The sequence below is a fragment of the Mesorhizobium sp. WSM3224 genome, from assembly GCF_000427725.1.
Classification (GTDB): Bacteria; Pseudomonadota; Alphaproteobacteria; order Rhizobiales; family Rhizobiaceae; genus Mesorhizobium.
The window spans coordinates 1-53,845 of sequence record NZ_ATYO01000007.1; the positions used below are offsets into that span (position 1 = coordinate 1).

Annotated in this window: 57 protein-coding genes and 3 pseudogenes (1 of these 60 cut by a window edge); 27 read left to right on the forward strand and 33 right to left on the reverse strand. The window is 64.0% G+C overall.

Annotated features, from left to right (window positions below):
- A pseudogene (locus tag YU3_RS36515) lies at positions 1-217 on the reverse strand (hypothetical protein); the annotation flags it as partial.
- A 197-nt stretch (positions 218-414) separates the two neighbouring features.
- Between YU3_RS36515 and YU3_RS0113985 the strand changes: the two are divergent.
- Positions 415-1,482 carry a hypothetical protein gene (locus YU3_RS0113985; protein WP_027166842.1) on the forward strand — a complete coding sequence of 356 codons (1,068 nt, stop codon included), beginning with the start codon at positions 415-417 and terminating at the stop codon, positions 1,480-1,482.
- A gap of 274 nt (positions 1,483-1,756) precedes the next feature.
- On the opposite strand, the gene YU3_RS0113990 is transcribed toward YU3_RS0113985, so the two are convergent.
- The 9 genes from YU3_RS0113990 to YU3_RS0114030 all read right to left on the reverse strand — a co-directional run bounded on the left by YU3_RS0113990 (position 1,757) and on the right by YU3_RS0114030 (position 11,903).
- Positions 1,757-2,044: a DUF1330 domain-containing protein gene (locus YU3_RS0113990; protein WP_027166843.1), complete on the reverse strand. Its 288-nt coding sequence runs from the start codon at positions 2,042-2,044 to the stop codon at positions 1,757-1,759.
- 21 nt (positions 2,045-2,065) lie between these two features.
- Complete coding sequence (gene pyrF / locus YU3_RS0113995) at positions 2,066-2,773, reverse strand: orotidine-5'-phosphate decarboxylase (RefSeq protein WP_027166844.1); 708 nt, start codon at positions 2,771-2,773, stop codon at positions 2,066-2,068.
- Positions 2,773-3,369, reverse strand: a complete 597-nt coding sequence (locus YU3_RS0114000; protein ID WP_027166845.1) for an NADPH-dependent FMN reductase — start codon at positions 3,367-3,369, stop codon at positions 2,773-2,775. Before YU3_RS0114000 ends, pyrF begins: the two co-directional genes overlap by 1 nt.
- 116 nt (positions 3,370-3,485) lie before the next feature.
- The gene (gene pmtA / locus YU3_RS0114005; protein WP_027166846.1) at positions 3,486-4,091 is read right to left on the reverse strand and encodes a phospholipid N-methyltransferase PmtA; all 606 of its coding nucleotides are present in this window, start codon (positions 4,089-4,091) and stop codon (positions 3,486-3,488) included.
- A 142-nt stretch (positions 4,092-4,233) separates the two neighbouring features.
- On the reverse strand, positions 4,234-5,364 hold the full coding sequence (gene dnaJ, locus YU3_RS0114010; RefSeq protein ID WP_027166847.1) for a molecular chaperone DnaJ: 1,131 nt from the start codon (positions 5,362-5,364) through the stop codon (positions 4,234-4,236).
- A gap of 321 nt (positions 5,365-5,685) precedes the next feature.
- Positions 5,686-7,602 carry a molecular chaperone DnaK gene (dnaK, locus tag YU3_RS0114015; RefSeq protein ID WP_027166848.1) on the reverse strand — a complete coding sequence of 639 codons (1,917 nt, stop codon included), beginning with the start codon at positions 7,600-7,602 and terminating at the stop codon, positions 5,686-5,688.
- A gap of 459 nt (positions 7,603-8,061) precedes the next feature.
- On the reverse strand, positions 8,062-9,030 hold the full coding sequence (locus YU3_RS0114020; RefSeq protein WP_027166849.1) for a substrate-binding domain-containing protein: 969 nt from the start codon (positions 9,028-9,030) through the stop codon (positions 8,062-8,064).
- Between the two features lie 18 nt (positions 9,031-9,048).
- Positions 9,049-10,344 (reverse strand): ABC transporter permease, encoded by a 1,296-nt coding sequence (locus YU3_RS0114025; RefSeq protein ID WP_027166850.1) that lies wholly within the window; start codon positions 10,342-10,344, stop codon positions 9,049-9,051.
- On the reverse strand, positions 10,341-11,903 hold the full coding sequence (locus YU3_RS0114030; protein ID WP_027166851.1) for a sugar ABC transporter ATP-binding protein: 1,563 nt from the start codon (positions 11,901-11,903) through the stop codon (positions 10,341-10,343). The genes YU3_RS0114025 and YU3_RS0114030 overlap by 4 nt, the downstream gene beginning before the upstream one ends.
- 252 nt (positions 11,904-12,155) lie before the next feature.
- On the opposite strand from YU3_RS0114030, the gene YU3_RS0114035 reads away from it, so the two are divergent.
- Positions 12,156-13,175 (forward strand): LacI family DNA-binding transcriptional regulator, encoded by a 1,020-nt coding sequence (locus YU3_RS0114035; protein ID WP_027166852.1) that lies wholly within the window; start codon positions 12,156-12,158, stop codon positions 13,173-13,175.
- Here the strand turns inward: YU3_RS0114035 and YU3_RS0114040 are convergent.
- From YU3_RS0114040 to YU3_RS0114060, 5 genes are all read right to left on the reverse strand, one after another.
- On the reverse strand, positions 13,165-13,965 hold the full coding sequence (locus YU3_RS0114040) for an inositol monophosphatase family protein (protein ID WP_027166853.1): 801 nt from the start codon (positions 13,963-13,965) through the stop codon (positions 13,165-13,167). The genes YU3_RS0114035 and YU3_RS0114040 overlap by 11 nt on opposite strands.
- Positions 13,966-14,040: 75 nt before the next feature.
- The gene (locus YU3_RS0114045; RefSeq protein ID WP_027166854.1) at positions 14,041-15,039 is read right to left on the reverse strand and encodes an LLM class flavin-dependent oxidoreductase; all 999 of its coding nucleotides are present in this window, start codon (positions 15,037-15,039) and stop codon (positions 14,041-14,043) included.
- A gap of 3 nt (positions 15,040-15,042) precedes the next feature.
- Positions 15,043-15,876 (reverse strand): arylamine N-acetyltransferase, encoded by an 834-nt coding sequence (locus YU3_RS0114050; RefSeq protein WP_027166855.1) that lies wholly within the window; start codon positions 15,874-15,876, stop codon positions 15,043-15,045.
- A gap of 89 nt (positions 15,877-15,965) precedes the next feature.
- Complete coding sequence (locus YU3_RS0114055; protein ID WP_027166856.1) at positions 15,966-17,135, reverse strand: AI-2E family transporter; 1,170 nt, start codon at positions 17,133-17,135, stop codon at positions 15,966-15,968.
- A gap of 104 nt (positions 17,136-17,239) precedes the next feature.
- Entirely contained in the window at positions 17,240-18,301 is a 1,062-nt protein-coding gene (locus tag YU3_RS0114060) for an LLM class flavin-dependent oxidoreductase (RefSeq protein ID WP_027166857.1), read from the reverse strand.
- Positions 18,302-18,529: 228 nt separating this feature from the next.
- Between YU3_RS0114060 and YU3_RS0114065 the strand changes: the two genes are divergently transcribed.
- Positions 18,530-18,958: a DUF6481 family protein gene (locus YU3_RS0114065; RefSeq protein ID WP_027166858.1), complete on the forward strand. Its 429-nt coding sequence runs from the start codon at positions 18,530-18,532 to the stop codon at positions 18,956-18,958.
- A gap of 189 nt (positions 18,959-19,147) precedes the next feature.
- Here the strand turns inward: YU3_RS0114065 and sugE are convergent, their stop codons facing one another.
- A complete protein-coding gene (sugE, locus tag YU3_RS0114070; protein WP_027166859.1) occupies positions 19,148-19,462 on the reverse strand; it encodes a quaternary ammonium compound efflux SMR transporter SugE in 315 nt (104 codons plus the stop codon).
- A gap of 193 nt (positions 19,463-19,655) precedes the next feature.
- A complete protein-coding gene (locus YU3_RS42110) occupies positions 19,656-19,781 on the reverse strand; it encodes a hypothetical protein (RefSeq protein ID WP_095769470.1) in 126 nt (41 codons plus the stop codon).
- A gap of 210 nt (positions 19,782-19,991) precedes the next feature.
- On the opposite strand from YU3_RS42110, the gene YU3_RS0114080 reads away from it, so the two are divergent.
- The 3 genes from YU3_RS0114080 to YU3_RS0114090 all read left to right on the forward strand — a co-directional run bounded on the left by YU3_RS0114080 (position 19,992) and on the right by YU3_RS0114090 (position 22,324).
- Positions 19,992-20,801: a transglutaminase family protein gene (locus YU3_RS0114080; protein WP_027166860.1), complete on the forward strand. Its 810-nt coding sequence runs from the start codon at positions 19,992-19,994 to the stop codon at positions 20,799-20,801.
- A 122-nt stretch (positions 20,802-20,923) separates the two neighbouring features.
- Positions 20,924-21,883 (forward strand): cation diffusion facilitator family transporter, encoded by a 960-nt coding sequence (locus tag YU3_RS0114085; RefSeq protein WP_027166861.1) that lies wholly within the window; start codon positions 20,924-20,926, stop codon positions 21,881-21,883.
- A gap of 36 nt (positions 21,884-21,919) precedes the next feature.
- Positions 21,920-22,324: a GFA family protein gene (locus YU3_RS0114090; protein ID WP_027166862.1), complete on the forward strand. Its 405-nt coding sequence runs from the start codon at positions 21,920-21,922 to the stop codon at positions 22,322-22,324.
- A gap of 247 nt (positions 22,325-22,571) precedes the next feature.
- Here YU3_RS0114090 and YU3_RS0114095 read toward each other — a convergent pair whose 3' ends face one another.
- Positions 22,572-23,819 (reverse strand): DNA recombination protein RmuC, encoded by a 1,248-nt coding sequence (locus YU3_RS0114095; protein WP_027166863.1) that lies wholly within the window; start codon positions 23,817-23,819, stop codon positions 22,572-22,574.
- A gap of 103 nt (positions 23,820-23,922) precedes the next feature.
- Between YU3_RS0114095 and def the strand changes: the two genes are divergently transcribed.
- The 4 genes from def to truA all read left to right on the forward strand — a co-directional run bounded on the left by def (position 23,923) and on the right by truA (position 26,840).
- Positions 23,923-24,453 (forward strand): peptide deformylase, encoded by a 531-nt coding sequence (def, locus tag YU3_RS0114100; protein WP_027166864.1) that lies wholly within the window; start codon positions 23,923-23,925, stop codon positions 24,451-24,453.
- A gap of 58 nt (positions 24,454-24,511) precedes the next feature.
- A complete protein-coding gene (gene fmt / locus YU3_RS0114105) occupies positions 24,512-25,465 on the forward strand; it encodes a methionyl-tRNA formyltransferase (protein WP_027166865.1) in 954 nt (317 codons plus the stop codon).
- Positions 25,462-25,968, forward strand: coding sequence for an N-acetyltransferase (locus tag YU3_RS0114110; protein ID WP_027166866.1), 507 nt, complete (start codon positions 25,462-25,464; stop codon positions 25,966-25,968). Before fmt ends, YU3_RS0114110 begins: the two co-directional genes overlap by 4 nt.
- 116 nt (positions 25,969-26,084) lie before the next feature.
- A complete protein-coding gene (gene truA, locus YU3_RS0114115; RefSeq protein WP_027166867.1) occupies positions 26,085-26,840 on the forward strand; it encodes a tRNA pseudouridine(38-40) synthase TruA in 756 nt (251 codons plus the stop codon).
- Between the two features lie 12 nt (positions 26,841-26,852).
- On the opposite strand, the gene YU3_RS0114120 is transcribed toward truA, so the two are convergent.
- The 4 genes from YU3_RS0114120 to dapE all read right to left on the reverse strand — a co-directional run bounded on the left by YU3_RS0114120 (position 26,853) and on the right by dapE (position 29,339).
- A complete protein-coding gene (locus YU3_RS0114120; RefSeq protein ID WP_027166868.1) occupies positions 26,853-27,170 on the reverse strand; it encodes a type II toxin-antitoxin system RelE/ParE family toxin in 318 nt (105 codons plus the stop codon).
- Positions 27,167-27,448, reverse strand: a complete 282-nt coding sequence (locus tag YU3_RS0114125) for a type II toxin-antitoxin system ParD family antitoxin (protein WP_027166869.1) — start codon at positions 27,446-27,448, stop codon at positions 27,167-27,169. Before YU3_RS0114125 ends, YU3_RS0114120 begins: the two co-directional genes overlap by 4 nt.
- 83 nt (positions 27,449-27,531) lie before the next feature.
- Complete coding sequence (locus tag YU3_RS0114130; protein WP_027166870.1) at positions 27,532-28,137, reverse strand: hypothetical protein; 606 nt, start codon at positions 28,135-28,137, stop codon at positions 27,532-27,534.
- Between the two features lie 2 nt (positions 28,138-28,139).
- Positions 28,140-29,339, reverse strand: coding sequence for a succinyl-diaminopimelate desuccinylase (gene dapE, locus YU3_RS0114135; RefSeq protein ID WP_027166871.1), 1,200 nt, complete (start codon positions 29,337-29,339; stop codon positions 28,140-28,142).
- Positions 29,340-29,567: 228 nt separating this feature from the next.
- Here dapE and YU3_RS0114140 point away from each other — a divergent pair, with 228 nt between their 5' ends.
- A complete protein-coding gene (locus YU3_RS0114140) occupies positions 29,568-30,599 on the forward strand; it encodes a 2-dehydropantoate 2-reductase (protein WP_027166872.1) in 1,032 nt (343 codons plus the stop codon).
- Positions 30,600-30,683: 84 nt separating this feature from the next.
- Here YU3_RS0114140 and YU3_RS36520 read toward each other — a convergent pair whose 3' ends face one another.
- The 3 genes from YU3_RS36520 to dapD are packed head-to-tail and all read right to left on the reverse strand — an operon-like array spanning position 30,684 to position 32,640.
- Positions 30,684-31,385, reverse strand: a complete 702-nt coding sequence (locus YU3_RS36520) for a hypothetical protein (RefSeq protein ID WP_036258480.1) — start codon at positions 31,383-31,385, stop codon at positions 30,684-30,686.
- A gap of 4 nt (positions 31,386-31,389) precedes the next feature.
- Positions 31,390-31,761 (reverse strand): DUF805 domain-containing protein, encoded by a 372-nt coding sequence (locus YU3_RS0114150; protein ID WP_027166873.1) that lies wholly within the window; start codon positions 31,759-31,761, stop codon positions 31,390-31,392.
- Positions 31,762-31,785: 24 nt separating this feature from the next.
- On the reverse strand, positions 31,786-32,640 hold the full coding sequence (gene dapD, locus YU3_RS0114155) for a 2,3,4,5-tetrahydropyridine-2,6-dicarboxylate N-succinyltransferase (protein ID WP_027166874.1): 855 nt from the start codon (positions 32,638-32,640) through the stop codon (positions 31,786-31,788).
- Between the two features lie 144 nt (positions 32,641-32,784).
- Between dapD and YU3_RS0114160 the strand changes: the two genes are divergently transcribed.
- Positions 32,785-33,624 (forward strand): LOG family protein, encoded by an 840-nt coding sequence (locus tag YU3_RS0114160; protein WP_027166875.1) that lies wholly within the window; start codon positions 32,785-32,787, stop codon positions 33,622-33,624.
- A gap of 33 nt (positions 33,625-33,657) precedes the next feature.
- Here the strand turns inward: YU3_RS0114160 and YU3_RS0114165 are convergent, their stop codons facing one another.
- Positions 33,658-34,305 (reverse strand): response regulator transcription factor, encoded by a 648-nt coding sequence (locus YU3_RS0114165; protein ID WP_245273503.1) that lies wholly within the window; start codon positions 34,303-34,305, stop codon positions 33,658-33,660.
- A gap of 443 nt (positions 34,306-34,748) precedes the next feature.
- A pseudogene (locus tag YU3_RS36525) lies at positions 34,749-35,363 on the reverse strand (sensor histidine kinase); the annotation flags it as partial.
- A 274-nt stretch (positions 35,364-35,637) separates the two neighbouring features.
- Between YU3_RS36525 and YU3_RS40555 the strand changes: the two are divergent.
- From YU3_RS40555 to YU3_RS41250, 3 genes are all read left to right on the forward strand, one after another.
- The gene (locus tag YU3_RS40555) at positions 35,638-36,054 is read left to right on the forward strand and encodes a hypothetical protein (RefSeq protein ID WP_027166877.1); all 417 of its coding nucleotides are present in this window, start codon (positions 35,638-35,640) and stop codon (positions 36,052-36,054) included.
- Positions 36,055-36,243: 189 nt separating this feature from the next.
- Positions 36,244-36,699: a hypothetical protein gene (locus tag YU3_RS0114180; protein WP_156913463.1), complete on the forward strand. Its 456-nt coding sequence runs from the start codon at positions 36,244-36,246 to the stop codon at positions 36,697-36,699.
- On the forward strand, positions 36,696-37,163 hold the full coding sequence (locus YU3_RS41250) for a hypothetical protein (RefSeq protein WP_051333943.1): 468 nt from the start codon (positions 36,696-36,698) through the stop codon (positions 37,161-37,163). Before YU3_RS0114180 ends, YU3_RS41250 begins: the two co-directional genes overlap by 4 nt.
- A gap of 200 nt (positions 37,164-37,363) precedes the next feature.
- On the opposite strand, the gene YU3_RS0114195 is transcribed toward YU3_RS41250, so the two are convergent.
- Complete coding sequence (locus YU3_RS0114195) at positions 37,364-38,071, reverse strand: pyrimidine 5'-nucleotidase (protein WP_027166879.1); 708 nt, start codon at positions 38,069-38,071, stop codon at positions 37,364-37,366.
- A gap of 150 nt (positions 38,072-38,221) precedes the next feature.
- Here YU3_RS0114195 and YU3_RS0114200 point away from each other — a divergent pair, with 150 nt between their 5' ends.
- The 3 genes from YU3_RS0114200 to YU3_RS0114210 all read left to right on the forward strand — a co-directional run bounded on the left by YU3_RS0114200 (position 38,222) and on the right by YU3_RS0114210 (position 40,855).
- Positions 38,222-38,983 (forward strand): GGDEF domain-containing protein, encoded by a 762-nt coding sequence (locus YU3_RS0114200; RefSeq protein WP_027166880.1) that lies wholly within the window; start codon positions 38,222-38,224, stop codon positions 38,981-38,983.
- Between the two features lie 277 nt (positions 38,984-39,260).
- On the forward strand, positions 39,261-39,419 hold the full coding sequence (locus YU3_RS41255; protein ID WP_198021665.1) for a hypothetical protein: 159 nt from the start codon (positions 39,261-39,263) through the stop codon (positions 39,417-39,419).
- Positions 39,416-40,855, forward strand: a complete 1,440-nt coding sequence (locus tag YU3_RS0114210; protein ID WP_027166881.1) for a GMC family oxidoreductase — start codon at positions 39,416-39,418, stop codon at positions 40,853-40,855. The genes YU3_RS41255 and YU3_RS0114210 overlap by 4 nt, the downstream gene beginning before the upstream one ends.
- An 83-nt stretch (positions 40,856-40,938) precedes the next feature.
- Here the strand turns inward: YU3_RS0114210 and YU3_RS41260 are convergent, their stop codons facing one another.
- Positions 40,939-41,106 (reverse strand): hypothetical protein, encoded by a 168-nt coding sequence (locus tag YU3_RS41260; protein WP_198021666.1) that lies wholly within the window; start codon positions 41,104-41,106, stop codon positions 40,939-40,941.
- Positions 41,107-41,207: 101 nt separating this feature from the next.
- Between YU3_RS41260 and YU3_RS0114220 the strand changes: the two genes are divergently transcribed.
- Entirely contained in the window at positions 41,208-41,717 is a 510-nt protein-coding gene (locus YU3_RS0114220; protein ID WP_027166882.1) for a MarR family transcriptional regulator, read from the forward strand.
- A 159-nt stretch (positions 41,718-41,876) separates the two neighbouring features.
- Here YU3_RS0114220 and phhA read toward each other — a convergent pair whose 3' ends face one another.
- Positions 41,877-42,713, reverse strand: a complete 837-nt coding sequence (gene phhA / locus YU3_RS0114225) for a phenylalanine 4-monooxygenase (RefSeq protein ID WP_036258488.1) — start codon at positions 42,711-42,713, stop codon at positions 41,877-41,879.
- Between the two features lie 135 nt (positions 42,714-42,848).
- Between phhA and YU3_RS0114230 the strand changes: the two genes are divergently transcribed.
- The gene (locus YU3_RS0114230; protein ID WP_027166884.1) at positions 42,849-43,325 is read left to right on the forward strand and encodes an Lrp/AsnC family transcriptional regulator; all 477 of its coding nucleotides are present in this window, start codon (positions 42,849-42,851) and stop codon (positions 43,323-43,325) included.
- A gap of 106 nt (positions 43,326-43,431) precedes the next feature.
- Entirely contained in the window at positions 43,432-45,000 is a 1,569-nt protein-coding gene (bchE, locus tag YU3_RS0114235) for a magnesium-protoporphyrin IX monomethyl ester anaerobic oxidative cyclase (protein WP_027166885.1), read from the forward strand.
- A 36-nt stretch (positions 45,001-45,036) separates the two neighbouring features.
- On the opposite strand, the gene argB is transcribed toward bchE, so the two are convergent.
- Positions 45,037-45,930, reverse strand: a complete 894-nt coding sequence (argB, locus tag YU3_RS0114240; protein ID WP_027166886.1) for an acetylglutamate kinase — start codon at positions 45,928-45,930, stop codon at positions 45,037-45,039.
- 475 nt (positions 45,931-46,405) lie between these two features.
- Between argB and YU3_RS0114245 the strand changes: the two genes are divergently transcribed.
- The 4 genes from YU3_RS0114245 (at position 46,406) to msrB (ending at position 49,119) form a co-directional block, all read left to right on the forward strand.
- On the forward strand, positions 46,406-46,945 hold the full coding sequence (locus YU3_RS0114245; RefSeq protein WP_027166887.1) for a sigma-70 family RNA polymerase sigma factor: 540 nt from the start codon (positions 46,406-46,408) through the stop codon (positions 46,943-46,945).
- Positions 46,942-47,664: an anti-sigma factor gene (locus tag YU3_RS0114250; RefSeq protein ID WP_027166888.1), complete on the forward strand. Its 723-nt coding sequence runs from the start codon at positions 46,942-46,944 to the stop codon at positions 47,662-47,664. Before YU3_RS0114245 ends, YU3_RS0114250 begins: the two co-directional genes overlap by 4 nt.
- A gap of 193 nt (positions 47,665-47,857) precedes the next feature.
- Positions 47,858-48,415 carry a fasciclin domain-containing protein gene (locus YU3_RS0114255; protein ID WP_027166889.1) on the forward strand — a complete coding sequence of 186 codons (558 nt, stop codon included), beginning with the start codon at positions 47,858-47,860 and terminating at the stop codon, positions 48,413-48,415.
- 200 nt (positions 48,416-48,615) lie between these two features.
- A complete protein-coding gene (gene msrB, locus YU3_RS0114260; RefSeq protein ID WP_027166890.1) occupies positions 48,616-49,119 on the forward strand; it encodes a peptide-methionine (R)-S-oxide reductase MsrB in 504 nt (167 codons plus the stop codon).
- Between the two features lie 106 nt (positions 49,120-49,225).
- Here the strand turns inward: msrB and YU3_RS0114265 are convergent, their stop codons facing one another.
- Both YU3_RS0114265 and YU3_RS0114270 read right to left on the reverse strand, forming a co-directional pair.
- Positions 49,226-50,836, reverse strand: a complete 1,611-nt coding sequence (locus YU3_RS0114265) for a DHA2 family efflux MFS transporter permease subunit (protein ID WP_036258495.1) — start codon at positions 50,834-50,836, stop codon at positions 49,226-49,228.
- Between the two features lie 121 nt (positions 50,837-50,957).
- A complete protein-coding gene (locus tag YU3_RS0114270) occupies positions 50,958-52,151 on the reverse strand; it encodes an HlyD family secretion protein (protein WP_027166892.1) in 1,194 nt (397 codons plus the stop codon).
- A gap of 134 nt (positions 52,152-52,285) precedes the next feature.
- On the opposite strand from YU3_RS0114270, the gene YU3_RS0114275 reads away from it, so the two are divergent.
- Both YU3_RS0114275 and YU3_RS36545 read left to right on the forward strand, forming a co-directional pair.
- The gene (locus YU3_RS0114275; RefSeq protein ID WP_027166893.1) at positions 52,286-52,984 is read left to right on the forward strand and encodes a TetR/AcrR family transcriptional regulator; all 699 of its coding nucleotides are present in this window, start codon (positions 52,286-52,288) and stop codon (positions 52,982-52,984) included.
- A 221-nt stretch (positions 52,985-53,205) separates the two neighbouring features.
- Positions 53,206-53,845: pseudogene (locus YU3_RS36545) on the forward strand (DNA translocase FtsK); it runs 1,809 nt beyond the window's last position.

Genomic DNA, 53,845 nt, shown 5'->3' on the forward strand with positions numbered 1-53,845 from the left:
CCTGGTCGAGCCGGGCGAACTGGAAGAACCGCTGTAGCCGCCGATACTTCGAGGCATGGCGCGCCGGACCGCACAGATGCACGGCCAGATGCGAAAGGTTGACGCTACGCGACTGGGCAAGTCCGGCGATCAGCACCGCAAGCGTCACAAGCCGGCTCTTGCTTAGCGAAAAGTGCCGACCTAACGTCTCGATGAGAGCGGAATGAATCAGTGTCATGGACGAAGATCCTTTGCTGAGGAATCTTCAATCCAAACACATCATCCCGTTCTCACCCTGACTGTCGTGTACCGTGGAATCCGTCTCAGCGCGACGCGCTTTAAGCTGTCACGCAACCGCCCGGGCCGGTCGGTTTCCCGCAAGCCGAACGCTCCCGCCATGCGATGGTGGCGTGCTGATTTCGCCCGGAGCATTCGATGCCGCAGCCGACGCTGATCCTTGTCCATGAGCCGGAAAGGGCCTGCTTCGATCGGCTTGTCGCGGATGGCTATCCAGCCGAGCGCGCCACCGAGATCTCCTCCTATCTGGCGCAGTCGACCGATCTTGCGTCCGAATTCGAACTGCTCGCCGCCGCCTGCGAAAAGCGCGGCCTCGCCTTCATGGCCATCGAGCTCGACGGCGCGGCGCCGGTGCTGGCGAGAGCCGATCCGCAGACGACGCTGGTCTGGACGCTGACCGATGGCGTCGCCTATTTCCGCGGTGGCGTGGCGCCGGCGCTGGCGCGGTTGAACGGGCTGCGCACCATCGGCGCCGACGATTCGCTGTTCGCGCTCTGCCAGGACAAGCTCCGCTCCGGCGCTGTGCTCGGCGCGCTCGGTCTGCCGGCGCCGCCGGCCGGCCTGGCGCGCAACGGCGAATGGCTGGTCGAGCCGCCAGCCTCGTCCGCCGGCTGGTTCGTCAAGCCGAACCGGCTCGGCGCCAAGATCGGCATCTGGCCGGATTCGCGCATCGCCGATCTCGGCCATGCGCTGGAGCTTAGCCGGCGTGTCTTTGCGCATTATCGGGACGACGTCGTCGTCCAGCCTTATGTCGCCGGCCGCAATGTGCGCGCGAGCTTCCTCGGCCTCAAGCCCGAGACGGGCATCGAGGCTTTGGGCATCTACTTTGTCGATTCCGGCGGCGATTTCCAGACCATGGCCGACTCGATGGCGCTTTATGGCGAAACCGGCCAGGCGGCTAGAGATGCGGGAACCTATGCCGAGCCGGAGCTCGAGCCGGTCGGCTCGAGCCAGCCGGCGGCCGACCGGAAAATCCGCGCCATCGCCCAGAAACTGATTGCCGGTCTTGGCTTGAGGGACGTCTTTTCCGTCGATTTCCGGGTCGATGCCGACGACACGGTCCATCTTATCGAGTTCGAAGTCTGCCCCGGCCTGCCCTGCTTCGATTTTCGCGACTATTGCCGCAGGCAATGGGGCATGAGCCTTGCCGATGCGATGGCGCAGACGGCGGCGAACCGGTTGAGGGTGCAACTTCATGATGGCTGAGACCTGACGACTTCGTCATTCCAGGGCGGAGCAAGGAGCGAAGCGACGCGCGCAGACCCTGGAATCCATGCCGTTACCTCGGCCGTGGAGTGCAGCGGAGCAGAATTCCGGACCGTAGCGGCGCATAGAAGTCGCGGCATGGATCCTCGGGTCTACGCCGCGTCGCTACGCTCCTTGCTCCGCCCGTGGATGACGAGAAGGTGGGCGTTTCAGCTTATCCCCAACATACGCCAACGCAGCAACAGCCGACCCGCCAAACTCCTGCGCCGACGAACTAAACGCCCTCGACCAGCACGATCTCGCCATCGGCCACTTTCTGGCGGATGGCCACGGCGCGCTGATATTCGGGCGAGTGGTAGCAATCATGCGCCGCGGCAAACGACTCGAACTCGATGATCACGTTGCGGGCGCGGCCCGGCCCTTCAGCCTTCTCATACTCGCCGCCGCGCGCCAAAAATTTCGCGCCGAAGCGGTCGAACGCGAGCTTGGCGGCGGCGACATAGTCCTTGTAGCCTTCGGCGTCGCGCACATCGACACGGGCGATCCAGTATCCCTTGGGCATTTGTTTTCTCCGGTTCGAAAATCAGGCCGACTGCATCTCGGCGAGTATCGCCTCTGCCGCCGCGCGGCGGTCCGGCGCCGCGACGATCGGCCGGGCCACGACCAGATGGCTGGAGCCGTTGCGAATTGCCTGCGCCGGCGTCACCACGCGCTTCTGGTCGCCATGGTCGCTGCCTGCAGGTCGGATGCCCGGCGTCACCACTGCCAGGTCGGGCCCGACGATCCGGCGTACCGCTTCGGCTTCCTCCGCCGAGCAGACGATGCCGCCCATGCCGGCATGCAGCGCCTGTTCGGAGCGCCTCAGCACCAGCGTGTGCGGGTCGTATTCATAGCCGGCGTCGATCATGTCCTGCTCGTCCATCGAGGTCAGCACCGTCACCCCGAGCAGGCACAGATCGCTGCCCTTGGCCGCCTCGACCGCTGCTTTCATGGCCTTGGGATAGGCATGCAGCGTCAGCATCGTCACGCCCATCCTGACGATGTTCTCGACGCCCTTGGCCACCGTGTTGTCGATGTCGAGCAGCTTCATGTCGAGGAACACCTTGGTCCCGCCGCTGGCAAGCTCGCGTGCAAACTCCAGCCCACCGGCGAAGGCGAGCTGGTAGCCGATCTTGTAGAAGGAAACAGTGCCTTCGAGCTCGCGCACTGCCTTCTCGGCTTCCCTCAGCGTCGGCAGGTCGAGCCCGACGATCAGCCGCTCACGCATGGTATCGGCCTCGGCGAAATGCATCACGCCTCGATCCGGGTGGACAGCATGCGCGAGGTTTCGATCAGTGTACGGCATAGGCGCTCCATCGATTGGTGTAGTCTGGCGTCCCTGAATTGTCCGTCCTCGGCGAATGCTTCACGGGCCTCGGAGACCGAGCATTCCGGTGTGATCACCTCCATCTGGCAGCGCACCAGCACCGCGCGCACATGGTTGATGCAGCGTATGCCGGCGAACTTGCCTCCGGAGGAGGAGCACAGGCCGACGGGCTTGCCGGCAAGCGGCCTGAACGAGCGGCTGCCTTCCCGACGGATGCGGCTCACCCAATCGATCGTGTTCTTGAGCAGTGGCGGGATCGAGCCGTTATATTCAGGCGTCGCGATCAGGAGCCCGTCATGTGCCGCGATCTGACGGCCGAGCTTGACCGCGTTCTCGGGGATGCCTTTTTCGTTTTCCAGGTCTTCGTCCATGATCGGCAGCGGATAGTCGCCGAGCGAGATGCGCGTCACTTCCGCGCCCTGAATGGCAAGTTCCTTCTGCGCGACGTCGGCTGTCCGGCCGCTGAAGGCCCCGGTCCGGACCGAGCCGGCAAAGACGAGGATTCTTGGGATCACTGCCATTGGCTTGCTTCGCTAAGGGAGTAGGGGAATAAGGGAATAGGGCAGTAGGGATAGCGCGGAAGCTGAACCGTTCATTCCCTATTCCCCTACTGCTTTGCTGCCCTACTCCCTTATCCCTAATGCGCGGCGCGCCGGTAGATCCACAGCTGCGTCGGCGGGATGTTGCGGAAGATGAAATCGAAATGCTCGACCGTGTAGTCGCCGCGCCCTGCCGGTATCGGCGACAGCGGGCCGTAAGTCAGCTGCACGATCGGCCGTCCCTGCGGAATGCGGTCGAGCAGGCTTTCGATATAGGCGATGCGCTGGGCGACCGGGAAATTGAGCAGCGGCACGCCGGAGACGACCGAATCGAACACCATGTCGCGCTTGTCGCCGAGCGTGGCATTGAGGTTGAAGGCATCGCCCTCGATCACGTTGACGCCGGGATAGAGCCCGCGCAGATGGCGCACGAAGTCGGTCGAATACTCGACAGCATAAAGATTTTCGGGCTTCACGCCCTGGGCGAGGATGGCGCGGGTGATGACACCGGTGCCGGGACCGACTTCCAAGACCGGCAGGCCAGATCTCGGATTGACGATCGACGCCATCTTGCGGGCGGTGATGGAACTGGTGGGGACGATCGAGCCGACCGTTTTCGGCTTGTCGATCCAGCCTTTGAAGAACTTCAGCTCGTCGTCGAATTTTTCGGCCAGCGCTTTGCGCAACCCGGGACTACGTGCCATGCGAGCTCTCCTCAATGCTCCGCCCTCGGTCCGCTACTTAGCAGTTGGGTGGGACAAGGCAAGGTATCGGCCTGGCATAAGGTGTTGATGACGCTTGGGAAGCGCCCGCCTTCGGTGCCGGTGCGCAATGCGGTCACGGTCGTCAGCCTTCGCCGAACGACTCGAAAAAGTCCTTCATGCGGGCGAAGAAGCCGCTCGACTGAGGCGAATTGTCCTTCGAGGAGAGCTGCTCGAACTCCTCCAGGAGCTCGCGCTGGCGCCGCGACAGGTTCTGCGGCGTCTCGACCGCCGTCTGGATGTAGAGGTCGCCGATATTGGGCTGCCGCAGCACCGGCATGCCCTTGCCCTTGAGCCGGAACTGGCGGCCGTTCTGGGTGCCTTCCGGCACCTTGACCTTGGTCTGGGTGCCGTCGAGCGTGGTGACCTCGAAGGAGCCGCCAAGGGCGGCCGTCGTCATCGAGATCGGCACCTTGCAATAGAGGTCGGCGCCGTCGCGCTGGAAGAATTCGTGCGGCTTCACCGCCAGGAAAATATAGAGGTCGCCGGACGGTCCGCCGCGCAGGCCGGCCTCGCCCTCATTGGCAAGCCGGATGCGGGTGCCGTCCTCGATGCCGGCCGGGATATTGACCGACAGCGAGCGCTCCTCGGTGACGCGGCCCTGGCCGGCGCATTTCGGGCAAGGGTCCTTGATCGTCTGGCCGCGGCCCTGGCATTGCGGGCAGGTGCGCTCGATCGAGAAGAAGCCTTGCGTGGCGCGCACCTTGCCGTGGCCATGGCACATCGAGCAAGTCACCGGCTGCGTGCCGGGCTTGGCGCCGCTGCCGGAGCATTCCATGCAGGAGATCGAGGCCGGCACGCGGATCTGGGCCGTCTTGCCCGCGAAGGCCTCTTCCAGCGTGATTTCCATATTGTAGCGCAGGTCGGCGCCGCGCTCGCGGCCGCCCGAAGAACGGCGCTGGCGGCCGCCCATCATGTCGCCGAAGATGTCCTCGAAGATGTCGGCGAAGCCGCCGGCGCCAAAGCCGTGCGCCGCGCCGTTCATGCCGCCCTGTTCGAAGGCGGCGTGGCCAAAACGGTCATAGGCCGCGCGCTTCTGCGGGTCCTTCAGCGTCTCGTAGGCTTCGTTGATTTCCTTGAACTTGTGCTCGCAGGCATGATCGCCGGGGTTGCGATCGGGATGGAACTGCATGGCGAGCTTGCGGAAAGCGCTCTTGAGTTCCTTTTCGTCGGCGCCTTTTTGCACGCCCAGCGTTTCGTAGAAATCAGCTTTCATTTTTTCCCGCTGTCCGGATGCTCAATGTCTTCAAGCATTGTTGGCGACGTTTGCCGGCACGTTCTTGGATTTAGGAGCGATGTTTCCCGGATACTAGTACCAAGCGGGCCCCGCTCCGGGTTTTCCGTCACTTTTTCAGGCAAGCCCGCACTTTTCCAACAAAGGTTGCAAAAAAGCCCGGCTTTGAGCCGGGCTGCTCTACAGCGCCGCGCGTTCTCTCGGACGCGCAAATGACGCTGTAGCACCTTTGAATCGGCGCATGATCCTTTCCAAAATCGATATCGATTTTGGGGTCATGCGCACGATTTGCCGTCAGCCGGTTCAGGCCGACTTCTTCTTTTCGTCGTCTTCGTCGATTTCCTCGAAGTCGGCGTCGACCACGTCCGAATCCTTGGCGGCGTCCGCCTTGGCGTCGGCTTCGGCCGCTTCCTTCTGCGAAGCCTCGTACATGGCCTGGCCGAGCTTCATCGAAACTTCGGCGAGCGACTGCGACTTGGCCTCGATATCGGCCGGATCGTCGCCTTCCGCAGCGCTCTTCAGCGCGGCAATGGCGTCGGAGATCGCGGCGCGGTCAGTCTCCGAGACCTTGTCGCCATAGTCCTTGAGCGACTTCTCGGACGAATGCACCAGCGCTTCGGCCTGATTGCGGGCCTCGACGAGGGCACGCCGCTTCTTGTCTGCCTCGGCATTGGCCTCGGCGTCCTTGACCATCTTCTCGATGTCGGCGTCGGACAGGCCGCCCGAAGCCTGGATGCGGATCTGGTGCTCCTTGCCGGTGCCCTTGTCCTTGGCCGAGACGTTGACGATGCCGTTGGCGTCGATGTCGAAGGTGACCTCGATCTGCGGCACGCCGCGCGGCGCCGGCGGGATGCCGACCAGGTCGAACTGGCCGAGCATCTTGTTGTCGGCCGCCATCTCACGCTCGCCCTGGAAGACGCGGATCGTCACCGCGCTCTGCGAATCCTCGGCGGTCGAGAAGGTCTGGCTCTTCTTGGTCGGGATCGTCGTGTTGCGCTCGATCAGCCTGGTGAACACGCCACCCAGCGTCTCGATGCCCAGCGACAGCGGCGTCACGTCGAGCAGCAGCACGTCCTTGACGTCGCCCTGCAGCACGCCGGCCTGGATGGCGGCGCCGAGCGCCACGACCTCGTCCGGGTTGACGCCCTTGTGCGGCTCCTTGCCGAAGAACTGCTTCACGATCTCCTGGATCTTGGGCATGCGGGTCATGCCGCCGACCAGCACCACTTCGTCGATCTCGCCCGCCTTCAGGCCGGCATCCTTGAGCGCCGCCTTGCAAGGCTCGATCGTGCGCTGGACGAGGTCGTCGACCAGGCTCTCGAACTTGGCGCGGGTCAGCTTCATCGTCAGGTGCTTCGGCCCGGTGGCGTCGGCGGTGATGAAGGGCAGGTTGATCTCGGTCTGCGTCGTCGACGACAGCTCGATCTTGGCCTTTTCGGCCGCTTCCTTCAGACGCTGCAGCGCGAGCTTGTCGTTCTTCAGGTCGATGCCTTGTTCCTTCTTGAACTCGGTCGCCAGGTACTCGACCAGGCGCATGTCGAAGTCCTCGCCGCCGAGGAAGGTGTCGCCGTTGGTCGACTTCACCTCGAAGACGCCGTCGCCGATTTCGAGCACCGAAATATCGAAGGTGCCGCCGCCAAGGTCATAGACGGCGATGGTCTTGCCGTCCTTTTTCTCCAGGCCGTAGGCGAGCGCGGCGGCCGTCGGCTCGTTGATGATGCGCAGCACCTCGAGGCCGGCGATCTTGCCGGCGTCCTTGGTCGCCTGGCGTTGGGCGTCGTTGAAATAGGCCGGAACGGTGATGACCGCCTTCTCGACCTTCTCGCCGAGATAGGCTTCCGCCGTCTCCTTCATCTTCTGCAGGATCATGGCCGAGATCTGGCTGGGCGACTGCTTCCTGCCGCCGGCCTCGACCCATGCGTCGCCATTGTCGCCCTTGACGATCTTGTAAGGGACAAGCTTTTTGTCCTTCTCCGTCACCGGGTCGTCATAGCGGCGGCCGATCAGGCGCTTGACGGCAAAGATGGTGTTTTCCGGATTGGTGACCGCCTGGCGCTTGGCCGGTTGGCCGACGAGACGTTCGCCATCGTTCGAGATGGCGACGATGGAAGGCGTGGTGCGCGCGCCTTCAGCGTTCTCGATCACCTTGGGGTCCTTGCCATCCATGATGGCGATACAGGAATTGGTCGTGCCGAGATCGATACCGATAACTTTTGCCATTGTTCTTGTCTCTCCTCTAAGCAGGCTCTCAGGACCCTGAAAAGGCGTTCCGACGAAAGCCCCTGTTCATAAGAATTCCATCGCGGTCCCCGCTTTTCAGGGCCGGACGGCTGGCGCGTATATAAGAACAGGCGACACGGGGCGCAAGCATTCTGCGCAAGCTGTCCCTTGTCTTGACAAGGACCAGAGCGCGATTTGCCGCGATTTGCGACGGAATCGGCGCGGGATCGTTCTATCCAGTTGTTCCGGCTTGGTTTTTTGGAGCCGATGCCGCTGGCGGCGCGCAGATCCGCGATCCGGCAAGGGCTGGGCTTGCCCTGGCAGGCGTGACTTTCGGTCGCGAGAGAGCGGAAATTCGGCGTTGCCGCCATGCTTTTGGCATCTGGCGGCAAGCTGTGGAGAGCGCCTGGCGCTCCGCTATTCCCTGCCGGGCGAGGTCGCCCGGCAGGGATCGTGGACTTAAAGCCCGTTGTCCTTGAGGATCTTGGCGGCGTTGTCCTTGGTGATCTTTTCCGTCGGCAGCGTGATGGTCTTCTCGACCTTCTCGCCGTTCAGGAACTTGATCGCCTGGCGCAGGCCCTCGGCGCCCGGCGTCACATAGGTGAAGGTCGCCGTCAGCTCGCCCTTGTTGACCATTTGCACGCCTTCGTTGGGCAGGCCGTCGATGCCGATGAACTTGATGTCCTTTTCGCGCCCGACGTCCTTGGCCGCGAGATAGGCGCCATAGGCCATCGGATCATTGTGGCCGTAGACGAGATCGATCTTCTCGTTGGTCTTCAGCGCGTTGGCCATGATGTTGTAGGCCTGGTCCTGCTTCCAGTCGCCCGACTGCTGGTCGAGCAGGTACTTGATGCCCGGCTCCTTGTCGGTGAATTCGTGGAAGCCGTCATGGCGGTCATGTGCCGGCTGCGTGCCCATGCCGCCCCAGATCTCGACGACATTGCCGGCGGCCTTGCCCTTGCCGCCGAGAAGTTCGACGGCATATTCGCCCGCCGCCCGGCCGATCAGCGCATTGTCGCCGCCGACAAACTGGGTGTAGTCCTTGGTCTCGACATTGCGGTCGAGCACGAAGACCGGGATCTTGGCATCGATCGCCTGCTGCACGACGCCGGTCAGGCCTGCCGATTCCTTCGGCGACACCAGAAGCGCGTCGACCTCCTGGCGGATCAGGTTCTCGACATCGGCGACCTGCTTTTCGGTCTTGTCCTCGCCGTCGGTGATGATCAGCTCGACCTCGGGATGCTTGGCGGCTTCCGCGATGATGTCCTTGTTGAACTGGGCGCGCCAGGGTTCGATGGTCGTCACCTGCGAGAAGCCGATCTTCCACTTCTTGTCCTGGGCAAAGGCATGGTTGCCGGAAAAGAGCGCGGTGGTCGTAAGAAGTGCCGCCGCGAAGGTGGCGAGCTTCAGCATATCACGTCGTTTCATGGTACTATTTCCTCCGGATTATAGAGACGAGGTCTCCTGTGACGGCCGCTTGGCTGCGGCCGTTTCCTTTTGCGCCGTCCGTCCGCCGGGCAGGCGCAGATAGCTTAGAAGATCGCCGGCGTTGCGCTCCTGCACGAGCACCGTGCCGATGATGATCGCCCCCTTCAGCACCAGCTGAAGGTTCGAATTGATGTTGTGCAGCTGCAGGATGTTGGACAGCAGCCCAAAGATCAGCACGCCGCAGAAGGTGCCGATCAGGCTGCCGCGCCCGCCCATCAGGCTGGTGCCGCCGATGACCACGGCGGCGATGGCGTCGAGCTCCAGCCCGGCCCCGGCATCCGGCTTGCCTTGCCGGTACTGCGCCACGTAAAGCACCGCGGCGATGCCGGCGAGCAGGCCCGATATGGCATAGGTGGCGATCTTGACGCGCCCGGCGGCGATACCGGAAAGCCGCGCCGCCTCTTCATTGCCGCCGATCGCGTAGACATAGCGGCCGAAGGGCGTGAAGCGCAGCACCGCGCCGTAGATCACGATCGCACCGAGGAAGAACAGGCCGGGCATCGGCACGATGCCGAACACCAGCGAGCGCAGGATCTCGAATTCCGCGGTGGCGTTGGAGCCGGTATAGACCGGCAGCACCGCGTTGTTCTGACCGGCTGTCAGCCTGGCGATGCCAAGCGCCGTCACCATCATCGCAAGCGTGACGATGAACGGCTGCAGCCGGCCGGCGACGATGATGAAGCCGTTGATGGTTCCGAACAGAAGGCCGACGCAGGGCGCCGCCAGAAGCACGCCGAGCACGCCGAACTTGGTCTCGACCTGCGGCAGCAGGTACCACAGCGACAGGCAGCACAGGATCACGCCGACGACGCCCGGAACGACCAGGCCGCGCGTCTTGTCCAGCCGCGCGTCGCGGCCGGCTTGCGCGCCGGCGCGGGATTTCTCGATGTTGAGCAGGATGAAGCGCGTGGCGAGGGCGCCGAGGCACAGTGCGACCAGCGCGACCGTCGGCACGCCGAGCGCCGCCGACGGCGTGACGCCCGGCACGGTCAGGAGCATGGCGCAGACGACCGAGCAGATCGCCATCAGCGAGCCGACGGAAAGATCGATGCCGCCGGTCAGGATCACCGCGGTCATGCCCGTCGCGATGAGGCCCGTGGTCGACACCTGACGCAGCACGTCGAGCAGGTTGCCGTAGGACAGGAAGATGTTGTTGCCCTTGGAGCTGATCGGCGAGCCGAACACGCCGATCAGGAAGATGGCGATCAGTCCCCAGTAGAGCTTGGTGCGGGAGAGAAGGCTGATGAGGTTCATGCGGCAGGTCTCGCGGTGCGTCTTGGCGCGGCAAGCCGCATGATCGCCTCTTCGCTAGCTTCCGCGTGGGAAAGGATTCCGCGCTGGCGGCCCTCCGCCATGACCAGGATGCGGTCGGCGAGATGCAGAAGCTCGGGCAGTTCGGAGCTGATCACGGCGATCGCCAGCCCGTCGCCGGCCAGCTTGAAGATGAGGTCGTAGATCTCGCGCTTGGCGCCGACATCGATGCCGCGCGTCGGCTCGTCGAGCAAAAGCACGCGCGGCCGCGTCGCCAGCCATTTGCCGATGACCACCTTCTGCTGGTTGCCGCCGGAGAGCGTGCCGGCGGCCTGCTCGATATTTTCGCAGCGGATGCCGAGCGCGCTTACCGCGTCGCGTGCCAGGCCTTGCTCGCCGGAGCGCGAGCGCAGCCCGAAGCGCGCCAGCGCGCCGACCAGCGGCAGAGCGACATTGTCGGTGATCGAGGCCTTGAGGTGCAGGCCCTGCGTCTTGCGGTCCTCTGTCACCAGGGCGATGCCGAGCCGGCGGGCCTCGCGCGGCGAGCCGATCTCGATAGGCACATCGTCAAGCCGGATCTCGCCGCCAGTGCGGCCGCCGCTGGAGCCGAAGATCGCCTCCAGGATTTCGGTGCGGCCCGAGCCGAGCAGCCCGCCGATGCCGAGGATTTCGCCGGCGCAGAGGTCGAAGCCGACGCCGTCGATCACCGTGCGCCAGCCGTGCCGGTCGGGCTTCGAGAGCGACAGGTCCCTGACCGAGAGCACCACCTTGCCGCCGCGGCCGCGTTCGTGCTCCGAGGAAGCCAGAAGGTCGCGCCCGACCATGGCCGAGATGATGGCGTCTTCGTCCAGTCCTGCCATGTCCCGCGTCAGCACATGGCGTCCGTCGCGCAGCACCGTCACCCGGCTCGCCAGATGCATGACCTCGTCGATCCGGTGCGAGATGTAGACGATCGCGACGCCGCTTGCCGCGAGTTGGCCGATGATGCGGAACAGTCTCTCGCACTCGGCCGGCGACAGCGCCGAGGTCGGCTCGTCCATGATCAGGATGCGTGCTGACTTCGACAGCGCCTTGGCGATCTCCACCAACTGCTGCTCGCCCACCCTGAGCGTGCCGACGCGCGCTTCCGGATCGAGCTCGATGCCCAGCCGCTGCAGCAGCGCGCTGGCAGTGCGGCTGCTCGCCTTGCGGTCGACGACCAGCCCGGCGATCAGCTTTTCGCGCCCAAGGAAGATGTTGTCGGCAACGCTGAGCTCGGGGACGAGGTTGAGCTCCTGGTGGATGATGGCGATGCCGGCATCCTCGGCGTCGCGCACGCCGGCGAAACGGGCCGGCCGGCCGTCGATGGCCACATCGCCTTCGTAATCCGTATAGACGCCCGAGAGGATTTTCATCAGCGTCGACTTGCCGGCGCCGTTCTCGCCCATCAGCGCATGCACCTCGCCGCGCCTCAGCTCCAGGCCGACATCGGACAGCGCCACGATGCCGCCGAATCGCTTGGAAATACCGGTAGCGCTGAGGACGACGGCTGGACCGTCGGCCGCCATATTCCCCGTCGTCATGGACCCGGTCGTGATGGAGTCAGCGCGCTGCATGACAAAGTACGGCCTCCCTCCGTCGTCTTTGGCTGCCTGGAACGCTAATCTAAACGTTTCGAATGTGTCAAGCGCATATCTGGTAACCGAGGGTTGATGCATTTCAATTCTTGCGAAAAACATCCGGTTTACGTAGGTTCAGCCAAATAAGGGCGGCGAAACGTTTCGAAAATGACAGTGTCAGGGCGGAAAAACCAGCGGAAATCAACGGCGCCGACCATGCTGCATGTGGCGGAGGCGGCGCGCGTTTCCGTCGCCACCGTTTCGGCATTGCTCAACGGCACCGCGACCGTCAGTCCGGAGCTCAGCCAGCGCATCGAGCAGGCGATCCGCGACATCGGCTACAAGCGCAATGCCATTGCCCGCAGCCTGAAGATGGGCACCACGCGGACCATCGGCCTGACCGTGCCGCACATCACCAACCCGTTCTTCACCGATGTTGTGTCGGTCATCCAGCAGGCATTCGACCGCGCCGGCTATGCCGTCATGCTGTGCTGCACGGATGAGGACCTGAACACGCAGGACGAGCAGATCCGCCTGCTGCTCGACCGGATGGTCGACGGGCTGATCGTGGCGCGCGTCGGCGATGGCGGCATTCTGAAGAGCATCGTCGAAGACGCCAATGTGCCGGTGGTGCTCCTCGACCGCCTTTGCGAAGGCGTCGACACCGATGCGGTGGTGCTGGACAACCAGCGCGCCGTGTTCGACGCCATCACGTATCTCGTCCACCTCGGCCACAGGCGCATCGGCTACATCACCGGAACATCCGACATATCCCCCATGCACGGCCGCATGACCGGTTACCGCGAGGCGCTGCAGGCGGCCGGCCTGCCGGTGGCGGAGGAGCTCGTGCGCTCCGGCAATTTCCACGAGATCGACGGCTACAATGCGACCATGCAGCTGCTGTCGCTGCACGACCGGCCGAGCGCGATCTTCTCGGCCAATAACCCTATGGTGATCGGCACCATGAAGGCGATCCGCGACATCGGCCTCAGCTGCCCCGAAGACATCTCGGTCGCCTGTTTCGACGACTTTCCGTGGTCGGACGTGTTCGTGCCGCAACTAACCACGGTGGCGCAGCCGGTGCAGGCGATCGGCGAGCAGGCGGCGAACCTCCTGCTCGACAGATTGGCCGGCAACAGGGACGCGCCGCCGCGCAAGCTCGTCCTCAAGGGCCGGCTGATGATCCGCAATTCCTGCCGGCCGCTGGGCGCGGTCGCGCAGACCGTCAGCGCGTAGGTAAGAAGGAACTCTTGGCGAGCAGTTGCAGCGTGGGGAAGATGCGTTTGCCGCCGGCGATCACTTGCGTGCCCTGGCCGAGCACCGTCTTCGGATCGGCCTTGAGCACCGTGCCGCCGGCCTCCTCGACCAGCAGCATGCCCGCCAGGCAGTCCCAGGCGTTCATGTGCTCCTCGATATAGCCGAGCAGCCGGCCTGCGGCGGTGTAGGCAAGCATCAGCGCGCCCGAGGCATTGCGGTAGAAGACTCCACCCTCCGCCATTAACAGGCTGATGAGTATGACGACATTCTTGGTCGAGGCGCGGTTGGAGAGCCCGGTGCCGACCGAGCCTTCGGTAAGCGACGCCGCATTGCTGGCCTTGATCGGCTTGCCGTTGACGAAGGCGCCGGCGCCGCGGCGGCCGTAAAACGTCTCGTCGGTCGAAGGTTCATGGATGACGCCGACAATCGTCTCGCCGTCCCTGGCGCAGGCGATCACCACGCACCAGGCGGGAATGCCGCGCACGAAATTGGCGGTGCCGTCGATCGGGTCGATCACCCAGACATGACCGGTCTTTCCCGCCACGGCCGCGTGCTCCTCGCCGACGATGCCGTCTTGTGGATAGGCCTCGGCAATTGCCGCGCGGATGAACAGCTCGACTTCGCGGTCGCCTTCGGAGACCAGGTCCTGGTGGCCCTTGCTCTCGACGGTCAAATTGTCGAGGTCGCGAAAATATTTCAGCCCAAGCTCGCCGGCGCGCCGCGCCAGGTCGATGGCAAAATGCATGCGGTCGTCGAGATCTCTGGTCACGGGAACACTCGTGATTGAGGAAAAATGCTCCATGCCCTTAGCAGGCCAGCATGTCAGGCAAAAGCCGTGGCGTGGTCAGGCCGCCTTCGACATCGATTTATGCACGTCGGCGAGGATCTCGAAGGACCGCACGCGCGCCGCGTGGTCGAAGCACTGCGCCGTCACCATCAGTTCGTCGGCGCCGGTGCGGCTTATGAAGGCGTCGATGCCCTGGCGCACCGTTTCCGGCGAACCGACGACGGCGCAGGACAGCGCCTGGGCAAGTATGGTTTTCGCGACGGGATCGAGATCGCGGTCGTAATTCTCGACCGGCGGCGGCAATTGCCCGGGACGGCCGCTGCGCAGATTGACGAAGGCCTGCTGCAGCGAGCTGAACAGCAGTTTTGCCTCGGCGTCCGTCGGCGCCGCAAAGACGTTGAGGCCGAGCATGACGTAGGGCTTGTCGAGCTGCGCCGAGGGCTGGAAGCGCGTGCGGTAGACCTCCAGCGCATGGTCGAGCTCGGCCGGCGCGAAATGCGAGGCGAACGCATAGGGCAGGCCGAGAAGCGCGGCGAGTTGCGCGCCATAGAGGCTTGAGCCGAGGATCCACACCGGCACGGTCTGGCCTTCGCCGGGCACTGCGCGGATGCGCTGGCCTTCCTCGGCCGGCTGGAAATAGCCCATCAGCTCGACAACGTCCTGCGGGAAGTTGTCGGCGCTTTCGAGGTTGCGGCGCAGCGCCCTTGCGGTCAGCATATCGGTGCCCGGCGCGCGGCCGAGCCCGAGGTCGATGCGGCCAGGGAAAAGTGCCGCCAGCGTGCCGAACTGCTCGGCGATCACCAGCGGCGCATGGTTGGGCAGCATGATGCCGCCGGCGCCGACGCGGATGGTCCTGGTGCCGCCGGCGACATGCGCGATCACCACCGATGTGGCGGCGCTGGCGATGCCCGGCATGTTGTGGTGCTCGGCCAGCCAGTAGCGCGTGTAGCCGAGACGCTCGGCATGGCAGGCAAGGTCGAGCGAATTGGCAAGCGACTGCGAAGCGGTGCTGCCTTGCGTGATCGGCGACAGGTCGAGAACCGAAAGGGCGGTCATTGGTCAGGTCTCCACGATGCGTTTTTCCCGCAGCCTTGCCTCGAAGGCGGTGCGGTCGGGAATGACGACGGCAAGCTGGTTCTCCAGCAGGTCGGCGAGTTCGCTGGCCGTCGCGATTTCACGCTGCTCGCCGCGGCCGCCGGCATGGTGCGTCGACAGCCGGTTGTTGCGCAGCGCGTAGCGCCGGTCGGGCAGGGCGAGCGCGGCCACCAGCGTCGACAGGAAATGCGAGCTCGGATGCGTCGACAGGAAATGGCTGGCGACCCGGTAGTCGACCTCATGGGCTTGGCTCATGTCGAAGCGGTAGAGCGTGCGCCAGTCATCGGCGATGTTGGCACCGCCGATATTGGCCTGCAGGCGGAATTGGTCGCCAGTTCCGACCAGGCGGAAGGTTTCATGCGGCGTCTGTTGCTCAAGCCCGGGTTCCAACAGCAGCGGCGCCGTCAGCGTCAGGCCGCCGAAGCCGACATCGGCGATGTAAGTGAGGCCGCCAAGCTCGATACGCAACAGCATGTGGCTGCGCGCGGTGATGGCATCGTCCGGCTGCCCCCACAGCACGCGGGCGGCCAGTCCGCTGACCATGAAGCCCAGCTGTTCCAGCGCATGCATGAAGATCAGATTGTGTTCGAAGCAATAGCCGCCGCGGCCCTGGCTGACGATCTTGTCCTGCAGCGAAGCAACATCGAGCCCGACCGAAACGCCCATCAAGGCATCGACGTTCTCGAACGGGATCGCCTGCGGATGGATGGCGTGCAGCGCCTGCAGCGTGGCCAGCGTAGGGTCGGTCGGCCCGCCGTAGCCGATGCGGGCGAAATAGCCATCGAGATCTAAGCTCATTCAGGGACAGGTCCGGCTTGACCGGTCCGATATAGGCACTCCCCGCCGGCGCCGCAAACGATCGGCCGGAACATGGAATTGGGCCAGCGTTACGGCGTTGACTTGTGATTGTTCTCGGCCGGCTCGTCGTCGACGATGGCCGTGTGCTGCGCCGCCAGGAAGTTGCCGACGTGGCTCAAGCCGTCGAAATGGTCGCAGAACACCTTGATGACGACCAGCAGCGGCACCGCCATCAGCGCGCCGACGAAGCCCCACAGCCATGACCAGAAGGCGATGGCGATGAAGATCGCCACCGCGTTGATCTCGAGCCGCCGGCCCACCACCATCGGCGTCACGAACTGGCCTTCGACGATGTCGCACAGCACCACGAAGGCCGGCGCCAGCAGCGCATAGGCGATCGTATCGAAGCTGATCAGCGCGATGACCGTAACGAGCAGGATCGTCATCAGCGCGCCGACATAGGGGAGGAAATTGAGCAGCGCCGCGGCCGCGCCCCAGACCAGCGGGTTGGGCATGCCGAGTCCCCAAAGGCCAAGCCCGATCACCGTGCCGAGACCCATATTGATCATGGCGACCGTGAGCAAATAGTGCGAGATTTCGCGCTCGACATCATAGACGACGCGCAGCGCCCGCTTCTTCTGGGTAAGGCTGGTGAAGGACTGGACGATCTTCTCGTAAAACAGCGTGCCGGAGGCGAGCAGGAACAGCGACAGCACGAAGACGATGGTGATCGAGGTGCCTGCTTCGAGGATGTTGCTGGCGGCCGTGGACAGGACGCCGGATGGCGCCACCGCGACCTTCTGCACGCCCGGCTCCTGTGAGGTCTCGGTCAGCGCTTCCAGCTGATGCGCGAGATCCATCACCCGTTCGAGCGGCCGTCTGAGCGGCGCCAAGCGCTCGGTGAGCTGCTGGCCGATCGAATAGCTGTTGTTGATCAGGTCGATGACGGGAGCGCTGAGCAGATAGCCGGCAACAGCGAAAATGAAGATCGACAGCAGCACCAGCAGCGTCGCCGAGACAACCTCCGGAATGCCGCGCTTGCGCAGGAAGCGCACGATCGGCGTCAGCGTCAGCGCCAGCAGGAACGCAAGCACCACCGGCATGAAGAAGGCGCGGGCGAAATAAAGCGCGGCGGCCGTCATCAGAATGAAGATACCGATCACCAGCGACCGCATCAGGCGCATGTCCGCCCGCGCGTCGGCGCGCGTGTCAGGGCTTTCGGCAACGCTCGCGCCCGAAGCGATCGGTTCGGCTTTCATCGGTTCCCTCAGGCACCGCAACCGGTGCAATCGACGGGGAAACGTGGCTGCCCCGCCAAGGTTCCGTTAGCCGGCGGTCATGGAAGGCCTTCGGCTGCCGCCGTTCAGGCGACTGGCGCCGCGATTGCCGGAGCGGCCTTTGCCGTCTCCTTGCGCACGATCGGCGCCACCTTGGTGCCGTAGAGCTCGATCGCCTTCATGATCTTGGCGTGCGGCATGGTGCCGATCGCCATCTGCAGGAGGAAGCGGTCGTTGCCGAAAATCTTGTGCTGGGCGACGATCTTTTCCGCCACCTGCTCCGGGTTGCCGACGAACAGTGCGCCGGTGGGCCCTCGCGCCTGGTCGAAATGGGCGCGTGAGGTCGGGCCCCAGCCGCGCTCGCGGCCGATGCGGTTCATCACCTCGGCCTGCGGGCCATAAAAGCCATCGGCGGCCTGCTCCGTCGTCTCGGCGATGAAGCCGTGCACGTTGATGCTGGTGGCAAGCGTTGCAGCATCGGTCCCGGCCCGCTTCGCCGCCTCGCGATAGATATCGAACAGCGGCGCGAAACGCGCCGGCTCGCCGCCGATGATGGCCAGAGCCAGCGGCAGGCCCAGCACGCCGGCGCGGGCGGCCGATTGCGGCGTGCCGCCGATGGCGATCCAGATCGGCAGTTTTTCCTGGAACGGACGCGGATAGACGCCGCGGTCGTTGATCGGCGCGCGCAGCTTGCCTTGCCACGTCACCCTCACCTGATCGCGGATGGCGAGCAACAGGTCGAGCTTTTCGGCGAAGAGCTCGTCATAGTCCTCGAGATTGTAGCCGAACAGCGGGAAGGACTCGATGAAGGAGCCGCGCCCGGCCATGATCTCGGCGCGGCCGCCGGACAACAGGTCGAGCGTCGAAAATTGCTGGAAGACGCGCACCGGATCGTCGGAGGACAGCACGGTGACCGCGCTGGTAAGGCGGATGCGCTGCGTGCGCTCGGCCGCCGCGGCCAGCGCCACCACCGGCGCCGAGGCGGCATAGTCGGGGCGGTGATGCTCGCCAAGGCCGAACACGTCGAGCCCGACCTGGTCGGCCAGCTCGATTTCCTCGATGAGGTTGCGCAGCCGCTCATGCGTGCCGATGGCGCCGGGACCCGGTTCCGGGCTGACATCGGCGAAAGTATAGAGACCGAGTTCCATCAGGCTGCGTCCTCAATGTTCATATGGGCGTTGGTTGTCGGCGCTAGAGGTAGCCATCTACCCCGCCGTCCGCCAGAGGCGCGATCTGTGAACAGTGCATCGCGCCTGCCGGGCCGTATCCTTGCGGCAACAAGCCCATTTTTTCATGGCTGGCATACCGTTTTGGCGCTTGAACTCGCCGCGTTCGCGCGTATGTAAGCGTCGCGAATAGACTGCAAGGAAGTGGACTTGGCTATCTACAGGGAAAAAGACATTTTCGAGCGGCGCAATGCCGCGAACGAGGCAAAGAAGGCGCTCCTGGAGCGCTTCAAGGCAAAGCCGGCAGCGGATGATCCCGCGGTGCTGGCCAAGCAGGCCGAACGCAAGGCGATCCTCGCGGCCCGCGAGATCCGCGAAGCCGAGAAGGCAAGGCTGAAGCAGGAAAAGCTGGCCCGCGAAGCGGCCGAGAGGGCCGAGCGCGAGGCTGTGGCCGAGGCGGCGCGTAAAGCCGCCGAAGAGGCGGCTGCCGCGGAAGCAAAAATCCGCGAGGCCGAGGAAGCCGAGCGCATCGCTTTCGAGCTTGCCGATGAAGCCGAACGCAAGGCCAAGCGTGACGCACGCTACGCCGCCCGCAAGGCGCGTACTGGCAGGACGCCTCCGGGCTTCTCCGCCCGCTAATGCACCGTCGCCCGGAAGCGCGCAGCGGTTCTGGGATAACGACATGCATCGAGACAAAGGCTTGAAGCGCGTCGCCTGACTCCGTGTCGGCGCGACGCCCTGCAAGTCCGGGTTCGATGGAAAATGTTCAGGGTCGCCGAAAGCGGCCCTGAACGTGTTTGCACCGGAAATATTCAGGCCCGGAAATATTCAGGCAACGAGCTTTAGGCCGACGATGCCGCAGACGATCAGGCCAATGCAGGCAAGCCGGACAACAGTTACGGGTTCGCCGAGCAGCCAGACGCCGAGCAGCGCCGTGCCGACCGTGCCGATACCGGTCCACACCGCATAGGCCGTGCCGACCGGCAGTGTCTTCAGCGCCAGGCCGAGCAGGCCGAGGCTGACGATCATCGAGGCGATGGTGAGAAGGGTCGGCAGCGGCTTGGAGAAGCCGTCGGTGTATTTGAGGCCGATCGCCCAGCCGATCTCGAACAGGCCGGCGAAGAAAAGAAAGATCCAGGACATCGAAAAAACTCCGTCATCCGGCATCGGTTGAGATGCTCGGTGTGGCGGGCCGTCCCGGCCGTTTTCGGGGAAGCGAGGTCGTCCTCGCCCATTGACATAGGGTGCCCTGTTCCCCGATCAACAAAACACCGGCAGCATTGTCATGCCGCCGGTTCAAATTCTGTATTGAGCCGGACTGACCGAATTCGGTCGCCTATTTTTCCTTGATGCGCAACGCCTTGACCGGCGGCGCCTTCGGAGCCGGGGCCGCGGCGGGCTTCTTGGCGTCCTTCTTCGGTTTGCGGGCTTCCTTGCCCGCCTTCATCGCACCTTTAGCCATGATTCGCTCCTCCGATTGTGGACGTGCGAGTGAAACAAGAGAAATGCCCGGCTGCAAGAGGATAGCGCCTCTTGAAGCCAACAGTCGAGCGCTTTCAACCGGTTTCTAATTTGCTCGTAAACCACACCGGTCCGTGCGATGGTCTTCTTCGCACTGCAGCATCGGCCCGGCCTTCGCCGGGCGATGATCAAGCAGCCGGTCAGGGAGAAAATGCGAATTCACATCGGCTGCGAGATGAGCTTCGACTTTCCGCAGGAAGCGCCACTGATCGCGATGCTCAACGTCCACTACTCCCGCGCCTCCGATCTTGAGCGGCCGGATTTCCTGACCTCCACGCCGCCGGTGCCGATCCAGAGCTACCGCGACAGTTTCGGCAACTGGTGCAACCGGCTCGTCGCCCCTCCAGGGCGTTTTACCTTCGGCACCGATGCCATCATCCGCGATTCCGGCACCTTCGAGATGGGTGACCTGTTGGCCTGGCAACACGAGGTGCGTGACCTGCCATCGGACACGCTCTTGTTCCTTCTGCCCAGCCGCTATTGCGAAAGCGATGTGCTGGCAAGCGACGCCTGGCGGTTGTTTGGTCACACCCCGCTCGGCGTTCCGCGCGTCCAGGCGGTCTGCGACTTCGTCCACAACCATCTCGTTTTCAACTACGCCAATGCGCGGCCGACGCGAACCGCGGCAGAGGCTTACCGCGAGCAGAGCGGCGTGTGCCGCGATTTTGCCCATCTCGCCGTCGCCTTTTGCCGGGCGCTCAACATTCCGACCCGCTACTGCACCGGCTATATCAGCGACATCGGACTGCCAAAACCCTGGGCCTCGATGGATTTCGCCGCTTGGATGGAAGTCTATCTCGGCGGCCGCTGGCACGCTTTCGATCCGCGCAACAATGCCCCGCGCATCGGTCGCATCCTGATTGCCTCCGGCCGCGACGCGGCCGACGTGCCGCTGACCCATATCTTTGGACCGGGCACGCTCGCCGGTTTCAGGGTATGGACCGACGAAGTCGTCGAATAGGGCTTCGCGTCACGAGCCACCCTGCTCCTTGTGCGACCCGACCGTTGGCGCGTCGTGCATAGCTGTGGAGCTTCGGCCGGCAGGCCGCTAAGGTCGGTCGCATCGGACAGGTCAGGAACCAGATGGCAGGCCACGCCGGCTCGAGAAAAGTGATCTACGCCGCGCTCGCCGGCAACCTGGCGATCGCGCTGACCAAATTCGCGGCCGCGTCCTTCACCGGTTCGTCCGCCATGCTGTCGGAAGGCGTGCATTCGCTGGTCGATACCGGCAACGGCGGGCTCCTGCTCTATGGCATGCACCGCGCCGCGCGCCCGCCTGATCGCACGCACCCGCTCGGCCACGGACGCGAGCTCTATTTCTGGAGTTTCATCGTCGCGCTTCTGGTCTTCGCGCTGGGCGCCGGCGTTTCCCTCTATGAGGGCATCATCCACATCATGGCGCCGGAACCGGTCGTCAACGTCAAGGTCAACTATATCGTGCTCGGCCTCTCCTTCCTGTTCGAGGGCAGCTCCTGGCTGGTAGCGCTGAAGGAGTTCCGTCAGCAGAAGGGCCGCCAGGGCTGGTTCGAAGCCGTGCGCCGCAGCAAGGATCCGAGCGTCTACACGGTGCTGTTCGAGGACAGCGCCGCGCTGCTCGGCCTGATCGTCGCCTTTGCCGGCATCCTGTCAGCCGAACTTCTGGAAATGCCCGAGCTCGACGGCGTCGGCTCGATCGGCATTGCCATCATCCTGGGCGCGACCGCAATCTTCCTGGCACGCGAGAGCAAGGGCCTGCTGCTCGGTGAGCCTGCGTCGCCCGAGGTGCAAGGAAAGGTGCTGGCGATCGCCCAGGAGGATCCGGCCGTCCAGCGGGCGAACGGTATCCTGAGCGTCCATATCGGGCCGGAGGAAATCGTCGCGGGTTTGAGCATCGAATTCGAGGATCATCTCACCGCGCCCGAGATCGAAGCCTGCGTCGAGCGACTGGAGGCGAGGTTGAAGAAGGACATGCCGCAAATATCGAGGCTCTTCGTCAAGCCGCAAGCGGCTGGCACATGGGAGCAGCGGCGCAAGGCTATCGCCGAGGCCTCGGAGGAGGGTTAGTTTCGCCTTAGCGCGAACCTGTCAGGAGGAAGACCGATGAAGATCGACGGCGGGTGCCATTGCGGCGCCATCACCTATGAGGCGGAGGTCGATCCGGAAAAGACCTCGATCTGCCACTGCACGGATTGCCAGCAACTAACCGGCACGGCGTTCCGCGTATCGATCCGGGTGCCGGAAGAGGACTACCGCATCACCAAGGGCGAGCCGAAGGTCTATATCAAGACCGGGGCGAGCGGCGCCAAGCGGGCGCAGGGCTTCTGCGGCGACTGCGGCTCGCATCTTTATGCAACGTCGGTCGGCGACGGGCCTAAGGTCTACGGCATCAGGGTCGGCACCGCGCGCCAGCGCGACCAGTTGGTACCGAGGACCCAGTATTGGCATCGTTCGGCGCTGCACTGGCTGCCGGAATTCGAGGGCACGAGGATCGTCGAGGAGCAGTAGGAAGCGCGGCGTCGGGCGAGACTTCATCATTCTAGGGCGGAGCAAGGAGCGAAGCGACGCGCGCAGACCCTGGAATCCATGCCGTGACTGCGGAGCGCCGCAACGCTGCAGAATTCTGTTCCGTCGCGTTTCACGGCAAGGGTCATGGCCTGGATCCCCGGGTCTGCGCGTCCGCTTCGCTTCCGCTACGCCCGTGGATGACGAAGGGATGGGCGCTCGGCTAATCGCCAGCGGCGTAACAACCCACCTACTCGTCGCCTTCGACGACGCGCAGCCTGAGCTGGCCCGTCTTGGAATCAGCCACCCGTGTCGCGCCTTCCGTCTTGGCGGGGCCACTATGCGGCGCCTCGGTTTCCGCGAATTCCAGCGCCTCGATCTTCTGGCTGCGCTTGGTCACCTTCGACGTCGACACGAGAATGTCGTCGATGTCCCGCGTCGCTTGGCCGAAATGCGTCTGCAGCCGGCGCACCCGCTCATCGACCCTGGCCACATCCTCCATCAGCCGTATGACCTCGCCCTGGATGAGATGCGCCTGCTCGCGCATGCGGGCGTCCTTCAGGATCGCCTGGATGACCTGGATCGACAACATCAGCAGCGAGGGCGACACGATGACGACGCGGGCGCGGTGCGCCTTCTGCACGACCGCCTCGAAATTCTCGTGGATTTCGGCGAATACCGATTCCGACGGCACGAACATGAAGGCGGTGTCCTGCGTCTCGCCCTGGATCAGGTATTTTTCCGCGATATCGCGGATATGCACCTCGATGTCGCGCCGAAAGGCCTGCGCCGCCGCCTTCTGCATGTCGGCGCCCTCGGCGGCGCGGATGGCGTTCCACGCTTCCAGCGGGAACTTGGCGTCGATGGCGAGCATCGGCGCGCCGTTCGGCATGCGCACCAGGCAATCGGGCCGGCTGCCGTTGCTGAGAGTAGCCTGGAACTCGTAAGCGCCGTGCGGCAGGCCATCGGCGACGATCACCTCCATGCGCGACTGGCCGAAGGCGCCGCGCGTCTGCTTGTTGGACAGGATCGCCTGCAACTGCACGACCTGGCCGGCTAAAGACTGGATGTTGCCTTGCGCGGTGTCGATCACCGCCAGCCGCTCCTGCAGCTTGGCCAGGCTTTCATGCGTCGACTTGGTCTGCTCGGTCATGGTCTGGCCAAGGCGGCCGGTCATGGCGTCGAGCCGTTGTCCCAGCGACTGGGTGAGCTCGGCCTGCCGCGCGCCGAACACCTCCGCAATCGCTCCCATGCGGCCCTGCATCTCGGCCTGGCTCTGCAGGATATCGGCCATTCGGGCCTCGGTATCGCGTGCATGGTCCGCCGCCTCAGTCGCGGCAACCGCGCGCGCCTTGGCCGCGCGCCACAGGGCAACGACGAGCGCCGCGAAAAGCACGACCAGCAGGACTGCGCCGAAACCAAACGCCTGCCCGAGCGTGATCGTGGTGGCCCCGAGCCGCGCGACCGGTTGCGAAAGGATAGTGGTCATGTCGTTCATTTGGGCAGCATAGCCGATTCGCCCCGCCGGCACAGATCAAAACGTGAACGGGCCAAACATGCCCCCGTTGACGCTTTTCCAACGAGGTCTTAGGTGAGACGCCATGTCGATCAAGCCGCTCATCATTCTTCCCGATCCCATCCTGCGCCAGGTTTCCAAGCCGGTGGAGCGCGTCGACGGCGACCTGCGCAAGCTCGCCGACGACATGCTGGAGACCATGTATGACGCGCCGGGCATCGGCCTCGCGGCGATCCAGGTCGGCGAGCCGCGGCGGCTGTTGGTCATCGACCTCGCCAAGGAAGGCGAGCCGCCCGAGCCGCATGTCTTCATCAATCCGGAAATCCTCGAAACCGCCGATCAGCGTTCGGTCTATGAGGAAGGCTGCCTCTCGATCCCCGACTATTACGCCGAGGTCGAGCGCCCGGCTTCCGTGCGGGTGAAATATCTCGACCGTGACGGCAAGTTGCAGGAGATGCAGGCGGAAGGCCTGATGGCCACCTGCCTGCAGCACGAGATCGACCATCTCAACGGCGTGCTGTTCATCGACCACATCTCGAAGCTGAAGCGCGACATGGTGGTGAGGAAATTCAAGAAGCTCGCCAAGGACAAGGCGCCGGGCAAGATGGTGGGTTAAGGCCGTCCGGGCGGCGCGTGCACCTGAAAACTACGACGAGACAGGATCGCAAAACGTCATGCCGCTTCGCGTCATCTTCATGGGGACGCCGGATTTTTCCGTGCCCACGCTCCGCGCGATCGCCGAGGCCGGCCATGAGATCGCGGCCGTCTACACTCAGCCGCCGCGTGCCGCCGGCCGGCGCGGGCTGGAGCTGACGCCCTCGCCGGTTCAGCGCGAGGCCGAACGGCTTGGCCTTGAGGTGCGGGCGCCGACATCGCTGAAGGGCGAGGCAGAGCAGCGGGCTTTCGCCGCCTTGCAGGCCGATGTCGCCATTGTCGTCGCCTATGGCCTGCTCCTGCCGAAAGCCATCTTGGACGCCCCCAGGCTCGGCTGCCTCAACGGCCATGCCTCACTTTTGCCGCGCTGGCGTGGTGCCGCTCCCATCCAGCGCGCCATCATGGCCGGCGATGCCGAGACCGGCATGACGGTCATGAAGATGGAAGAAGGTTTGGACACCGGGCCGGTGGCAATGGTTGAAAAATGCGCCATCGCTCCCGATATGACGGCCGGCGAACTGCATGACCGCCTGATGGCTCAAGGCGCTTCGCTGATGGTGCGGGCGCTCGCGCAGTTGGGGATAAATTGTCTGACATTTACCCAACAGGCAACGGCAGGGGTGACCTACGCCCGAAAGATCGATAAATCGGAGACACGCGTAGACTGGACGCGGCCTGCCGGCGAAGTCCACAACCACATTCGCGGCCTTTCGCCCTTTCCCGGCGCTTGGTGCGAGGTCGACATTGGCGGCCGCATGGAGCGGCTGAAACTGCTTCGCTCGACGCTCTCGGAAGGCCCGTCGCTTTCTGGAGATTTGGGCGAGTCGGGAGGAATTCTCGATGACCGGCTGACGGTCGCCTGCGGGACAGGCGCGGTCAGGCTGGTCGAAGTTCAACGGGCGGGCGGAAAGCCCGCCGCCGCGCAGGAGTTTTTGCGCGGAGCCAAGATCGAAAAAGGAATGAAACTCAAATGAGCATGATGTCGATACGCGCGGCGACGCCGCGGGATCGCGAGGCGATCCGTCTCGTCGAAGAGCATGCCTTTGGCCAGCAGGCGGAAGCCGGCCTGGTCGACGCGCTGGTCACCGGCGGCGATGCCGTCGTCGAACTGGTTGCGGAAGAAGACGGCCAGGTCGTCGGCCACATCCTGTTTTCCAGGCTTTACGTGCAGAATGGCGGCAAGCGCTTCGCGGCCGTCGCGCTGGCGCCGCTGGCCGTCGAACCCTCCTTCCACGGCACCGGCATCGGCGGCGCGCTGATCCGCGAGGCGCATGTCCGCCTCAAGCAAGCCGGCGAGACGCTGGCCGTCGTTCTGGGCGATCCGGTCTATTACGGCCGCTTCGGCTACACCCATGCCCGCGCCGCAAAGTTCGAGAGCGAGTATCAGGGCGAGGCGCTGCAGGCGCTGGCCTGGGGCGAGGCGCCGGAGACCGGCAAGCTGGTCTACGCTTCGGCCTTCACCGCCTTAGCCGCCTAGAGCATGATCCCGAACCGAAGGTCCGCGTTCGCGAAAAGTGGGAACCGGTTTTCGGGCAGGATCATGCTCAATCGAGAAAACAAGGTCTCGTCTCAGACATCGGCAGTTGTCTGAACATGCCGCGTTTTCGGCTCGATATCGAATATGACGGCAGCCAGTTCGCCGGCTGGCAGCATCAGGCCGACCAGCCCTCGGTGCAGCAGGCGATCGAGCAGGCGATCGAAAAGTTCTGCGGGGAAGAGGTAAGAATACGCGCCGCCGGCCGCACCGATGCCGGCGTGCACGCCACCGCCCAGGTGGCCCATGTCGACCTGGGCAGGGACTGGCCGGGCGACAAGGTGCGCGATGCCGTGAACGCCCATCTGCAGGCGGCTGGCGCCCGCGTCGTCCTTCTCAGCGCGCGCGTCGTCGCCGACGGCTTCGACGCGCGCTTTTCCGCCACCGGCCGCCACTATCTCTATCGCATCCTCAACCGCCGCGCCCCTTCAGCGCTTGAAAAGGGCAAGGTGTGGTGGGTGCCCAAGCGCCTCGATGCCGAGGCCATGCACGAGGCGGCCAAAGTGCTGCTCGGCCGGCATGACTTCACCACCTTCCGTTCCACCCAGTGCCAGGCCGAAAGCCCGGTCCGCACGCTTGATCGCCTCGATGTCGGCCGCGTTGGCGACCTGATAGAAGTCCGGACCTCGGCGCGCTCCTTCCTGCACAACCAGGTGCGCTCGATGGTCGGCTCCTTGCGGCGCGTCGGCGACGGCTCCTGGGGTGCAGCCGATCTCAAGGCCGCGCTCGAAGCGCGCGACCGCGCCGCCTGCGGCCAGGTTGCGCCGCCCGATGGGCTTTTTCTCGTCGGAGTGGATTACCCGGAAGGTGTCTGAAGGATGTGTCGGTCAGCCGGCGTCGTCCTCTGCGAATTGGTCCGACCAATTGGCCCCGCCGTAGAACGAGCGCAGGATCACGACCCGTTCAGGCTCCACGATGAATGCAACGGTTACCCGACGCTCAAATCCGACGACGCGAAGGTCCGTCCGCACATCGTCACGGCGTGTGCCGCGTTCAGAGCCATGTTCGAGGCGCTCGCAGAACGCCCGTATGCGGCTGTCGTAACGGTCCGCCGTGGTGGGGCTGCTGGCCTCCGCAATGATGGCATAGATGCGATCGAGATCGTCGCCGGCATCAAGCGTATAGATGACGGCCCGGCGCTTCACGGTTTCTTCTGCGAATGGGTCTCGTGGCGCTTGCGTGCCCGTTGGGCCATTTCCTCTGGCGAGATGCCTTTGCCAGGATTTGCCTTCCACGCATCATAGGTCGGGGCGACTTCCTCGCGGAGCCAGCGCTCCACCGCGGCGTCGCGCTCCTGCAGGGCGCGAAGCCCCGCGCGTATGACTTCGCTGCTGGTTGCATAGGTGCCCGAGCGGACGAGTTCATCGATGAAGGCGGCTTGCTCCGCCGGCAGGCTGAAGGTGCGTTTTTCCGTGGCGGACATGCGTTCGTACTCCGCGAGAATGGTATGAAATTATCATACTACTCTGGCAGCGAATTGAAAGATCGCCGTCAGTTTGGAGAAGATCAGCCCGTTGTGCTGTCCGGCATGTTGATGCCGAGCAGCGCCTGCAGGCCAAAAAGCACGAGCAGCGAGGCAATGAACATGCCGACGAACACGGCGGTGCCCACTGCGGCGCCCTTGCCGATCGATGCGTTGGTCATGCGCCAGGTCAGCAGCATCGACAGGGCGAACAAGAACAGCGACACCAGGCTGTTGATATCGCTGCTGGAAGGCAGGAAAAGCCGGAGCAGCGCCGAAGGCAGCATGAGCCAGGCGATGATCGCCGACGTCCAGTTGGAGGCAACGACATAATGGACGAAGCGGCCGCCGATGCCGGCGCGCGGCGCGATCAGTGCCAGCACCACCAGCGGCAGCACCCAGGAGCCGATATCGACGGTCGCCAGCCGGATCAGCACGCCGAGCCGCCCGGCGAAGGCGGTAGGATCGCCGATCTCGTTGGCGATCCCGACCCAGCCGACGATCAGCGCCGGCGCAGCCACGACGATGGCGAAGAAGGAATTCCAGAAACCGTCCGCCGAAAGGTCGAGCAGGCGCAGCCCGTCGGCCTTGCCGAACATCAGCCGCCAGGCGCCGGCCAGCGAAGCGTAGGTTTCGTCCGCCGAAAGCATGGTCACGAAAGGCCTTGTCCGAACCAGTCCTCGATGAAGCGTTCGTAGATCTGCGTCAACGTCTCGAGGTCGGCAAGCGCGACGCGTTCGTCCACCATATGCATGGTCTTGCCGACCAGTCCGAATTCGACCACCGGGCAATAATCCTTGATGAAGCGCGCGTCCGACGTGCCGCCGGAGGTGGAGAGCGCCGGCGTCTTGCCGACCACCGCCTTGACCGAGCCGCTCAACGTGTCGATCAGCTTGTCGTCGCGGGTGAGGAAGACATGGCTCGGCCGGTCGCGCCAGACAAGCTCATAGTCGACCGGCGTCTTCTTGCCCGGCCGGTACTTCTTACGCCCCGCCGCCTGGTCGAGCCTGTTGTGGATCTCGGCCTGCACCGTTTCTGCATCCCAGGTGTCGTTGAAGCGGATGTTGAAAATGGCCGTCGCCCTGGCCGGGATGACGTTGGTCGCCGGGTTGCCGACGTCGATCGACGTCACTTCGAGGTTGGTCGGCTGGAAATCCTTCGTTCCCTTGTCGAAAACCGGATGGAGCAGCGCATCGACCAGGCTCACCAGCCCGCGCACAGGATTGTCGGCAAGCTGCGGATAGGCGGCATGTCCCTGGCGTCCGTTGACGGTGACGCTGCCAGACATCGAGCCACGCCGGCCGATCTTGATCATGTCGCCGAGCGCATCGGGATTGGTCGGCTCGCCGACGATAGAGGCGTCCCACTTCTCGCCCTTGGCCGCCGCCCAGTCGAGCAGCTTGGTGGTGCCGTTGATGGCCGGCCCTTCCTCGTCGCCGGTGATGAGCAGGGAGACCGAGCCTTTCGGGCCGCCGTTTCTCTCGACATGGCGTGCTACGGCGGCGATGAAGCAGGCAATGCCGCCCTTCATGTCGACGGCGCCGCGGCCATACATCTCGCCATTGGCGATCTCCGCGGCGAAGGGCGGGTGCGTCCAGGCCGCTTCGTCGCCCACCGGCACCACATCGGTATGGCCGGCAAACATCAGATGCGGGCCATTGCCCGAGCGCCGCGCATAGAGGTTTTCGATGTCCGGCGTGCCGTCTTCCGAGAAGACCGGCCGCTCGACCGAGAAGCCGAGCGGCGCCAGCATGTCTTGCAGCGCCTCAAGCGCGCCGCCTTCGGCGGGCGTCACGGAAGGGCAGCGAATCAAGGCGGCAAGGTTCTGGGCGGGGTCGGTCGGCAATGTCATGGGCAAAGCGATAGTCGAAAGCGTTTGTCGTGTCACGGTGGCAGATGATCGCCGGCCATACCGCCGACATTATGGTTTTCATGGCGTATAAATGCATGTCGCCCAGAAGTGTGCAGCGGTTCTGGGAGAACGACATGCATCATAAATGCATGTCGCCCAGAAGTGTGCAGCGGTTCCGGCAGTACGACATGCATCATGGCAAGTTGCGGACCAGGCGAGGACTAATGCATGGCCAGCCAGGCAAGCACCATCGCGATAGCCGGCGCCGGCAGTATCGGCTGCTATGTCGGCGGTTGCCTGGCCCTTGCTGGACGCAAGGTCGTCTTCCTCGGCCGCGGCCGCTTGGTCGGAGCCATGCGCCAGGGTGGACTGCGCGTCAGCGATCTCGACGGCCGCGACCGCCGTATCGAAGCGCAAGCGATTTCGGCCACCGACGATCCGCCGACAGCGCTGTACGAGGCGGACATCATCCTGGTGACGGTCAAGAGCGGCGCAACCGGGGAGATGGCGAAGCTGATCGCCGCTCATGGGCGTCCGGATGCGGTGGTGGTCAGCCTGCAGAACGGCGTCGACAACGCGGACAGGTTGCGCGCCGGGCTCCCCGGCCGGCGGGTGCTGACCGGCATGGTGATGTTCAACGTCGTCCAGTCGCCGGACGAACTGCCATTCCGCGTCCACCGCGCCAGCCAGGGCGAGGTGATGATCGACGACGGTGTCGATGGCCTTGCCGGCCTGCTCGATGCCGACGGGCTTGCGGTCGAGGTTCGCGCCGACATGAAGGCGGTGCAGTGGAGCAAATTGCTGATGAACCTCAACAACGCGCTGGTGGCGCTTTCCGACCTGCCGCTGGCGAGACAACTCGCCGACCGACGCTGGCGCGCGATCCTCGCCGGCCAGATCGACGAGGCTCTCGCCGCGATGAGCTCGGCGGGCGTAGCGCCGGCGCGCATCACCGGCCTGCCGCCGTCGCTGCTGCCGAAAGTGCTGCGGCTTCCCGACTGGCTGTTCGGGCTTCTGGCTCGCCGCATGCTGGCGATCGACGCGGAAGCGCGCTCGTCGATGTGGGACGACCTGAAGCGCGGCCGTCCGACCGAGATCGACGAACTGCAGGGCGCCGTCATTGGCCTAGGCAAGCAAACGGGCATCCCGACGCCGATCAACGAACGCGTAACGGCGCTGGTGCGTCAGGCTGAAACGGAAAAGCGCGGTCCGCCGGGGCTGGGACCGGACGAGGTCAGCGCAATTCCAGGAAAAGTGTGAACGGTTAGGCTCGGCGACTTCGCCGGAATTGCGTCTAACAAGGAGATAGAGCGGTTCGCCGTTTGCGAGAAACGGCGAACCGCTTTAGCCGCGATCCTCGATCAGCGTGATCTTCTGCCAGATCTTGCGCGACAGGTTGGACGCCAGGTTCTCGATGTCGTTGACGGCATTGACGACGACATCGTCGTTGACCGACTGCGCGAACAGCGCCGCGATCTTGCCGGTGAGCGACAGCATTTCCGAGCAGTAGTCGAGATAGCGCGCGAGATCGGCCGCGTTGGTGATGCGGATGGGCGAATGCGAGGTCGGCTTGAAATCGGCCGACAGCGCCGCCGGGTCCTTGGTCAACTGGTGCATGTCGATGACATGGATCAGCGAGCGCAGCCCGTGCAATTGCCGGAACACTTTCTTGCGCTTGATCCGCTCCTCGGTGCGGACCAGCGCCAGCAGCCCGAGCACCGCCAGTATGACGGTGTTGATCGTCGCCTCGATGCCTTGCATCGACTGCACGGCATCGTCGGCCCCCGAAATGCGGTCGAGCGGCAGGATGGTGCCGACGAACAGGAACATCGCCACCCCGGCGATGAAAGCCGCGACGATGACGCCGCGCAGCCACCAGATCGGCGCTTCCAGTTCCCTGGCGGCCTTGGCCAGGTCGCGCGACAACGATACCAGTTCGCCGGCGACGCCGCGCAGGCCGGCTTCCGGGAAACGATCGCCGACACGCACTTCCAGCCTTTCGGCCGTCTCGATGATCAATTGCGGATCGAGCGTGCGGTAGCGCATGGTTTCAGGAATCGCCAGGCGCGTTGGTGCGCCTGCCGTAGCGGTTCGGTCCGGGATCGCTGCGGAAGCAGGCGAGGATGATGAGCAGGATGGGGCCGATGATAAGCGAGATCAGCGCAAAATAGGTCGGCTTGCCAAAATCATGGAAGCGCTTTGCCGTCACCGCGAATGTGGCCCAGGCCGAGATCAGCAGCACGCCCCAGCAGATCATGGCCCAGTTCTGGCTGGCCGCGGTGTTCAGTTCAACCCGCGCGAACTGGTAGAACGGGAAAAACTGGACAAGCACCAGCAGGATCCCGGCCAGCGCATAGGCGACCGGGCTCAGCCGCCCGGAAAGGCTGAAGAACAGCCAGAGGAATTGCGATCTTTCAGACAACCGCGTCGGCTCCGTTGTGGAGGATCAATCGCGCAGCAATTCGTTGATCGAGGTCTTCGAACGGGTCTTGGCGTCGACGCGCTTGACGATGACGGCGCAGTAGAGGCTCGGGCCCTGCTCGCCATTGGGCAGCGGCTTGCCCGGCATCGAACCGGCTACGACCACGGAATTGGGCGGCACTTCGCCATAGAAAACCTCGCCGGTGGCGCGGTCGACGATCTTGGTCGACTGGCCGATGAACACGCCCATGCCGAGGACGGAACCTTCGCGCACGATGCAGCCTTCGACCACTTCCGAGCGCGCGCCGATGAAGCAATTGTCCTCGATGATGGTTGGGCCGGCCTGCATCGGCTCCAGCACCCCGCCGATGCCGACGCCGCCGGAAAGATGCACGTTCTTGCCGATCTGCGCGCAGGAACCGACCGAGGCCCAGGTGTCGACCATGGTGCCCGAATCGACATAGGCGCCGACATTGACGAAGGACGGCATCAGCACCGCGCCCGGCGCGACATAGGCCGAGCGGCGCACGACCGACGACGGCACGGCCCGGAAGCCGGCCTTCTCGAAATCGACGGCGCTCCAGCCGTCGAACTTTGACGGCACCTTGTCCCACCACACGGCCTGCCCGGGACCGCCCTTGATGATCTCCATCGGGTTCAGCCGGAAGGAGAGCAGCACCGCCTTCTTCAGCCACTGGTTGACCTGCCACTTGCCGTCGTCCTGACGCTCGGCGACACGGGCGACACCACGATCGAGCAGATCGAGCGCGGCCTGGATGGCGTCGCGCGTCTCGCCGCGCGTCGCGGTGGAAATCGTGTCGCGCTCCTCGAAGGCCTTCTCGATGGTCTTTTCGAGACTCGCCAGATCGGGCTTCGACATGATTTCGCTCCATTACCAAGCTGTTAAGGGGCTGCGCCTTAACCTGTTTAAAAGTCGCGCGGACCCTATGTTAAGGCTTAATGGGGGTCAATCGCGCCTGCGTCACGGGACGGCGCAAGTAAGGGAATTGGACGGGTGGATTCGATGACTCCCATGGAAAAGGCAGGGTGGACGCCGCTGCCGCATTCGGATGAGGACCTGGAACGCTCGAAAAGCGTGCCGGATACCCCCCAGACACGCGCCGAAACCTACCGGCTGGCCTGGAATGATCCCGAGTTCATGACGCGGCGCGAATTGCGCGCCGTGCGGCTGCAGCTCGAACTCCTGAAGCCGGAAATGATCCTGGCCGAACGCGGCATCCGCTCGACCGTTATCCTGTTCGGCGGCGCCCGCCTGCCCGAACCCGGCGGCGAGGCCTGGGCGGCGAAGAACGAGACGCAGAAGAAGAACCTCGAGGCGAACAGCAGATATTACGAGGAAGCGCGCAAATTCGCCCGCCTGTGCTCGCAGCAGTCGGCCATCTCCTATTATCGTGAGTACGTCGTCGTCACCGGCGGCGGCCCCGGCGTCATGGAGGCGGGCAATCGCGGCGCCGACGACGTCGGCGCGCCGTCGATCGGCTTGAACATCGTGCTGCCGCACGAGCAGGCGCCCAACATCTATGTCACGCCGGAGCTTTGCTTCAACTTTCACTACTTCGCCATCCGCAAGATGCATTTCGTCATGCGCGCCAAGGCCGTCGCGGTGTTCCCGGGAGGCTTCGGCACGATGGACGAATTCTTCGAGACGCTGACGCTCATCCAGACGGGGCGCATGGAACGCGTGCCGGTGATCCTGTTCGGCAAGGCGTTCTGGCAAAGGGCGATAAATCTCGATTTCCTCGCCGAGCAGGGCACGATCTCGCCCGGCGATCAGGACATCATCGATTTCGTCGACACCGCCGAGGAAGCCTGGGACATCATCCGTCGCTTCTACAAGCTCTGAAAGCGCGACAACGGACCTGCCTGGTCTGCGTACCTACGCCGACAGCTCGACCAGCCAGCCGTTGGAGTGCGCGAAGCGAACGATGGCCGCGCGTGAGCGCAGCTCGAGCTTATCGGTCGCCCTGGTGCGATAGGTTTCGATCGTCTTAATGCTGAGGTTGAGCCGGGACGAGATTTCCTTGTTGCTGTAGCCCTGCGCCACCAGCTGGATGACCGACCGCTCCCGCTCGCTGAGATTGCCCGGATCGCATTGCGTGACGCTGCGTGGGCTCAGGATGCGCGCCGCAAGTGCGGGGTCGACATAGTTGTCGCCGGCCAACACGCATCGGATGGCCTGCAGCAGATCGGTTGCGGTCGACCGCTTGACCACGAAGCCGCGCCCGCCTGCGGCAAGCACCTGGCGCAGGCAACCGGGGTCCTCATTCGCCGTCAGCGCTATGCAGCTGACCTCGGGAAAGCGTTCGCCAAGCCGTTCGATCAGCGTGACCCCGTTGACACCCGGAAGCGATATGTCGACCACCGCGACGTCGGGCAGCGTCTTGCCGATCCCTTCAAGGGCTTCGTCGGCATTCCCGGCCAGTCCGACGACCGTCAGATCGTCCTGGCTGTTGATCATCGCGCCGACTCCCGCCAGCATGATCGGGTGGTCGTCGACCAGAAATATCCGCCTGCAGCACACCACGTTTAACCTCCATCAGCCGATGAAAGACCCCCATCACCAGGAAGAGGGCCCTTTTGTCCTTGATGGTCTAGGCAACTGCCCCGCATGGCGCGGGACGCCCGTCTGTATCGACCGCGAAGCGGCCGTAGCGGGTAAAGCTATCCCCCACCCAACCCAAGAGATGCGGACTGTAAGCCGTGGCTAATGTCCGGGATGTGCGGCGCTTCACGTAACCCCGCGTGACGCGGCAGATGCCATTTCCGACCTGGTCAAACTGTCGTCGGTACGAAACCGTCCATCGGCCAGCCAAAGCATGATGCCGAACGGTTTTCGGCATCATGCTCTATCTCTTTGATGTGGAGACGGATTCAGATTTCAGGTCGATTCGACCTGAAATCATCCGGCTCTAGCGGCACATCGGCGTAAATGGTGGTCCCCTTGCCCCGGTCTGTTTCAATCGACAGTTCGCCACCCACCAGCGCGAGGCGCTCTTTCATTCCGGCGAGTCCCAAATGGCCCGCGCCAGGTTCGGCCCGGCTGTCAAAGCCGCGGCCGTCGTCCTCGATCGTCAGGCGCAGTCGATCGTCCTGGATATGCGCCGTCAAGCTCACGCGGCTCGGCGCGGCATGCTTGCCGATGTTGGTGAGAGCCTCCTGCGCGATGCGGTAGAGCGTCAGCGCGATCTCGGCGGGCAGCGGGCTCGAAAGGGCTTCGATGTCCATCTCGCATGCAATGCCGAGCTGACTGCAAAGCACGGTGGCCAGATCCTCGACCGAAGTTCGCAGGCCAAGACGATCGAGGTCCGCGGGTCGCAGGCTCCAGGCGACGTCATGCACCTTGGCGCTCAGCTGGTCGATAAGCATCGCGGCGCGCTCGAGACGATTGTCCATCTCCCGCGAGCCGGCGCGAACGATGTGCAATTCGAGCGCGACGCTGGCGAGCATCTGGCCCAGATCGTCATGCAGCTCGCGCGACAGGCGCAGTCGCTGCTCTTCCTGCACGGCAACAAGATGCCGCGCCAGGTCCTGGCGCCGGACCATTGCCCTATTGTCTTTGCCGGTGTCGATGCCACCCTCCATCGACTTCCCCTCTCGTCAATGCCGCGAAATGCAAGCCTGCGAGAAAAGGCATGAGGTGTCGTTGCTTCGCGCAATATACACCGGCATATGCCTTTATGCCTGTCAGTTTTTTCCCGATTGCTTCAACTTTTCCTGACACGGGGCTCAGCAGAAAAACTGACGCACCTGCCGATCAGCCCGAATGTATCCTCACTGTTTCTGCGTGCATCCTTCAAGCGTCCTCCTGGTCACCTTGAACTGGCCGGGAAGCTCAACGCAAACAAAGGAGAACGTCATGAGAAAGATCATCCTGGCCGCGGCTGTCCTCTCGGCTCTGACTGGTTCCGCATCCGCATTTTCGGTCGGTAGCGGTAATGGCAACGGCAACGGCAATGTCGGCGTCGGCAACGGCAACGGCAACGGTAACGCCAACACCGGCGCCTTCAACGGCAACTTCAACGGCAACGGCAACTTCGGCTTCGGCAACGGCAATGGCAACGGCAATGCCAACATGGGCGCCTTTAACGGCAACTATAACGGCAACCTGAATGCCGGGGTCGCCAACGGCAACGGAAACGGCAACGGCAATTTCGGCCTCGCCAACGGCAACGTGAACGGCAACGGCAACTTCGGCATCAGCAACGGCAATGCCAACGGCAACGGCAACTGGGGCGCCGGCAACGGCAACGGAAACGGCAACGCCAATCACTAGCGCCGCCAACCGCAGCGTCGCCAGGCTTTAACTTGGAATGACGCTGACGTCTCTGGGATCGCCGAGCCACGCGCCCGTCCCCCGCGCAAGGCTATCGCGACATGTCGCCGGCGGTCCCAGTCCCTTTCGCAGCCCAGTCTTTTTCGAAGTCCCGATTTTCAAAGCAAAAGCCATGGAAGGAGCTCGCAGATGAAACGCTACGTCATACCGGCCCTATGCCTGGGGTTGTTGGGTGCAACCGCGGCCAAGGCTGACACCACGACGGGCAGCCAGTCCTTCGGCATGTCGGCCGTCCAGGCGGCGGTCGGCAAATACGGCCAGTCCATCGGTTCCGACGTCAGGAGTATGAACCCGCTCGGCAGCCTGGGCGGCAATGCCGGCTACAAGAACAGCGGCAGCGGCAATGTCGGTGCCTTCAACAGCGGTACCGGCAATGTCGGCGCCTTCAACGGAAACAACAACACCTCGCCGACGAGCGGCAACGGCAACATTGGTGCCTTCAACGGCAACGGCAACACCGGCCAATATAACGGCAACGGCAACATCGGCGCCGGCAACGGCAACTTCAACGGCGGGTCGTTCAACGGCAACGGCAATGTCGGCGCCTTCAACGGCAACTCCAACGGCCGGGGAAACCGCAGATGACCGGCCTGAGATCGTTCGGCTCGGCTCGACCCCGTAAGCGCCAGGTGGCGGCGCGGCTGCTTGAAGGAAACAGCCTCGCGATCGGCACCCTGCTTGCCGCGATGATCGTTGCCGACGCCTCGACCCTGGTCAGGATTGGAGACCTTCCAATTGGCGCCGGCGTCGCCAATGGCCTTGGCAACACCGGCAATTTCAACGGCAACGGCAATTCCGGCAACTTCAACGGCAATGGCAATCGCGGCAATTTCAATGGCAACGGCAATTCCGGGAGCTTCAGCGGCAACTTCAATAGCGGTAGCTTCAACGGCAACGCCAATTGCGGCGACGGCTTCGGCAACGGCTATTCGTCCGACGGCAATGGCAACGGCAAGGGAGCCGAAGGCACTCCGGCCTGGTGCCGGTTTCTGAAGGACCTGAATGGCCAGCTGGGACTGCTTCCCGGCACGATTCCGGATTTCGATTGATGCATGTCGCCCAGAAGTGCGCAGCGGTTCTGGGATAACGACATGCATCAAAACAAAGACTTAAAGCGCGTCGCCTGGAACCGTTTCAGCGCGACGCGCTTTGTTTTCACCGTTCATGTCCGTGAAATCGGCACAACGCTGGCGATAGGCGAAAATCGCTAATCTCCAAGGCAGGCACCCCGCCCCAACGCGAACGGAGTTCAGGCCGCCACGTCGACGATCGCGGTCAGGAACCCGGCAAGGTCGTCGGTGACGAAATCGACGTCGTCCTCGTTCGCCGGGTCGCGTTCCCAGATCTCCGAAAAGGTCGGTTCGAAATTGCGCGGCACCACCAGCACCGTCGTCATGCCGAGCGTCTTCGGCACGGCCAGATTGCGCGCCAGATCCTCGAACATCACCGCATTGTGTCCGGTCACCGAATGCAATTCGGCGAAGCGCTCATAGGTCTGGCGCTCCGGCTTGGGATTGAGCCCCGCCGCGACGATGTCGAAGATGTCGTCGAAATGCTCCAATATGCCAAGCTGGCGCGCGGTGCGCTCGGCATGCCTGCGGTCGCCATTGGTGAAGATGAATTTACGTCCCGGAAGCTGGCGGATCGCCGCGCCCAGCACCGGGTCGGGCACCAGCCTCGAATAATCGATGTCGTGCACCTTCTCGAGAAAATCGTCGGGATCGATGCCGTGCCGCTTCATCAGTCCGTTCAGCGTCGTGCCGTATTCCAGGTAGAGTTCCTTCTGTAGCTTGCGCGCGTCGTCGCGGGAAAGCGTCAGCAGCTCGCCGACATAGGCGGTCATCTTCACGTCGATCTGCGCGAACAGATTCGAGTGATGCGGATAGAGCGTGTTGTCGAGGTCGAACACCCAATCCGTGACATGGGCGAAGCGGGCAGGATCGGGTGTCGTTGTCATAAGTTTCTTATGGCATGCCGGCGCTGAATTTATCCACAACTTATGCGCGTCACGAAGTGTGAAAATGCGGTCTCACTTCAAATTTTAAAAGTCCTGGAAAGGTCGCCTTTAACGCTTGCTGGCACACAAGCTTTCCGTTGGGAGCAAGTGATGAGTCGCATATTTCTGAGGGCAGCTGCCGTGGCGTTCGCTTCGGTTGCCGTCTCACTGTTGTTGACGCTGATTGTGGTTCCGGCAATGGGCTTTCCGATGAGCCGCACTGTCTGGCTGGCGTCGACGGTTTGCCCGCTCGTGCTTGCCTGGGCCGCCAGCGCCAGCAGCTTCTGGCAGAGCGACCGGTTGCAGAATGCGCATCGCGAGCTTGCCCGCGCCCACGCGCAGCTCGCCGCCGCGCACCGGCGCCTCTCGGATAAGGCAAGCCGCGACGACATGACCGGCATGCTCAACCGCGAAACCTTCTTTGCCGCCCTCGACGGTTCGCGGCGCAAGAGCGATCGCGGCGCGCTGCTCATCATCGACGCCGATCACTTCAAGAGGATCAACGACAGCTATGGTCATTTGACGGGAGACGAAGCGCTGCTGCTGATCGCCGGCGCCATCGAACGAGGCATTCGCAGCGGTGACGTGCTCGGTCGCATCGGCGGCGAGGAATTCGGCGCTTTCCTGGTTGGCGCCACTGACGTTGAAGCGAAGCATGTCGCCGAACGCATCCGCCGCGAGGTCGAATTGATCCGCTTCCGCCCCGTCGATGAGCGCACCGTGCCGCTCACTGTCTCGATCGGCGGCATAACCTGCGGCGAGAGCGCAACCGTTTCCGATTTGATGCGCGCCGCCGATCGCAGGCTTTACGAGGCGAAGCACCGAGGCCGCAATCTTTCGGTCCTCGACCGCGAACTTCCGGAAGCGGCATGAAGCCTCGCCGCGCGCGTTAATGCATGTCGCCCAGAAGTGCGCAGCGGTTCTGGGACAACGACATGCATCAAAACAAAGACTTAAAGCGCGTCGTCTGAATCCGTTTCAGCGCGACGCGCGTTAGGAAAGCCCTAACCATGTCCATATTCAACCGCGCTAAACTTCCCCGTGTAACGCCGCCTTCACCTAGGTTTGGCACGGAATTGGCCTCCTCGGCGGCATGTGTGCCGTTCAGGAACGGCATACGTGGATCGAGGCCCGTGTCGAGAGGGGTGTCATGAGCGGTTACTTAAGAAAAATGTCGCGCCGCGCGATCGTGCAGGCGCTGATCGCGCTGCCCGCGCTGGTGCTGTTCCGCAACCAGCCGGCCGTGACCGAGCCCGATGAAATCGTCGAGATCAATGGCTGGATCTTGCGGCGGAGCGATCTCGCATGATCTTCGACAGCTACGAAGCCTACAAGCAGGCCGGCTTCAAGCCCAAGGCCTGCATTCTCGGTTCCGGCCCGGCAGGCACGACGATCGCCAGGAAGCTCGGCGCCGCCGGCATTCCGGTCGTCGTCCTGGAGGCGGGTTCGCGCGAATTCAGCGATGAGTCGCAGGATTTCTACCGCGGCGCCACGGTCGGCGATTACTATTTCGACCTCGACATCACCAGGCTGCGTTTCATGGGCGGCTCGTCCAACCACTGGGCCGGCTGGTGCCGCGTGCTCGACAAGCAGGACTTCGAACCCAAGGCCTGGGCGCCGGATACCGGCTGGCCGATCAGCCGTGCCGACATCGAGCCCTATCTTGGCGAGGTCCACGATATCCTTGAACTGCCCGACTTCCGCCCCGATGTGCCGGTTTCGGACGACATCCGCTGGGTGCAATTGATCAAGAGCCCCGCAGTGCGCTTCGGCGAGAAATTCGCCGACGAGCTCGACAAGAGCAAGAACATCGCCGTCGTGCTCAACACCTACGCAACCGAGCTCGCCGGTGACGGCAAGCGCGTCACCGGCGCGAAACTCTGGTCGAACGGGCAGGACGCTGGCACCTTCAGCGCGGACTATTTCGTCACCTGCACCGGCGGGCTGGAAAACTCGCGGCTGCTCTTGTGGTCGAACCAGCGTTCGAATGGCGGCGTGGTGCCGAATGCCACCGCGCTCGGCCGCTACTGGATGGAGCATCCGACTTTCGAGGGCGGCAACGCGGTCCTCGCCAATTACTCGGAGTTCGAGGTCGATGCCTCGAACGAAGCCTTCTTCTCGCCGACGCTCGCGGCCATGGAGCGGCTTAAGATCCTGAATTTCGGCATCCGCCTGATCGAGTCGCCCTATCCCAATGTCAAGAAGCTGATCGCCGACCTCGCCTGCACCGCGCCCAACATGGCCGAGTGGATGTCCTCGCAGCTCGACCAGAGGCTGCATTGCGCGGCCCAGCTTTACGTCGCCTGGGAGCAGGCGCCGCTTGCCTCCAACCAGATCGAACTGTCGAAGGCCGATGTCGACCATGCCGGCGTGCCGCGCATCGAATTGCATTGGAAGAAGTCGCCGCTCGAACGGCGCACCCTGCTCGAGGGCCTGAGGCTTTTCGGCGCAACCTTGGCGCAGAAGAATCTCGGCCGCGTCCGCATCGACGACTGGATCAGCAATGGCGGCGATTATCCGACCAATGAGGAAACGGCCGGCCACCACCATATGGGCGGCACCCGCATGGGCACCGATGTCCTGAAGAGCGTCGTCGACGCCAATTGCAAGGTGCATGGCATGGACAATCTCTATGTCGGCGGCTCCTCGGTGTTTTGCACGTCGGGCCAGTGTAACCCGACCACCACCATCACCGCGCTTGCCTGCCGGCTGGGCGAGCATCTCGGCAAGGTGATCGCCGTCTGACAACTCACGGAAGGCAGACGGCGCCGGCGCCTGGAGTGGCAACCGGCGCCGCCCTGGCGCGCCTTTTGGGCAAATTGCAGTTGCTACAGCCCGTAGACGGCGATGCGCACCAGAACGGCCGCGGCGGCCAGCGCCACTAGCAGGATGCCGAGGCCGATGGGCGAGCCCCAGCCGTACCATTCCATCGCCAGCTTGGCGTATTTGTACTCTTCGGCCGGGGTCATGGGGGCGCGGGTTGAGGTCTCGAACATCGCATTTCTCCGTTTTGGCGGGCGCATCTGGCTCTTGCCTTGTGGGAGCCGCGGCCGCATATTGCTACTATCGTCTTATTGTTAGACAGATTGATAGTTAGATGATCGAAACAAATTCGTCAAGCACGAAACGCGATGAGATGGCAAAGGCCGTCGGCCTTGCCGTCATGCGCTGGCAGGACGCCACCCAGGCCTATGACGAGGCGGTGGGCGCGCGGCTAGGGCTGATCGCCGCCGAGCGGCATTGCCTTGGCCTGCTCTACGCCGGGCCGCAATCGGCGGGCGCCGTGGCAACGGCAACGGGGCTGACGCCGGCGGCGGTGACGGCCCTGATCGATCGGCTGGAGGCGCGCGGATACGTCACCCGGACCCGCAGCCTGGAAGACAGGCGCAAGGTGGTGATCGAGGCGACCGAGCTGACCAGGGAACTGTCGGAGCGCTACTACGGCGCTATCGCGCGGGAGGGCGAGAAGGTGGTGGCGAGCTTCAGCGATGCCGAGCTGGCGACCGTGCTGCGCTTCATCAACGCCGCGCTCGACCTGCAAAGCGAGCAGCTGGACAGGATCAAGGCCGAACCCGGCAAAGCGGCCCAGCCGCCTGCCGGCAGCTGAACCGCCCTGACGTCGGTTGGGCGAAAACCGACTTCGGAGCAATTCCAGGAAAAGTGTGACACGGTTTGGGCTCGGCGACTTCGCCGTAGCCTCCGTCAGGAATTGCGTTAAAACAAGAAGATAGAGCGGTTCGCCGTTTCCGTGAAACGGTGAAACGCTCTAGACCGTCGCCGGGTCCAGTGCCGGCTGGCCCTTGAACCGCGCCACGATGCCGGCAAGGTCGCCCTTGGCGAAAGCATCGCGCAGCGCGTCGAAGGACGGCAGCACGAAATAGGCGCGCTGGAACTTGTCGATCTCATAGCCGGTGCACATAACCGTCTCGAGATTGAACGGCACGTGATGGGCGTCCTTGCTCTCGACCGCGAATTGCAGCTCGGTGAAGGACGACATCAGTCCGGCACCGAAGGCTTTCAGCGGCTGGCCGGGTTCCTGGATGAGGCCGTATTCGGCGCTGTACCAGTAAAGCCTTGTGATCATCTCGTCGCCGCCGAGCGCGATCACGTCTTCGGCCTTGTCGCCATACATCTGCATGAAGTCGGCGAACACCGGCTGGGTCAGGATCGGCACATGGCCGAAGAAGTCGTGGAACATGTCCGGCTCGACGATGTAGTCGAGCTCTTTTTTCGTCCGCAGCCAGTTGGTCACCGGGAAACGCCGGTTGGCGAGATGGTCGAAGAACGGCCCGGCCGGGATCAGGCCAGGCACGGCGACGATCTGCCAGCCGGTCAGCTTGGTGAGCTTCTCGCTCACCTCGTCGAAATCCGGAATCCGGTCGAGCAGGCCGAGCGCGGCGACGCCATCGAGATACGAGCGGTGCGCGAGCTTTCGCGTCAGCTTCGTCTGGCGGTCGCACAGCGTGCGCCACACCGCCTGTTCCTCGGCTGAATAGCCATAGCCCTGCGCCACGGTGAAATCGCTGCGGCAGACCGAATAGTCGCCGCGAAGGCCCTGCGCCGCGCATTCGGCGGCATAATCGGCAACGCTGATCGTCATCATATCCTCCTCGAGATCGTGATCGGCGGATCGTGGAAGGCAGTTTAGCGGCCTCCGATGAGGGAAATCAGCCTTGTTCATGGCTTTCTGGCTGCTTTCGAGGTAAAAGAACTCAATTCAAGGAAAGATCGGGAAGACATGCCTCAGTTCGACGATTTCGAAATAAAGATGCTCGACATCCTGCAGCGCGATGGCCGCAAGCCCGTCTCGGAGCTGGCGCAGGAGATCGGCCTGTCGACGACGCCTTGCGCGCGCCGTTTCGAGGCCTTGCAGGAAACCGGCATCATCAAGGGCTTTGCCGCCGTGCTCAGCCGCCGTGCCGTCGGCCTGACGGTCGAGGTGTTCATTCAGGTGCGGCTGGTCAGCCATAGCGACGGCTCGCCGGAAAGCTTCATTGCCGCCGTGCAGCGCATGGACGAGGTCTCGTCCTGCTGGACGATGACCGGCGACCACGATTTCCTGCTGCATGTCATGGTGCCGTCGGTCGACGACCTCAACGCCTTCGTCATGCACCGGCTGATGCGGCTGCCCGGCGTGCGCGACGTCCACACGCAGCTCGTGCTGCAGAACATCAAGGGGCCTGGCCACGTGCCGCTCGCACATCTGCGGAAGTGACCACGTCAAATCTGGCGAAAAGCTGCGTGGAAACTGCTGAACCGCGCCAAGGCGGCTTCGACATCGTCAACTAGCACGAGCGGACCAAAAGCAATGGAGGTCCGCCTTGAACATCGTGCTGATCAATCCGCCGCACACCGCCATCGGCAGCCGCGTGCCCGACGATCACCTGCCGCCGCTCGGTCTGTTGGCGATCGGCGGTCCGCTGATCGATTCCGGTCATCAGGTGCGGCTGGTCGATGCCGAGTTCGGGCCGATGCCGCTTGCGACGCTGGTCGAAGACGCTTTGAGCAACCGTCCGGACTTCGTGCTGATCGGCCATTCCGGCTCGACCTCCGCGCATCCGACGGCCTTGCGCATCGCCGAAATGGTCAAGGCGCGGGCGCCTTGTGTCCTCGTCATCTATGGCGGCGTCTTCCCGACCTATCATTGGCGCGACATTCTCACCGTGACGGACGTCTTTGACTTTGTCGTACGCGGCGAGGGCGAGGCGACGGTGACGGCGCTGGTCGAGGCGATCGAGATGCGCCAACCGGTGGCGAGCGTTGCCGGCATCGCCTATCGCGACGACCTCGGCCGTCCCGTCGCCACGCAGCCGGCCATGACCATCGCCGACCTCGACGCTTATCGCGTCGGCTGGGAGCTGATCGATCATCGCCGCTATAGCTATTGGGGCGGCAAGCGGGCGGTGGTGATGCAGTTCTCGCGCGGCTGCCCGCATCTGTGCAACTATTGTGGCCAGCGTGGCTTCTGGACCCGCTGGCGCCACCGCGACCCGGTCAAATTCGCCAAGGAAATCGCCTGGCTCTATCGCGAGCACGGCGTCCAGCTGATCAACCTTGCGGACGAGAACCCGACTTCCTCGAAGAAGGCCTGGCGCGCCTTTCTCGACGCCATGATCGCACAGAACGTGCCGGTGCTGATCGTCGGATCGACGCGCGCCGACGACATCGTGCGCGACGCCGATAGCCTGCACCTCTATCGCAAGGCCGGCGTCATCCGCTGGCTGCTCGGCATGGAGAACACCGACGAAGCAACGCTGTCGCTGATCCGCAAGGGTGGCAGCACGAAGTCCGACCGCGAGGCGATCCGGTTGCTGCGCCGGCACGGCATCCTGTCGATGGCGACCTGGGTTGCCGGCTTCGAGGATGAAGGTTTTCGCGATCTCTGGCGCGGCTTCCGCCAGCTCATCGCCTACGATCCCGACCAGATCCAGGCGCTCTATGTCACGCCGCACCGCTGGACGCCGTTCTTCCGCATCGCCGCGAAGCGCAAGGTGATCCAGAAGGACGCGCGTCTCTGGGACTACAAGCACCAGGTGCTGGCGATGACGCGGCTGAAACCCTGGATGCTGTTCTTCGCCGTCAAGCTGATCGAGCTTGCCGTGCAATCGCGCCCGAAGGCACTGGCGCGCATCCTGTTCCACCCCGACCCTGAGCAGCGCCATTCTATGCGCTGGTACACGAAGATGGGGCGCCGCGTCTGGTTCCGCGAGGTCGGGGGATTCCTGGCCCGCGACCGACGCGTGACGGACGGGCCGACGCTCGCCGAATTCTGGGGCGCGCCGCAGGACGCCGAGGAGGAATCGATGATCGTCGGGCGGCCATCCAGCAGGTCGGCTCGGCCTGCTATCGATAGTCCGGCAGCGGTGGAAGAAAAAAGATTAGCCGGCTGATTATTGCAGTTCACCGAAACGGTGAACTTGCTCTTTCTACGGAACGATCAGCGTGCCGGCGCCATGCTCGGTGAACAGCTCGAGCAGCACCGAATGCGGCGTCTTGCCGTTGAGGATGACGACGCCCTCGACGCCGCGCTCGATCGCCTCGATGCAGGTCTCGACCTTGGGTATCATGCCGCCCGACACCGTGCCGTCCTTGATCAGCGCCTTGGCTTCGGCGACCGTCAGCTCGTCGATCAGCTTCTTGTTCTTGTCGAGCACGCCGGGCACGTCGGTGAGGAAGAGCAGGCGCGTTGCGCGGCATGCGCCGGCGATGGCGCCCGCGAATGTGTCGGCATTGATGTTGTAGGTGTGGCCGTCGCGGCCGGGCGCGACAGGCGCCAGCACCGGGATCATTTCCGAGCGCGCAAGAAGGTCGAGCAGCGTGCGGTCGACCTCGACTGGCTCGCCGACGAAGCCGAGATCGAGCACGCGCTCGATATTGGAGTCCGGGTCGATCATGGTCTTGCGCGCCTTTTCGGCGAACACCATGTTGCCGTCCTTGCCGCAGAGCCCGATAGCCCATTCGCCCTCGGCGTTGATCAGCGCCACGATCTCCTTGTTGATCGAGCCGGCAAGCACCATCTCGACGATCTCGACCGTCTTCTGGTCGGTGACGCGCAAGCCGCCCTCGAACTTGGATTCGATGCCCATCTTGGTCAGCATCGCGCCGATCTGCGGCCCGCCGCCATGCACGACGATCGGGTTGACGCCGGATTGCTTCAACAGCGCGATGTCGCGGGCGAACGCCTTGCCGAGCTCATGGTCGCCCATGGCATGGCCGCCATATTTCACCACCACCGTCTTGTTCTCGTAGCGCTGCATGTAGGGCAGCGCGCGCGAGAGCAGAGCGGCCTGCATTTCGGCGGTGGCGGCGATATCCGTCATCGGTGCGTTTCCCAAACTGGCGAGGACGGCGGCGTCTTAGCGGGAATTGCCGCAGGCCGCAAACGGCTTTGCGGTCACGATTGCGAAATCTCTCCAGCACTGGGATTTTGCCGGGCGGCTATGTTTGTGTTGGCAGGTGGCATGCCTAGGAGATTGGCCGAAACGGCCCGGCCTCGTCATCCACGGGCGGAGCAAGGAGCGTAGCGACGCGCGCAGACCCGAGGATCCATTCCGTTACATACGAGCGGTACAGCCGTGCAGAATTCTGCCCCGCTGCACTCTTCGATCAGGGCCGCGGCAGGATCCTCGGGTCTCCGAGACGCCGCTTCGCGGCTGCTCCGCCCAGGGATGACGAGGTTTGGAAGGCTTCAGCCGATCCCCGGCGTTGCGCTTGCGGCGAATATGCCGGCAACCCTTGGTGGACAACGCCTTCGCGGCCCGTTGCAAATAAATCGCAATCTTCTAATTTGCCGCTATGGCGCCGCAGGACATCAGCAAGCTGATCGTCCGGACTTCGATGAAGGACCGGGCCGCGTTCGATCTGCTCTACAGGCAGACCAGCGCGAAACTTTTCGGCGTCTGCCTTCGTGTATTGAGGGACCGGGGAGATGCGGAAGAAGCGCTGCAGGAGGTCTTCGTCAAGATATGGACGAAGGCGGATCGTTTCGCGGTTTCCGATCTGAGCCCGATTTCCTGGCTGGTGGCCGTTGCCCGCAACCATGCGATCGATCGCATCAGGGCGCGGCGCGGTTCTTCCGCCGATATCGATGCAGCCCTCGACGTCGCCGACCCGACGCCTGGGCCGGAGGCCATGGCCGTGGCGGGCAGCGAAACCGAACGCATCTACCATTGCCTCGACGAATTGGAAAAAGACCGGGCGGCGGCCGTCCGGGGCGCCTATTTGAGCGGCGAGAGCTATGCCGAGCTGGCGGAGCGCTTCAAGGTTCCGCTGAACACCATGCGGACTTGGCTGCGGCGAAGCCTGCTCAAACTTAGAGAATGCCTGGAAAGATGACACTGGCGGAAGACAACGGACCGGAACGTGGAGGCGACGACCTGCTCGCCGCCGAATACGTTCTCGGCGTTCTCGCCGCCGACGAACGCCAGATCGCCTCCCGCCGCATCGACACCGAAACCGCATTCGCCCGCCTTGTCGATGCCTGGGAGGTTCATTTCGCGCCGATGGCCGCGGCCTATGCCGCGGTCGAGCCCCCCGGTTCCGTCAAGGTGGCGATCGACCGCCGCCTGTTCGCATCGTCCGCTTCCACCTCCGCGACGTCCGGCGGCGGCCTGTGGGCGAGCCTTGCCTTCTGGCGCGGCCTCGCCGCCGCGGCCGTTGCCGCCTTGGCCGTCTATGTCGCCCTGCCTTACGTCAATCCGCCGGCGTCGCAGCCCGAGACCAGGCTGGTCGCGTCTCTGGCCGCCGACAATAGCCCCGTCAAATATCTTGCCGTCTATGACGCGGCCCGCCACGAGGTCGGCCTGTCGCTGGTTTCCGGCGATCGAGGCGCCGGCAAGGACTTCGAGCTGTGGATGATCGAAGGCAAGAACGCGCCGGTCTCGATGGGGGTCATCCCCGCCGGGCAGACCGCGCGCATGGCCGTTGCGCCGGCCGTCCAGCAGAAGCTGGCGCAAGGCGCCGTGCTCGCCGTCAGCCTCGAGCCGACCGGCGGCTCGCCGACCGGCCAGCCGACCGGTCCGGTCGTCGCCGCGGGTGACCTGAAGGGTATCTGACCCTTCTGACAATCTTACAAGACTAGTAGAAGTCTATCCCTCGGTGGTTGCCGTGGATGGCACCGCCACGCGGTATATCTCGCTTCGGGGGCGGCGATAAAAAAACTTCCAGCTTCGCGAAACTAAGTCTTTTATCGCTCGTATTTCCTCACGTTCCCAAGGATGGGAAAAACAACCCGAGGAGACTGACATCATGCGTAAACTCGCCACCCTTTTGCTTGCCTCTACGCTCGGCTTTTCCACGCTCGGCGCCGTTGCCTATGCCGCCAATCCGATGGTCGGCGGCGCGCCGATGTATGCCAAGAAGAACATCATCGAGAATGCCGTCAATTCGAAGGACCACACCACGCTGGTCGCCGCCGTCAAGGCCGCCGGCCTCGTCGACACGCTGCAGACCCCCGGTCCCTTCACCGTCTTCGCGCCGACCAACGAGGCTTTCGCGGCATTGCCTGCCGGCACGGTCGAGACGCTGCTCAAGCCCGAGAACAAGGACAAGCTGACCAAGATCCTCACCTGCCACGTCGTCGCGGCCAAGGCGCTGGCCGCCGACGTCGCCAAGATGGCCAAGGCCGACGGCGGCGCGCATGAGGTCAAGACCGTCGGCGGCTGCGCGCTGACGCTCAAGTCCGCAAAGGGCAAGGTCACCGTGACCGACGAGAACGGCAACGTCGCCCATGTCACCATCGCCGATGTCCGCCAGTCGAACGGCGTCATCCACGTCATCGACAAGGTTCTCTTGCCGAAGATGTAACAAAGCCCAAGCGGCCGGCGAAGATATGACTGTCCCCGCCGGCCGCAGGGTCTTTCTCCCATGATCAGCGCTGCCGGCAAGCGCGCTCCGCATCGCCAAGGCTTGGGTCGATGCGGAGCAGCGCTAAACAGCGAGCGTCACCGGCTTTTGATTTCCGGATGGCGCTGTAATTTGGCAGAAGACCCTAGGAGGAACGGCCAATGAACCGTCGCGATTTTCTCTGGAGCGGCGCCGCCGCCACCGCCCTCGTCGTTGGAACCGGAGCGATGCTGCGTGCTGGCGCGCCAAAACCCGCTCTCGCGGCCGAGACCTTCGAGGTCACCAAGACCGACGCCGAATGGCATGCCATCCTTTCCGACGCCGCCTTCGACGTGCTGCGCAAGCAGGGCACCGAATATCCCGGCACCAGCCCGCTGCTCAACGAGCATCGCAAAGGCATCTTCGCTTGCGCCGGCTGCGACCTGCCGGTCTATTCGTCGGAGACCAAATTCGATTCCGGCACCGGCTGGCCGAGTTTCTATCAGGAGATCGCCAACGCCATCGGCAAGACCGAGGACAGCTCGCTCGGCATGACCCGCACCGAGGTTCATTGCCGGCGCTGCGGCGGTCATCTCGGCCATGTCTTCGACGACGGCCCGCCGCCCACCGGCTTGCGCCACTGCATCAACGGCGTGGCGTTGAGCTTCAAGCCGGCCGCCGCCTGAGGCGCTTCGGACAGCAGATCTTTTTCGATCCTTAAAAGAATGACCCCGGAAATCGTCGCCGATTTCCGGGGTCACGTCGAGGAAGCCAGGCGGGGGTTCCGGCTCCTCAATGGCCTCCGCCGCCGCCCTGCTGGGCCGGCTTGTTGATGAACAGCACGAAGAATCCGAGCGAGGCGAACAGCACCGTCAGCATCATGAACACGTCCATGAAGGACAGCAGCGCCGCCTGCTGATGCACCATGCCGGACAGTTTCGAGATCGCGGCGCTTGCGGCGTCGAGCCCTGCGGTCTGCTCGAAATTCTGCGTCATGTTCTGCAGCTTGCCCTGCGCCGCCTGGCTGCCCCACTGCACATGCTCGGAGAGCCGCGCATAGTGGAAGGCGTTGCGGTCGATCAGCACCGTGTTGATGAGCGCGAGGCCGACGGCGCCGCCGAGGTTGCGGGTCAGGTTGAACAGGCCCGACGCATTCTTCAGCCGTTCCGGCGGCAGCGTGCCGAGCGCGATGTTGTTGATCGGCACCATGCACAGCATCATCGAGCAGCCGCGCAGGATCTGCGGGATCAAGAGCTCATAGAAATCCCAGTCGGCGGTGAGATGCGTCATCCACCAGGTGCCGGTGGCGAAGCCGAGGAAGCCGATCATCATCATCAGCCTGAGATCGATCTTGTTCGACAGGATGCCGGCAATGGGCGCCGTGAAGAACATCGCCAGGCCGCTGACGAACAGCGCCTCGCCGATCATCATCGAATCGTAACCGCGGATACGGCCGAGGAACACCGGATAGAGATAGGTCAGCCCGTAAAGGCCGATGCCGACGACGAAGGAGAACAGCGAGCCGAAGGCGAAGTTGACGTTGCTGAAGGCCCTGAGGTCGACAATCGGCTCCTCGGCGGTGAAGACGCGCCAGAAGAAGATGACGCCGCCGATGGTCATGATCACGGCGCAGGCGAAGACCGCCGGCTCCTGCAGCCAGTCATGGTTCGGACCTTCCTCCAGCACATATTCCATGCAGCCGAGGAAGGCGGCCATGCCGACCAGGCCCCACCAGTCGAACTTCGAGAACAGTTTCAGGTTCGGCTTGTCGAAATCGATCAGCGACCAGGCGGCCGTCGCCACCAGTATGCCGGGCACGACATTGATCAGGAACAGCCAGTGCCAGGACATGGCGTGGCTGATATAGCCACCCACCGTCGGGCCGATCGTCGGCGCCAGCGTCGCCACCAGGCCGATCATCGGCGAGACGACGGCGCGTCGCGACGGCGGGAAGATGGTGAACGCGGCCGCGAAGACGCTGGGGATCATGCCGCCGCCGATAAAACCCTGGATGGCGCGGTAGACGATCATCTGGTCGATGTTGGTGGCGGTGGCGGCAAGCGCGCTGGCCGCGGTGAAGCCGGCCGCTGAGATGGTGAACAGCACGCGCGTCGACAGCATGCGGCTCAGGAAGCCGGACAGCGGGATCATCACCACCTCGGCGATCAGATAGGCGGTCTGCACCCACGGGATCTCGTCGGAGCTAGCGCTCAGGCCCGCCTGGATTTCCGAGAGCGAGGCCGAGACGATCTGGATGTCGAGGATCGCCATGAACATGCCGAACACCATCGCCAGGAAGGCGACGACGCGGCGTACAGGCATATGGTCCGCCGGCAGGGCTGGCACGGCAGCGGCCACCGGGCGTCCCGGCGCTGATCCTGCGGTGATGGTTGCGGTTGCCATGTCATGGCCTCCCTAGGCAATTCTCGAGGACAAGCGCGTGGCGGTCCCGAATTGCGTCGAAACAGATAAAGCAGGCGGGGCGGCTCGGCGCTCGAATGGCCACCGAACCGCCCTCCGATTGTTAGTTCGTCGTCGAGGCCGGCGCGGTTCGGCTGTCGACGGCGACGACGACGCTCAAGCCAGCGCGCAGCTTGCCGGTCTTAAGCACATCGGCCGGCACGTCTATGCGCACGGGCACGCGCTGTACCACCTTGGTGAAGTTGCCGGTGGCGTTTTCCGGCGGCAGCAGCGAGAACACCGCGCCGGAAGCCGGCGCCAGCGAAGACACCGTGCCTTCGAAGCTCTGGCCGTCGATCGCGTCGACGGTGATGCGGACCTTCTCGCCGGGCACCATCCGGCCAAGCTGCGTCTCCTTGAAGTTGCCGACGATGTAGAGCTTGTCCATCGGCACGACGACGGCGAGCTTCTGGCCGGGGTTGACGAGGTCGCCCTGCTCGACCGAGCGGTTGCCGACGACGCCGTCATAAGGCGCCTTCAGCACGGTGAAGGACAGGTCGCGCTGGGCCTTGTCGCGGGTGAGCTGCAGCGAGGCGAGCGTCGAGGCCGACTCCGCGCGCTGGGCTTCCAGCACGCCGATATTGGCCTGCGCCGCGGCAATCTGCGCGTCGGCGCCGACAAGCGCCGCCTTGGCCTGGTCGAGCGCGGTCTGGGCGTCGTCGAGCTGCGCCTGGGTACCGACATGGGTCTTGAGCAATTGAGCGGCACGCACCTGAGCCCGGCCGGCATTGTCGGCGGCGGCCTGATCGGCAACCTTCTGCGCTTGCGCCTGCTGCAGCGAAGCCTGGGCAGCCTTGGTCTGCGCGTCGATGCGGTCGAGCGTCTTCGCCAATGTGGCGATCTGTGCTTCGGCCTGGGCGACCGCGATCTTGTAGTCGCCATTGTCGATGACGAACAGCGGATCGCCGGCCTTGACCTGCTGGTTCTCGCTGACCAGCACCTTATCAATATAACCGGATATTTTCGGCGACACGAACGACATATCGGCCTGGACATAGGCGTCGTCGGTGGAGATCATGAACCGACCGTCGCTCCAGTAGTTATAGCCATACCAGGAGCCGGCGCCGAGCAAGGCGAGGCCAATGACCGGTAACAGGAACGAGCGCGCCGAGCGCTTCTTCTTGGCCGGCGCCTCGGCTGCGGGCGGCGCGACCGGGGTGGCGGGCTGGACAGGAACTTCCGGGGCTTCGGTCGAGGGCTGGACCTTGGCGTTTGGAAACGTGCGGACTTCGGCGGTGGCGGGCGCGTTGGAGGACATTGGCGATCTCTCTGGAATGTCAGTCAGACTGAACCGTTCGGTTCGAATTCGAGATTGACATAGCGCGGAAAGAGGACCATATCAAGAGGAAATCGAACCGAGCGGTTCGAAATATTTTCTAGGGAATGACGTCCATGGTCGACACGACAGCCGATAGCGATCTGCTCGACTTGCGCAAAGGCCGACCCGCGGCCGGGCAGGATCCTGTAAAACGGGCCCAGATCATCGAGGGCGCTCGCCGCGTCTTCATAGACAAGGGTTTCGAGGCCGCCTCGATGAACGACATCACCCGCGAGGCCGGCGTCTCGAAGGGCACGATCTACGTCTATTTCGAAAACAAGGAAGAGCTGTTCGAGGCCCTCATAGAGGAAGAGCGCGGCACCATCTTCAAGAACATGTATGAGGTGCTCGACCATTTCCAGGACCTGCGCAAGACGCTGGTGAAGTTCGGCACGGTGCTCGCCACCAAGATCACCTCGGTCAAGGTCATCCAGGCCCAGCGCACGGTGGTCGGCGCATCCGACAGGATACCGGAGCTTGGCGCGCGCTTCTACGAACGTGGCCCGAAGCGCGGCCACGACAAGGTCATGGCCTTCCTCAACGAAGTCGTCGAACGCGGCCTGCTGCAGATCGACGATGTCGACCTTGCCGCCTATCAGTTCACCGAGTTGTGCCTGGCCGGCTTGTTCCGCCAATGCATCTTTTCCTACCGCACCAAGGCGCCGAGCCACGCTGAGATCGAGCACATCGTGGCGTCCGGCGTCGACGTTTTTCTCAAGGCCTACGGCACGGAAAAATTCCTCGCCGAGGAAAGGGCCTTGGCATCGGCCTGAACGTCCGAGCACGCGCATCCCGGAGCACACAGGGCGAACCTGAAGGGTCGCGACGCGTCTCCAGGAAGCCCGTCGGCGCGGTCGACCTCGGTACCGCGAAGGCCTGCCGGCCGGCCCCACTCAAAAACATCCACAGGGATCATCCGGCTGGCGCTGTCGGAAGGACCTGTTAACCGTCGCTTCCTATGTCTCGGGACACGTTCAATCGGCGAGTCTCGAGAATGACATCCACGCGTTTTCCCCGTGCCAATCTTTCTGGCGCTTCCGCCTACGGCGACGACGATCACCGTCGCGCGGAGGACGCCGGGCGCCGTGGCGCGGTCTCGCAGCCACTGGCGCAAGCGGGGCGGGTCGTCACGTTGCGCGCTGCGCAGGAGAGCGAATCGAACGCCGCTCGCGTCGCATCGTTCGATTCGGCCGATGGCGGCGAATTCAGCCGCCCGGCCTGGCAGAACTATTTTTTCCTTGCGCCCAATGTGCGTTTCACCCGCACGCCGGACACCGATCTCGCCAAGCGGAACACCCCGCGAGGGGAGGATGCCGCGCAGGGCAAGGCACCCGCAGTCGAGCCCGTCCGGTCCGCGCCGCCGGCCCTCGCAACAGCCAATCCAGTCAGGGCAACGCCGGCTACCACTGCATCGTCGGCGCAAGCCAGACCGGTCCAGGTGCCTTCCGCCGCCGCTCCCGCCGCGGCGCCCCGGATTGCCGCCGCTCCGGCGCCGAAGCCGCGTCCGACCGGATTGCGCTGGTCCTATCTTTCCGATCACGCCTTTTTCGAGTTCGGCATGCCTTTCCTTGCCGAGCGCCTGGCGCGGGCGCGTGCCAGCGAGAGCTCACAGGCGCCAGCCGTCGCAGCACAGC

Excerpts from the sequence above, each read along its gene's own strand:
- YU3_RS0113985 (WP_027166842.1), top strand. The coding sequence starts at position 415 with ATGCCGCAGCCGACGCTGATCCTTGTCCATGAGCCGGAAAGGGCCTGC.
- YU3_RS0113990 (WP_027166843.1), bottom strand. The coding sequence starts at position 2,044 with ATGCCCAAGGGATACTGGATCGCCCGTGTCGATGTGCGCGACGCCGAA.
- pyrF (WP_027166844.1), bottom strand. The coding sequence starts at position 2,773 with ATGCATTTCGCCGAGGCCGATACCATGCGTGAGCGGCTGATCGTCGGG.
- YU3_RS0114000 (WP_027166845.1), bottom strand. The coding sequence starts at position 3,369 with ATGGCAGTGATCCCAAGAATCCTCGTCTTTGCCGGCTCGGTCCGGACC.
- pmtA (WP_027166846.1), bottom strand. The coding sequence starts at position 4,091 with ATGGCACGTAGTCCCGGGTTGCGCAAAGCGCTGGCCGAAAAATTCGAC.
- dnaJ (WP_027166847.1), bottom strand. The coding sequence starts at position 5,364 with ATGAAAGCTGATTTCTACGAAACGCTGGGCGTGCAAAAAGGCGCCGAC.
- dnaK (WP_027166848.1), bottom strand. The coding sequence starts at position 7,602 with ATGGCAAAAGTTATCGGTATCGATCTCGGCACGACCAATTCCTGTATC.
- YU3_RS0114020 (WP_027166849.1), bottom strand. The coding sequence starts at position 9,030 with ATGAAACGACGTGATATGCTGAAGCTCGCCACCTTCGCGGCGGCACTT.
- YU3_RS0114025 (WP_027166850.1), bottom strand. The coding sequence starts at position 10,344 with ATGAACCTCATCAGCCTTCTCTCCCGCACCAAGCTCTACTGGGGACTG.
- YU3_RS0114030 (WP_027166851.1), bottom strand. The coding sequence starts at position 11,903 with ATGACGACGGGGAATATGGCGGCCGACGGTCCAGCCGTCGTCCTCAGC.
- YU3_RS0114035 (WP_027166852.1), top strand. The coding sequence starts at position 12,156 with ATGCTGCATGTGGCGGAGGCGGCGCGCGTTTCCGTCGCCACCGTTTCG.
- YU3_RS0114045 (WP_027166854.1), bottom strand. The coding sequence starts at position 15,039 with ATGACCGCCCTTTCGGTTCTCGACCTGTCGCCGATCACGCAAGGCAGC.
- YU3_RS0114050 (WP_027166855.1), bottom strand. The coding sequence starts at position 15,876 with ATGAGCTTAGATCTCGATGGCTATTTCGCCCGCATCGGCTACGGCGGG.
- YU3_RS0114055 (WP_027166856.1), bottom strand. The coding sequence starts at position 17,135 with ATGAAAGCCGAACCGATCGCTTCGGGCGCGAGCGTTGCCGAAAGCCCT.
- YU3_RS0114060 (WP_027166857.1), bottom strand. The coding sequence starts at position 18,301 with ATGGAACTCGGTCTCTATACTTTCGCCGATGTCAGCCCGGAACCGGGT.
- sugE (WP_027166859.1), bottom strand. The coding sequence starts at position 19,462 with ATGTCCTGGATCTTTCTTTTCTTCGCCGGCCTGTTCGAGATCGGCTGG.
- YU3_RS42110 (WP_095769470.1), bottom strand. The coding sequence starts at position 19,781 with ATGGCTAAAGGTGCGATGAAGGCGGGCAAGGAAGCCCGCAAACCGAAG.
- YU3_RS0114080 (WP_027166860.1), top strand. The coding sequence starts at position 19,992 with ATGCGAATTCACATCGGCTGCGAGATGAGCTTCGACTTTCCGCAGGAA.
- YU3_RS0114085 (WP_027166861.1), top strand. The coding sequence starts at position 20,924 with ATGGCAGGCCACGCCGGCTCGAGAAAAGTGATCTACGCCGCGCTCGCC.
- YU3_RS0114090 (WP_027166862.1), top strand. The coding sequence starts at position 21,920 with ATGAAGATCGACGGCGGGTGCCATTGCGGCGCCATCACCTATGAGGCG.
- YU3_RS0114095 (WP_027166863.1), bottom strand. The coding sequence starts at position 23,819 with ATGAACGACATGACCACTATCCTTTCGCAACCGGTCGCGCGGCTCGGG.
- def (WP_027166864.1), top strand. The coding sequence starts at position 23,923 with ATGTCGATCAAGCCGCTCATCATTCTTCCCGATCCCATCCTGCGCCAG.
- fmt (WP_027166865.1), top strand. The coding sequence starts at position 24,512 with ATGCCGCTTCGCGTCATCTTCATGGGGACGCCGGATTTTTCCGTGCCC.
- YU3_RS0114110 (WP_027166866.1), top strand. The coding sequence starts at position 25,462 with ATGAGCATGATGTCGATACGCGCGGCGACGCCGCGGGATCGCGAGGCG.
- truA (WP_027166867.1), top strand. The coding sequence starts at position 26,085 with ATGCCGCGTTTTCGGCTCGATATCGAATATGACGGCAGCCAGTTCGCC.
- YU3_RS0114125 (WP_027166869.1), bottom strand. The coding sequence starts at position 27,448 with ATGTCCGCCACGGAAAAACGCACCTTCAGCCTGCCGGCGGAGCAAGCC.
- YU3_RS0114130 (WP_027166870.1), bottom strand. The coding sequence starts at position 28,137 with ATGCTTTCGGCGGACGAAACCTACGCTTCGCTGGCCGGCGCCTGGCGG.
- dapE (WP_027166871.1), bottom strand. The coding sequence starts at position 29,339 with ATGACATTGCCGACCGACCCCGCCCAGAACCTTGCCGCCTTGATTCGC.
- YU3_RS0114140 (WP_027166872.1), top strand. The coding sequence starts at position 29,568 with ATGGCCAGCCAGGCAAGCACCATCGCGATAGCCGGCGCCGGCAGTATC.
- YU3_RS36520 (WP_036258480.1), bottom strand. The coding sequence starts at position 31,385 with ATGCGCTACCGCACGCTCGATCCGCAATTGATCATCGAGACGGCCGAA.
- dapD (WP_027166874.1), bottom strand. The coding sequence starts at position 32,640 with ATGTCGAAGCCCGATCTGGCGAGTCTCGAAAAGACCATCGAGAAGGCC.
- YU3_RS0114160 (WP_027166875.1), top strand. The coding sequence starts at position 32,785 with ATGACTCCCATGGAAAAGGCAGGGTGGACGCCGCTGCCGCATTCGGAT.
- YU3_RS40555 (WP_027166877.1), top strand. The coding sequence starts at position 35,638 with ATGAGAAAGATCATCCTGGCCGCGGCTGTCCTCTCGGCTCTGACTGGT.
- YU3_RS0114180 (WP_156913463.1), top strand. The coding sequence starts at position 36,244 with ATGAAACGCTACGTCATACCGGCCCTATGCCTGGGGTTGTTGGGTGCA.
- YU3_RS41250 (WP_051333943.1), top strand. The coding sequence starts at position 36,696 with ATGACCGGCCTGAGATCGTTCGGCTCGGCTCGACCCCGTAAGCGCCAG.
- YU3_RS0114195 (WP_027166879.1), bottom strand. The coding sequence starts at position 38,071 with ATGACAACGACACCCGATCCTGCCCGCTTCGCCCATGTCACGGATTGG.
- YU3_RS0114200 (WP_027166880.1), top strand. The coding sequence starts at position 38,222 with ATGAGTCGCATATTTCTGAGGGCAGCTGCCGTGGCGTTCGCTTCGGTT.
- YU3_RS41255 (WP_198021665.1), top strand. The coding sequence starts at position 39,261 with ATGAGCGGTTACTTAAGAAAAATGTCGCGCCGCGCGATCGTGCAGGCG.
- YU3_RS0114210 (WP_027166881.1), top strand. The coding sequence starts at position 39,416 with ATGATCTTCGACAGCTACGAAGCCTACAAGCAGGCCGGCTTCAAGCCC.
- YU3_RS41260 (WP_198021666.1), bottom strand. The coding sequence starts at position 41,106 with ATGTTCGAGACCTCAACCCGCGCCCCCATGACCCCGGCCGAAGAGTAC.
- YU3_RS0114220 (WP_027166882.1), top strand. The coding sequence starts at position 41,208 with ATGATCGAAACAAATTCGTCAAGCACGAAACGCGATGAGATGGCAAAG.
- phhA (WP_036258488.1), bottom strand. The coding sequence starts at position 42,713 with ATGATGACGATCAGCGTTGCCGATTATGCCGCCGAATGCGCGGCGCAG.
- YU3_RS0114230 (WP_027166884.1), top strand. The coding sequence starts at position 42,849 with ATGCCTCAGTTCGACGATTTCGAAATAAAGATGCTCGACATCCTGCAG.
- argB (WP_027166886.1), bottom strand. The coding sequence starts at position 45,930 with ATGACGGATATCGCCGCCACCGCCGAAATGCAGGCCGCTCTGCTCTCG.
- YU3_RS0114245 (WP_027166887.1), top strand. The coding sequence starts at position 46,406 with ATGGCGCCGCAGGACATCAGCAAGCTGATCGTCCGGACTTCGATGAAG.
- YU3_RS0114250 (WP_027166888.1), top strand. The coding sequence starts at position 46,942 with ATGACACTGGCGGAAGACAACGGACCGGAACGTGGAGGCGACGACCTG.
- YU3_RS0114255 (WP_027166889.1), top strand. The coding sequence starts at position 47,858 with ATGCGTAAACTCGCCACCCTTTTGCTTGCCTCTACGCTCGGCTTTTCC.
- msrB (WP_027166890.1), top strand. The coding sequence starts at position 48,616 with ATGAACCGTCGCGATTTTCTCTGGAGCGGCGCCGCCGCCACCGCCCTC.
- YU3_RS0114265 (WP_036258495.1), bottom strand. The coding sequence starts at position 50,836 with ATGGCAACCGCAACCATCACCGCAGGATCAGCGCCGGGACGCCCGGTG.
- YU3_RS0114270 (WP_027166892.1), bottom strand. The coding sequence starts at position 52,151 with ATGTCCTCCAACGCGCCCGCCACCGCCGAAGTCCGCACGTTTCCAAAC.
- YU3_RS0114275 (WP_027166893.1), top strand. The coding sequence starts at position 52,286 with ATGGTCGACACGACAGCCGATAGCGATCTGCTCGACTTGCGCAAAGGC.